Annotated in this window: 49 protein-coding genes and 1 tRNA gene (1 of these 50 running past the window's edge); 7 read left to right on the plus strand and 43 right to left on the minus strand. The window is 69.3% G+C overall.

Annotated elements, in window-relative coordinates:
* Positions 1 to 147: 147 nt before the first annotated feature.
* From DEU35_RS12745 to DEU35_RS12755, 3 genes are all read left to right on the plus strand, one after another.
* Positions 148 to 513, plus strand: a complete 366-nt coding sequence (locus DEU35_RS12745; protein WP_116239735.1) for an SdpI family protein — start codon at positions 148 to 150, stop codon at positions 511 to 513.
* Positions 514 to 625: 112 nt separating this feature from the next.
* A complete protein-coding gene (locus DEU35_RS16875) occupies positions 626 to 1,162 on the plus strand; it encodes a hypothetical protein (RefSeq protein WP_147301874.1) in 537 nt (178 codons plus the stop codon).
* Between the two features lie 320 nt (positions 1,163 to 1,482).
* Entirely contained in the window at positions 1,483 to 3,057 is a 1,575-nt protein-coding gene (locus tag DEU35_RS12755; protein ID WP_116239737.1) for a hypothetical protein, read from the plus strand.
* A 108-nt stretch (positions 3,058 to 3,165) separates the two neighbouring features.
* Here DEU35_RS12755 and DEU35_RS12760 read toward each other — a convergent pair whose 3' ends face one another.
* Positions 3,166 to 3,804: a hypothetical protein gene (locus tag DEU35_RS12760; RefSeq protein WP_116239738.1), complete on the minus strand. Its 639-nt coding sequence runs from the start codon at positions 3,802 to 3,804 to the stop codon at positions 3,166 to 3,168.
* Between the two features lie 296 nt (positions 3,805 to 4,100).
* Between DEU35_RS12760 and DEU35_RS12765 the strand changes: the two genes are divergently transcribed.
* Positions 4,101 to 4,562, plus strand: a complete 462-nt coding sequence (locus DEU35_RS12765) for a hypothetical protein (protein ID WP_258873561.1) — start codon at positions 4,101 to 4,103, stop codon at positions 4,560 to 4,562.
* Here the strand turns inward: DEU35_RS12765 and DEU35_RS12770 are convergent.
* From DEU35_RS12770 to polA, 7 genes are all read right to left on the minus strand, one after another.
* Positions 4,559 to 5,116, minus strand: coding sequence for a DUF6578 domain-containing protein (locus tag DEU35_RS12770; RefSeq protein ID WP_147301875.1), 558 nt, complete (start codon positions 5,114 to 5,116; stop codon positions 4,559 to 4,561). The two genes, DEU35_RS12765 and DEU35_RS12770, sit on opposite strands and share 4 nt — an antisense overlap.
* Before the next feature lie 29 nt (positions 5,117 to 5,145).
* Entirely contained in the window at positions 5,146 to 5,955 is an 810-nt protein-coding gene (locus DEU35_RS12775) for an SDR family NAD(P)-dependent oxidoreductase (RefSeq protein WP_116239741.1), read from the minus strand.
* Positions 5,956 to 6,175: 220 nt separating this feature from the next.
* Positions 6,176 to 6,940: an SGNH/GDSL hydrolase family protein gene (locus DEU35_RS12780; RefSeq protein ID WP_116239742.1), complete on the minus strand. Its 765-nt coding sequence runs from the start codon at positions 6,938 to 6,940 to the stop codon at positions 6,176 to 6,178.
* Positions 6,941 to 7,149: 209 nt separating this feature from the next.
* Entirely contained in the window at positions 7,150 to 8,484 is a 1,335-nt protein-coding gene (locus tag DEU35_RS12785; RefSeq protein WP_116239743.1) for an MFS transporter, read from the minus strand.
* Positions 8,481 to 9,551: an LLM class flavin-dependent oxidoreductase gene (locus DEU35_RS12790; protein WP_103209618.1), complete on the minus strand. Its 1,071-nt coding sequence runs from the start codon at positions 9,549 to 9,551 to the stop codon at positions 8,481 to 8,483. The genes DEU35_RS12785 and DEU35_RS12790 overlap by 4 nt, the downstream gene beginning before the upstream one ends.
* Before the next feature lie 98 nt (positions 9,552 to 9,649).
* Entirely contained in the window at positions 9,650 to 11,326 is a 1,677-nt protein-coding gene (locus DEU35_RS12795; protein ID WP_116239744.1) for a DUF885 domain-containing protein, read from the minus strand.
* A 226-nt stretch (positions 11,327 to 11,552) separates the two neighbouring features.
* Entirely contained in the window at positions 11,553 to 14,189 is a 2,637-nt protein-coding gene (gene polA, locus DEU35_RS12800) for a DNA polymerase I (protein ID WP_103209614.1), read from the minus strand.
* Positions 14,190 to 14,249: 60 nt separating this feature from the next.
* Here polA and DEU35_RS12805 point away from each other — a divergent pair, with 60 nt between their 5' ends.
* Entirely contained in the window at positions 14,250 to 14,681 is a 432-nt protein-coding gene (locus DEU35_RS12805) for a hotdog fold thioesterase (RefSeq protein ID WP_103209985.1), read from the plus strand.
* Between the two features lie 154 nt (positions 14,682 to 14,835).
* Here DEU35_RS12805 and DEU35_RS12810 read toward each other — a convergent pair whose 3' ends face one another.
* Positions 14,836 to 15,456 (minus strand): ANTAR domain-containing response regulator, encoded by a 621-nt coding sequence (locus DEU35_RS12810; protein ID WP_103209612.1) that lies wholly within the window; start codon positions 15,454 to 15,456, stop codon positions 14,836 to 14,838.
* 122 nt (positions 15,457 to 15,578) lie between these two features.
* Here DEU35_RS12810 and DEU35_RS12815 point away from each other — a divergent pair, with 122 nt between their 5' ends.
* On the plus strand, positions 15,579 to 17,045 hold the full coding sequence (locus DEU35_RS12815; RefSeq protein ID WP_147301876.1) for an ATP-binding protein: 1,467 nt from the start codon (positions 15,579 to 15,581) through the stop codon (positions 17,043 to 17,045).
* 51 nt (positions 17,046 to 17,096) lie between these two features.
* Here DEU35_RS12815 and DEU35_RS12820 read toward each other — a convergent pair.
* The 34 genes from DEU35_RS12820 to DEU35_RS12985 all read right to left on the minus strand — a co-directional run bounded on the left by DEU35_RS12820 (position 17,097) and on the right by DEU35_RS12985 (position 57,535).
* A tRNA-Leu gene (locus tag DEU35_RS12820) sits at positions 17,097 to 17,177 on the minus strand.
* An 88-nt stretch (positions 17,178 to 17,265) separates the two neighbouring features.
* Entirely contained in the window at positions 17,266 to 18,711 is a 1,446-nt protein-coding gene (pyk, locus tag DEU35_RS12825; RefSeq protein ID WP_116239746.1) for a pyruvate kinase, read from the minus strand.
* A 54-nt stretch (positions 18,712 to 18,765) separates the two neighbouring features.
* Positions 18,766 to 20,232 carry a glutamate synthase subunit beta gene (locus tag DEU35_RS12830; RefSeq protein ID WP_116239747.1) on the minus strand — a complete coding sequence of 489 codons (1,467 nt, stop codon included), beginning with the start codon at positions 20,230 to 20,232 and terminating at the stop codon, positions 18,766 to 18,768.
* Complete coding sequence (gltB, locus tag DEU35_RS12835; protein WP_116239748.1) at positions 20,225 to 24,802, minus strand: glutamate synthase large subunit; 4,578 nt, start codon at positions 24,800 to 24,802, stop codon at positions 20,225 to 20,227. Before gltB ends, DEU35_RS12830 begins: the two co-directional genes overlap by 8 nt.
* 52 nt (positions 24,803 to 24,854) lie before the next feature.
* On the minus strand, positions 24,855 to 25,859 hold the full coding sequence (gene lgt / locus DEU35_RS12840) for a prolipoprotein diacylglyceryl transferase (protein ID WP_103209599.1): 1,005 nt from the start codon (positions 25,857 to 25,859) through the stop codon (positions 24,855 to 24,857).
* Positions 25,860 to 25,869: 10 nt separating this feature from the next.
* Positions 25,870 to 26,661, minus strand: coding sequence for a tryptophan synthase subunit alpha (gene trpA / locus DEU35_RS12845; protein WP_103209596.1), 792 nt, complete (start codon positions 26,659 to 26,661; stop codon positions 25,870 to 25,872).
* A complete protein-coding gene (gene trpB / locus DEU35_RS12850) occupies positions 26,658 to 28,001 on the minus strand; it encodes a tryptophan synthase subunit beta (RefSeq protein ID WP_116239749.1) in 1,344 nt (447 codons plus the stop codon). The genes trpA and trpB overlap by 4 nt, the downstream gene beginning before the upstream one ends.
* On the minus strand, positions 27,998 to 28,777 hold the full coding sequence (gene trpC / locus DEU35_RS12855) for an indole-3-glycerol phosphate synthase TrpC (protein WP_116239750.1): 780 nt from the start codon (positions 28,775 to 28,777) through the stop codon (positions 27,998 to 28,000). The genes trpB and trpC overlap by 4 nt, the downstream gene beginning before the upstream one ends.
* Positions 28,777 to 29,007, minus strand: a complete 231-nt coding sequence (locus DEU35_RS12860) for a DUF6704 family protein (RefSeq protein ID WP_116239751.1) — start codon at positions 29,005 to 29,007, stop codon at positions 28,777 to 28,779. Before DEU35_RS12860 ends, trpC begins: the two co-directional genes overlap by 1 nt.
* Before the next feature lie 240 nt (positions 29,008 to 29,247).
* Positions 29,248 to 29,835 (minus strand): Trp biosynthesis-associated membrane protein, encoded by a 588-nt coding sequence (locus tag DEU35_RS12865; RefSeq protein WP_116239752.1) that lies wholly within the window; start codon positions 29,833 to 29,835, stop codon positions 29,248 to 29,250.
* A complete protein-coding gene (gene hisI / locus DEU35_RS12870; protein WP_103209583.1) occupies positions 29,835 to 30,173 on the minus strand; it encodes a phosphoribosyl-AMP cyclohydrolase in 339 nt (112 codons plus the stop codon). The genes DEU35_RS12865 and hisI overlap by 1 nt, the downstream gene beginning before the upstream one ends.
* Positions 30,170 to 30,934, minus strand: coding sequence for an imidazole glycerol phosphate synthase subunit HisF (hisF, locus tag DEU35_RS12875; protein WP_103209580.1), 765 nt, complete (start codon positions 30,932 to 30,934; stop codon positions 30,170 to 30,172). Before hisF ends, hisI begins: the two co-directional genes overlap by 4 nt.
* A complete protein-coding gene (gene hisG, locus DEU35_RS12880; RefSeq protein WP_103209578.1) occupies positions 30,934 to 31,776 on the minus strand; it encodes an ATP phosphoribosyltransferase in 843 nt (280 codons plus the stop codon). The genes hisF and hisG overlap by 1 nt, the downstream gene beginning before the upstream one ends.
* A 46-nt stretch (positions 31,777 to 31,822) precedes the next feature.
* Positions 31,823 to 32,086 (minus strand): phosphoribosyl-ATP diphosphatase, encoded by a 264-nt coding sequence (locus DEU35_RS12885; RefSeq protein ID WP_055837422.1) that lies wholly within the window; start codon positions 32,084 to 32,086, stop codon positions 31,823 to 31,825.
* Positions 32,087 to 32,568: 482 nt separating this feature from the next.
* Positions 32,569 to 33,240, minus strand: coding sequence for a ribulose-phosphate 3-epimerase (gene rpe, locus DEU35_RS12890; RefSeq protein ID WP_116239753.1), 672 nt, complete (start codon positions 33,238 to 33,240; stop codon positions 32,569 to 32,571).
* Between the two features lie 112 nt (positions 33,241 to 33,352).
* Entirely contained in the window at positions 33,353 to 34,723 is a 1,371-nt protein-coding gene (locus DEU35_RS12895; RefSeq protein WP_181904653.1) for an RsmB/NOP family class I SAM-dependent RNA methyltransferase, read from the minus strand.
* The gene (gene fmt / locus DEU35_RS12900) at positions 34,720 to 35,637 is read right to left on the minus strand and encodes a methionyl-tRNA formyltransferase (protein ID WP_103209575.1); all 918 of its coding nucleotides are present in this window, start codon (positions 35,635 to 35,637) and stop codon (positions 34,720 to 34,722) included. Before fmt ends, DEU35_RS12895 begins: the two co-directional genes overlap by 4 nt.
* Positions 35,638 to 35,684: 47 nt before the next feature.
* Positions 35,685 to 37,667 (minus strand): hypothetical protein, encoded by a 1,983-nt coding sequence (locus tag DEU35_RS12905; RefSeq protein ID WP_103209573.1) that lies wholly within the window; start codon positions 37,665 to 37,667, stop codon positions 35,685 to 35,687.
* 61 nt (positions 37,668 to 37,728) lie between these two features.
* The gene (gene metK / locus DEU35_RS12910; RefSeq protein WP_103209570.1) at positions 37,729 to 38,922 is read right to left on the minus strand and encodes a methionine adenosyltransferase; all 1,194 of its coding nucleotides are present in this window, start codon (positions 38,920 to 38,922) and stop codon (positions 37,729 to 37,731) included.
* A gap of 116 nt (positions 38,923 to 39,038) precedes the next feature.
* Positions 39,039 to 39,293 carry a DNA-directed RNA polymerase subunit omega gene (rpoZ, locus tag DEU35_RS12915; protein ID WP_055837405.1) on the minus strand — a complete coding sequence of 85 codons (255 nt, stop codon included), beginning with the start codon at positions 39,291 to 39,293 and terminating at the stop codon, positions 39,039 to 39,041.
* A 206-nt stretch (positions 39,294 to 39,499) separates the two neighbouring features.
* Complete coding sequence (gmk, locus tag DEU35_RS12920) at positions 39,500 to 40,405, minus strand: guanylate kinase (RefSeq protein WP_116239754.1); 906 nt, start codon at positions 40,403 to 40,405, stop codon at positions 39,500 to 39,502.
* Positions 40,398 to 41,258, minus strand: coding sequence for an orotidine-5'-phosphate decarboxylase (gene pyrF / locus DEU35_RS12925; protein WP_116239755.1), 861 nt, complete (start codon positions 41,256 to 41,258; stop codon positions 40,398 to 40,400). The genes gmk and pyrF overlap by 8 nt, the downstream gene beginning before the upstream one ends.
* The gene (gene carB, locus DEU35_RS12930) at positions 41,255 to 44,542 is read right to left on the minus strand and encodes a carbamoyl-phosphate synthase large subunit (RefSeq protein ID WP_116239756.1); all 3,288 of its coding nucleotides are present in this window, start codon (positions 44,540 to 44,542) and stop codon (positions 41,255 to 41,257) included. Before carB ends, pyrF begins: the two co-directional genes overlap by 4 nt.
* Positions 44,535 to 45,707: a glutamine-hydrolyzing carbamoyl-phosphate synthase small subunit gene (gene carA, locus DEU35_RS12935; RefSeq protein WP_116239757.1), complete on the minus strand. Its 1,173-nt coding sequence runs from the start codon at positions 45,705 to 45,707 to the stop codon at positions 44,535 to 44,537. The genes carB and carA overlap by 8 nt, the downstream gene beginning before the upstream one ends.
* On the minus strand, positions 45,704 to 46,207 hold the full coding sequence (locus DEU35_RS12940; protein WP_103209557.1) for a hypothetical protein: 504 nt from the start codon (positions 46,205 to 46,207) through the stop codon (positions 45,704 to 45,706). Before DEU35_RS12940 ends, carA begins: the two co-directional genes overlap by 4 nt.
* The gene (locus DEU35_RS12945; protein ID WP_116239758.1) at positions 46,204 to 47,526 is read right to left on the minus strand and encodes a dihydroorotase; all 1,323 of its coding nucleotides are present in this window, start codon (positions 47,524 to 47,526) and stop codon (positions 46,204 to 46,206) included. The genes DEU35_RS12940 and DEU35_RS12945 overlap by 4 nt, the downstream gene beginning before the upstream one ends.
* Positions 47,523 to 48,491 carry an aspartate carbamoyltransferase catalytic subunit gene (locus DEU35_RS12950; protein ID WP_116239759.1) on the minus strand — a complete coding sequence of 323 codons (969 nt, stop codon included), beginning with the start codon at positions 48,489 to 48,491 and terminating at the stop codon, positions 47,523 to 47,525. The genes DEU35_RS12945 and DEU35_RS12950 overlap by 4 nt, the downstream gene beginning before the upstream one ends.
* Positions 48,488 to 49,018: a bifunctional pyr operon transcriptional regulator/uracil phosphoribosyltransferase PyrR gene (gene pyrR / locus DEU35_RS12955; protein ID WP_103209551.1), complete on the minus strand. Its 531-nt coding sequence runs from the start codon at positions 49,016 to 49,018 to the stop codon at positions 48,488 to 48,490. The genes DEU35_RS12950 and pyrR overlap by 4 nt, the downstream gene beginning before the upstream one ends.
* A gap of 301 nt (positions 49,019 to 49,319) precedes the next feature.
* The gene (locus DEU35_RS12960; protein WP_103209548.1) at positions 49,320 to 50,903 is read right to left on the minus strand and encodes an MBL fold metallo-hydrolase; all 1,584 of its coding nucleotides are present in this window, start codon (positions 50,901 to 50,903) and stop codon (positions 49,320 to 49,322) included.
* Positions 50,904 to 51,003: 100 nt separating this feature from the next.
* Positions 51,004 to 53,958: a DEAD/DEAH box helicase gene (locus tag DEU35_RS12965; RefSeq protein ID WP_116239760.1), complete on the minus strand. Its 2,955-nt coding sequence runs from the start codon at positions 53,956 to 53,958 to the stop codon at positions 51,004 to 51,006.
* A gap of 241 nt (positions 53,959 to 54,199) precedes the next feature.
* Positions 54,200 to 54,610: a transcription antitermination factor NusB gene (gene nusB, locus DEU35_RS12970; protein WP_103209542.1), complete on the minus strand. Its 411-nt coding sequence runs from the start codon at positions 54,608 to 54,610 to the stop codon at positions 54,200 to 54,202.
* A 2-nt stretch (positions 54,611 to 54,612) separates the two neighbouring features.
* A complete protein-coding gene (gene efp, locus DEU35_RS12975; protein WP_056231743.1) occupies positions 54,613 to 55,173 on the minus strand; it encodes an elongation factor P in 561 nt (186 codons plus the stop codon).
* A 72-nt stretch (positions 55,174 to 55,245) separates the two neighbouring features.
* On the minus strand, positions 55,246 to 55,704 hold the full coding sequence (locus tag DEU35_RS12980) for a type II 3-dehydroquinate dehydratase (RefSeq protein WP_116239761.1): 459 nt from the start codon (positions 55,702 to 55,704) through the stop codon (positions 55,246 to 55,248).
* Between the two features lie 13 nt (positions 55,705 to 55,717).
* Entirely contained in the window at positions 55,718 to 57,535 is a 1,818-nt protein-coding gene (locus DEU35_RS12985) for a sugar phosphate isomerase/epimerase and 4-hydroxyphenylpyruvate domain-containing protein (protein ID WP_116239762.1), read from the minus strand.
* 62 nt (positions 57,536 to 57,597) lie between these two features.
* Here DEU35_RS12985 and DEU35_RS12990 point away from each other — a divergent pair, with 62 nt between their 5' ends.
* Positions 57,598 to 57,671: the beginning of a TetR/AcrR family transcriptional regulator gene (locus DEU35_RS12990; RefSeq protein WP_103209535.1), read on the plus strand. It continues 559 nt past the right edge of the window; 74 of the gene's 633 nt are visible here — the first part of the coding sequence; it begins with the start codon at positions 57,598 to 57,600; its stop codon lies beyond the right edge, outside the window.

A 57,671-nucleotide genomic window follows, 5' to 3' on the forward strand; every position in this document is an offset into this window, starting at 1 on the left:
CCGCGGGGGGGGCCGCCCGGCCGGCGCGGGGGGCGCGGGGGGGGGCGCGGGGAAGGGGGTCCCGGCGGGGGGGTTCGGGGGGGGGGGTTTTTTTGGGTTCCCCCCCCCCCCCCCCCCCCCCCCCCCGGCGGCGGTTAGGCTCGAACGGTGGGCGGGGAATTTCTGGGGCAGATGATTGTCGCCGTGGTCATGGCCGCGGGGGGAGTGCTGTTGATCTGGCAGGGATGGGCAGCGGCCTCCGGTCGGTTGACGCGCAATTCGGTGGCAGGCATACGCACAGCGAGCACGATGGCCTCCGATGAAGCCTGGCTCGCCGCTCACCAGCGCGCCAAGACGCCCACCGTGGTTGCCGGAGCACTGAGCATCGCGGCGGCCCTCGTCGTGCTGTTACCCGTCCCGTCCGGGGTGTTCGTCGCTGCGGTGCTCGTGAGCGCTCTTCTCGATGTCGTGTTGGTGTTGTGGGGCGCCGTCGTCGGCGTACGCGCCGCACGTGCTGTTGTTACGGACGGATAACGGTGAGCCAGAGGTGCGCGCCGTGTGATCTCGGTCACCCCGCTTCCGTGTCATGGACACGGCAGTGATGCCGCCGACGAAGCCCTCGCACTCAGCTCGAAGGACGACACTGATGGCCAGAACAGGCGCATCTCGCCGCCGCATGGTTCTGACGCTGACGGTCAACCTCGCCGGTATCGCGTGGTCCGTCGGCGCAGCCTTCGCGTTGTGGATTGCAGGTGTCGTGCTGTGGCAGTACACGACGTCCTGCAGCGTCGTCAGTCCGCTCACACTGCTCGCTGTATGCGGCGGGGTGTTCGTGGCTGCGACCTGCGCCGGCGCTGTACCAGCTTCACTCACTCGGTTCCGAGGATCGCCGTGGATGGCAGGGTTTGCTATCGCCTGCTCGGCGGTTGCTTTCTGGCTCTACGCAATGGTCATCGCGGCAGCTCTAATGTTCGGTCTCAGCGGAGGTTCATCGCGTTGGTATGAACTGATTACCGGCGCCATCATCACACTGGCTCCTTCGTTTGCACTAGCCGGCGCGAATGTCTTGGCCGCAGCGACGATCAGCGCGCCCCGCAAGGCGATGCGCAGGCTGACTGCATGGGCCGTGATCATGTCGGCTGTTGCGGCCATCGCCAGCATCGGGAACGTCGCCGCCTGCTGATCCTGGTGGGCGTGTCTCAGGCCCTCGAACCTGCGCGCCAGGCTTCTGATGGGTTCGCGCGCATTAAAGCCGATAATGTACATTATGTCAGTCTAACGTCGCGCGCCCGCCTCGAGTGCTCCCGTCGCTGCGGCTGCAGGCGCTGCGACGGACTGTGGCGCGAACGATACGCTTCTTCCGATATAGTCCATTTTGTCCCGTTCTGGCCCGATCTGTGAGGAAGGGCGGGCCGCGAATGTGTCGACCCACTGCACGACGAGGCGACGGCCCAGCGGCGGAGAAGCTGCGCAACCGCTCAGCGGACGACTGAAGGAGTTGAAATGCGACCGCCCACCCATCGGCGATTCGGACTGTTCACGGCCCGGAAGCTTCTCGCGACGACGCTGATCGTCGTGGCCGTGGCTGGTGTCATCTCCCCCACCTCCGCCACGGGCGCCTGGTTCACTGACGCGAAGTCGGTGCCGGGCAATTCCCTGACGTCGGCAACGCTCGACGCGCCCCGGAATTTCCGCAACACCTGGAGCTCGTCCTCTGGGAACACGCTCTCTTGGGACAGCGCGACGTCGCAAGCCTGGGCGACGGCGAACAACGTCACGTCGGGCATCACCTACCGCGTCACCCGTCATGTGGGCTCCTACCCCGCAAAAGATCTCTACACGGGGTCTGACACCTCTTTCACCGATCCGAATCCGCGAGGGCGCAACTTGCGCTATTCGCAAGTTTCGGCGGGGCAGAAACACACGCTGGCGATCGATGAGAACGGGTACATCTGGGCGTGGGGATACAACGGCAAGGGCGCTTTCGGTGACGGAACGACGACGTCGACCGACACCCCCCAGAAGACGGTCCTCCCGACGGGGCGCACTGCCATACAGATAGCAACCGGCAACATGTGGTCCGCTGCCCTGCTGGACGATGGAACGGTCTGGACGTGGGGATACAACGTCGGCAATCTCGGTATCGGCAACACCGACAACCAGGTGCTCCCCCAGCTCGTGGAGTTCCCGAACGGCGTCCGGATCACGTCCCTCGGCCAAATCTTGGGCGACTCCCAGACGATGTTCGTCATCGATCAGAACGGTGCGGTTTGGGATTGGGGTATGAACGACCGTGGGCAGCTCGGCGACGGCAGTACCAACAACACAACGAGGCCGCATGTCATCCCGGACCTCCGCGTCCGCTACCTGTCATCGATGGGCGCACATGTCATCGCGGAGGGAACGGACGGCAGTGTGTGGTCGTGGGGTGACGGGAGCGACGGTCAGGTGGGCGACCACAGGTATCAACAACGTCTTACGCCCTACCGAGTTGCCATGCCATCGGCCGCGGGCCGCGTCGAGCAGGTCTCGTCCGGCGGCACCTACTCCGTCGTCCTGGATTCGAATGGGGCCATCTGGATGTGGGGTTCGATAAAGGTCGGCGCATCGTCACAGTTGGATCCGACGGCCATTTCTACGCCTCGCCTTCCGAGTGGCGTGCAGGCCGCGCAGGTGGCTACGGGCCCCGATATGCCTACCGCGAACCCCTCCTACTTCATTCCGAGCGTGCTCATCGGCCTTTCGAACGGCGCCATGCTCCAGTACGACATCGACGACGACAACGGCGTACTCCGCTACAACCTGGTGCTCGATGGCCATTTCATCACGGAACTCTCCGTCGGTGGTGCGGAACGCGTTGCTCGAACGACGGATCAATCCACCAGCGGACTGTACTTCTGGACCATCTCCAGTTCGGGCAAGCAGTCGGATGCAGGGGTCGTCTGGTCGCCCGTGATCTGTCCGTACATGACACGGAAAGCCTCGGACGGCTCCTGTGTCTGGGATGGGCAGCTGAGCTACTCCGTCGATTATCAGTACGGACCCTGGCGTTCTGACTACAGCGGTCTCGTCCTATAGGGCAAGCTGCACCGGAGGCAAGCGCCCACGGGCTTCGGCAGGTGAGCGAAGCCGGCTGAGACGCCCTGCGGCGTTGCTGTGCTCGATGCTGGATGTGGGCGAACGGTGTCAGAGGCCGAGAACGGCCAGCGCGACGGTCACCGTGATGTCGTCGGCCGGCGCGTAGGACTCGCTGCCCGAATCATCGTGTCGACCATCGTGCAGCTCGATCGACACACCGGGGACGTACACGTTCGAGTATCCCGGGCTGCCGGCGGCGCCGTCCGTGGTCCACCGGATGCCGAGACCACCGACGCCGTCGAGGCGGGGGTCGTCGATGGGGGTCGCGGTGAGGTGGAGCATCTTGCCCTGCATCGCCAGCGCATCGCGGGTCGGGATGTCGTCGGCGGCGCTCACGGTCACGCTAGCGAAGGGTCCGTCGTCAGGTGCCGACCACTGGCAGAGGACTCCATCATCGGCGATGCTTTCGCCGACGAGCGTCATCCCGCTCACGAAGGACGGGATCACGCCGGTCACCTGCTCGCAGCTCGTGATGTGCGGGAAGGGTCTGGTTGAGTCCGTCGCTGCGTCGTCGGAGGTGCCCGTGTCATCGGTCGACGCGGCGTGATCCGGGGCGAGGCTGTCCCCCGTGTCGTCCACGGCGGTCGCGCACCCGGCGAGGAGGGACGTTGCGATCACACAGGTGACGAGGCCCGCCGTCGCTCGGCCGATCGGGTGATGGCGGAAGGGGGTCAGGTCGAGCGTCATCGCAGTCCTCAGAGCAGGAAGTGGTGTTATCGGTCGATAACACTACGGCAGGCTCTTCGCCATCCGCACGGCGTGTTCATTAAAATTCGATGAGTGATTGCCGCCCCGCACAAAGCCCCCCGCAGCCTTCCGGTCCCCGCGAATACCGGCCATCTTTTGCGTGCCGAAGGCGGCCACGTCGACAGCCCCCGGCCCTGACGGAGATCGACGAGATGCGTCCTTCACGCGTGCACATCCTGGGTGCGAGCGGTAGCGGAACGACAACCCTCGGTCACGCGCTGGCCGCACGATGGGCGGTGCCGCATGCCGACGCGGACGACTACTTCTGGATACCGACCACTCCCCCGTTCCTGCGCAAAAGGGACGAGGCGCAGAGGGTCGCGTTGATGCGCGAGATGTTCGTGTCCCGTCCCGCGTGGGTGTTGTCAGGGTCGATGCTCGGGTGGGGTGAGTCGGTCGTCGTCGAGTGCGACGCGATCGTCTTCGTCACGTTGGACCCGGCGGAACGCCTGCGCCGGCTGGAAGAGCGCGAGATCGTCCGTCGCGCAGGCCGACCTCACGACGACGACGCGTGGCGCGTCTTCAAGACGTGGGCGGAGGGATACGACGACCCCACCTTCGACGGCCGTAACCGTGTCGAGCACGACACATGGCTCGCGGCGATCGGCAAGCCGGTGCTCCATCTCGATAGCCGGTCGACGGTGGAGGAGTTGACGGATGCCGTGTGCGGGTGGGAACCCGCTGGCGCGACGTCCTAGCGTTTCGTCTGGTCGACGTCGACGAGCCACCCTCTGCGCACGCGCACCCGCTGTTCACCGGGCTCGGGCCCGTCGGGGCCGTCAACGGAGACCGGACCATGCGACTCGTGCCGCTCGCCCGGAACCGCATCGGTGGGAATCAGCTCGACCGCGTGCGGCACGGGCTTGGACACACGCATCCATCGTGATGGGCGCAACCCGAGGAAGACCGCGCCTCCGCGGTCGCCGAGTGAGGACGGCGGGAGGCCCACGTCCACGGGATTCGCGTCATCTCGCGGTGCACCGTACCCGGGATGACGGGGACTCGAACGGGTCACGGTGTCTTGCAGGACGATCTGGATGCGCGTGGCGCGGCCTTGGACGCGATCGTTCGTGGTGGCCTGGGGATGCCGCCGCTCGAAGGCGCCGACCGTCGCGGCAAGCTCGGCGCCGAGGTCTCGGACGAACTCGTCGGAAGGCGTCCGTCTATGAACCACGAAGTCCACTTCGTCATTCAGGGTGAACGGGTCACCGCAACAGTTCCACTCCGTCGAATCCAGCCAGACGCGCGTCATACCGTCCACGCTCAGGGCGCGGGTGTCGCTCAGTCGCTCCGCACCCACCCTGCCGTCACGCCCAGCACGCGCGAACCGTCCAGGTCGCCCAGCGAGAGACCTGCGAACTGGGTCGCAGCGTCCGAGGTCTGCCAGCGGAAGCGCGGCGCCGACGTGGTGGCCGCCTCGACGACGGTCTTCGCGGCATCTGCCGCCGACTGCGCCGACGCGAATGACGTGGCCGCGCGATCGAGGTACGCCTGCTGCAACTCCGCGTACGGGCCGGGGGCCGCGCGGTGCACCGAGTCGACGAAGGACGAGGCGACGGCAGCCGGTTCGACGATCGATACGTCGACACCGAACGGCGCGACGACGGGGGCGAGCGACTGCATGAGCCCCTCGACGGCGAACTTCGCGGCGCAGTACGCGTCCGAGAACGGCTGTCCGACCGCTCCCCCGACGCTCGTCACGGTGACGATGCGGCCGCTCCCCCGCTCGCGCATCCCGGGAAGGACCAGACGGGTGAGACGCGCGACGGAGAGGTAATTCGTCTCGAGCTGCTCCTGCAGCTGGTCGTCGCTCACCTGCTCGAGTGTGCCGACGGCGCCGCGTCCGGCGTTGTTCACGAGGATGTCCACGGGTCCGGCGGCATCGATCAGGGCGCGTGAGGCCACGGCATCCGTCACATCCAACGCCCGGATGTCGAGTTCGACGCCCGCTTCGGATGCCGCGGAACGCAGGGCGTCCGCACGCCCGGTGTCGCGGACCGTCGCGATGACCGCCACCCCCTGCTGCGCGAGCTGGATGGCGGTGTGCAGGCCGATGCCGCTGGTGGTGCCGGTGACGAGTGCGAGAGTCATGGTTTCATCATGCGCCTCGGATCCCATGTGTGCGGTGTGCGGGGGTTGTCCGGAGGACGATGCCAGGGTGATCGCGTGGAGGTGACGAAACGACGGGTGCCTCAGATCGTCGTGACAACGGCGTCGTGCGCCTCACGGCGAGCATCGACGGGGTGTTGCCCCTCGGCAGGTGAGGGGAATGAGCGGATGCCAAGACCCAGCGTTCTCGGCACGACGTGACTCAGCCGCGCGGCATGAGCTGCACCCACCCGCCGCCGAACTTCGCCTGGCGGCCGTCGCCGGAGGAGGTGCCGGTGAGGCGGCGGCGCACCCACGGGGCCACGTGCTCGCGGTAGTACGCCGAGCCCTTCAGCCGCTGCGTCTCGGGAATCTCTTGCAGGTGCCACCACTCCGCGGGCGGGGTGAGGCCGACCGACTCGATCACGCGGGCCGCGACCCGGTGGTGGCCGCGGGCGTTCATGTGAAGACGGTCGACCGACCAGAACTCGCCGCCGGCCAGGTCGCGGTCGAACCAGTTGTAGGCCGTGATCACGTCAGGTCGGGCCTCGAGACGCTTCTCGACGGCGCGCGAGAGGCGATCCCCGCGGGCTTCGATGACCTTGCCGAGCGGAAGCCCCGCGGTGGGGTTCGCGCCCGAGAGCACGATGAGCTGCACGCCCTCTTCATCGCAGCGGCGCACGACGTGGTCGAAGAGGTCGACGATCCGGTCGATGCCGGTCCGCGGGCGCAGCATGTCGTTGCCGCCGCCGTTGAACGACAGGTGCGTCGGCTTCAAGGCCAGCGCCGGCTCGAGCTGCTGCGCGACGATCGGCTCGATCAGCTTGCCGCGGATCGCGAGGTTCGCGTACTCGATCGGCTCGCCCGCGGCATCCGCCCATCCCTGCGCGGCCAGGTCGGCCCACCCCCGGACGGTTCCGTCGGGCAATTCGTCGCCGACGCCTTCGGTGAACGAGTCGCCGATCGCGACGTAGCGGACGGATGCCATGGCTCGAGCCTACGCCGGACGCGGTGGGAGCCGGTCGCGGTGAGTCCCGGGTTCGGCTCGCGGCGCGGGGCGGCCCGCGCGCTGCTGTCAAAGGTGGTGCGAGGGCACCGACATCGCGGGGTGCAGGACGCATTCCCTCGTTCGGGGCGAAACTCTCCCGCCCTGAACGACGGATCCCGGCGCAGACGCCTGAGGCGCCACGGGAGGCGTTACGCCAGCGCCCGACCGCGCTGCTCGCGCAGGAAAAGCGCCGCGACCACGGCCACGGCGAAGAACGCGGCGAACACGACGAACAGCAGCGGCGCTCCCCCGACGCCGAGCAGAGGCGGCACGGCGAGAGGGGCGACGATCGACGCGATCCGCCCGATCCCCGCGGCCCAGCCGGACCCGGTCGCCCGAAGCGGCGTGGGGTACGTCTCGGGCGTCGCGGCGTACAGAGCTCCCCACGCGCCGAGGTTGAAGAACGACAGCGCCATGCCCGCGGCGATGACCGCGATCTCGCCGGTCGCCGTGCCGAAAAGGACCGCGGCGACCGCGGAACCGGCGAGGAAGGCCGCGAGCGTCGCGCGCCGCCCCCAGACTTCGATGAGCCAGGCGGCGACGGCATAGCCGGGCAGCTGCGCCAGCGTGATGACGAGGGTGAAGCCGAACGAACGCACGAGGTCGTACCCCTGGGCGACGAGGATGGTCGGGATCCAGATGAACGCCCCGTAATACGAGAAGTTCACGCAGAACCACAGCACCCACAGCGCCGCCGTGCGCGCCCGCAGCGCCGGGGACCAGAGGGCCCTCACGCGGGGACGGGGGGCGGGAGCGGATGCCGGGACTCCCTCGGTCGACGCCTCGAGGGCGATCCGACCGGCCGCGGCCTCGAGATCCCGCACGATGACGATCGCCTCGGCATTGCGTCCGCGCGAAGCCAGCCAGCGCGGCGATTCGGGCAGGCCCCACCGCACGATGAGCGCGTACACCGCGGGGATCGCACCCAGTGCGAATGCCCAGCGCCAGCCATCGGCGGACGACGGCACGACGAGATAGCCGATGAGGGCGGCCGCGGTCCACCCGACGGCCCAGAACGCCTCGAGGAAGACGATGAGCCGACCCCGCATACGGGCGGGCGCGAACTCGCTGACGTAGGTCGAGGCCACCGGCAGCTCGGCCCCGAGGCCGAGACCGACGACGAAGCGGAGCACGAGCAGCGCTGCCAGACCGCCCACCAGCGCACTCGCACCGGTGGCCACGCCGTACACCAGCAGAGTCAGGGCGAAGACGTGACGCCGACCGAACCGGTCGGCCAACAGTCCGCCGACGCTCGCCCCGATCGCCATGCCGGCGAAGCCCGCCGACGCGATCCACGACGCCTGCGTCGGCGCCAGTTGCCACTGCACGCTGAGGGCCGCGATGACGAACGAGATGAGCCCCACGTCCATGGCATCCAGGGCCCAGCCCAGACCCGACCCGCCCAGGATCCGGCCGTGACGACGGGTGAACGGCAGCGCGTCGAGGCGTTCGGACACCCGGATGGTGTCGGTCGTCGTGGTCACCGGATGCCGGGAGCGTCGACTGACGCCGGGGTGTCGGCGAGCATCTCCTCGACGAGGGGACGCACCTTCGTGCCGTACAGCTCGATGCTCGACAGGAGTCGGTCGTGCGAGATCGACCCGCTCGCGATCTTCATCTGGAAACGCGAGTTGCCCAGCGCTCGCACGGTCGCGGCGATCTTGCGGGCCACCGTCTCGGGCGAGCCGACGTACATCGACCCCTCGGGTCCGACGTCGTGCTGGAAGCGCATGCGGTTGTACTCGGGCCAGCCCCGCTCGCGGCCGATGGTGTTGTTGAGTTCGGCGACGCCTTCGAAAGCCTCGTCCCACGCCTGCTCGTCGGTCTCGGCGACGTGGCCGGGAGAGTGCACCGAGATCGGCATCTGCGGCTTGCCGAGCTCGGCCAGCGAACGTCGGTACAGGTCGGCGTAGGGGCGGAATCGGGCCGCCGAGCCGCCGATGATCGCGAGCACGAGACCGTAGCCGTAGCGAGCCGTCCGGACGACCGACTCGGGAGAGCCGCCGACGCCGACCCAGGCGGTCAGGCCCTTCTCGGTCTTCGGATAGACATCGGCATCCTGCAGCGCGGCGCGCGTGCGGCCCGACCAGGTGACGGGCTTCTCGGTCAGTAGGTGCGAGAACAGCTCGAGCTTCTCCTCGAACAGCTGCTCGTAGTCGGCGAGGTCGTAGCCGAAGAGGGGAAACGACTCGATGAAGGAGCCGCGGCCGAGGATGACCTCGGCACGTCCGTTCGAGATGGCATCCAGCGTCGCGAAACGCTCGTACACCCGCACCGGGTCGTCGCTCGAGAGGACGGTCACCGCGGTTCCGAGGTGGATGTCCTTCGTGCGCGCGGCGGCGGCGGCCAGGACGATCTCGGGGCTGGTGACGGCGAAGTCCTTGCGATGATGCTCGCCCACCCCGAAGAACGACAGGCCGACCTCGTCGGCGAGGACCGCCTGGTCGACGACGTTGCGGATGGTCTGCGCATCGGACAGCAGCGACCCGTCGGGCGCGCGCGAGATGTCTCCGAAGGTGTCGAGGCCGAGTTCGAGGGGACGGGCGTCCATGGGATCTCCTTGCATTCGGATGAATGAACTTTACGCGACGGCGGAGTATTCCCCGCATCGCCGAGGGGCGCCCGTTCTGCGGACGCCCCTCGGGGAGATCAGGCGGATGCCAGGGCTGCGCGCAGGGTGTCGAGACCCACGCCGCCGATGTCGAGCGCACGCGTGTGGAACTGCTTCATCGAGAAGTCGGCACCGCGGCGCTCCTGCTCTTCGTCGCGCACCTGCTCCCAGATGCGCTGACCGACCTTGTACGACGGCGCCTGTCCGGGCCAACCGAGGTAGCGGTTCACCTCGAAGCGCACGAACTCCTCGCTCATGTTGACGTTCTTCAGCATGAACGCCAGCGCGTAGTCGTGGTCCCACACGCCGGTGCCGTCCAGGCGCGGCTTCTGCAGGTGCACGCCGATATCGAGCACCACGCGGGCGGCGCGCATGCGCTGACCGTCGAGCATGCCGAGGCGGTCGGCGGGGTCGTCGAGGTAGCCCAGCTGCTCCATGAGGCGCTCGGCGTACAGCGCCCAGCCCTCGGCGTGGCCGCTCGTGCCCGCGAGCAGACGCCGCCACGAGTTGAGCTGGGCGCGGTTGTACACGGCCTGTGCGATCTGCAGGTGGTGGCCCGGAACGCCCTCGTGGTACACCGTCGTCAGTTCACGCCAGGTGTCGAACGTGTCGACACCCTCGGGCACCGACCACCACATGCGCCCCGGCCGCGAGAAGTCGTCGGTCGGACCGGTGTAGTAGATACCGCCCTCGTTCGTGGGAGCGATCATGCACTCGAGATTTCGGATGGGGGCGGCGATGTCGAAGTGCGTGCGGCCGAGTTCTTCGACGGCCCTGTCGCTCGTGCGCTGCATCCACTCCTGCAGGGCCTTCGTCCCGCGGAGCTTGCGCGACTCGTCCTTCTCGAGGAACGCGACCGCTTCCTCGACGCTCGCGCCCGGAAGGATCTCGTTCGCGATGGCCTCCTGTTCGGCGACCATGCGCGCGAGTTCTTCGACGCCCCACTCGTACGTCTCGTCGAGGTCGATCTCGGCACCGAGGAAGTGGCGCGAGTGCAACGCGTACAGCTCGCGGCCGACCGCGTCGGACTCACCGGCAGCGGGAGCGAGCTCCGACGACAGGAACGACGCGAGCGAGTCGTACGCGACCCGCGCGGCGTTGGCGTTGGTGGAGAGGTCACGAGCGAGGGATGCCGGCAGCTGACCCTCGTCGGGAGCAGCCTCGCTCACGAACTCGGCGAAGAACCCCGTGTCCGAGGTGTAGCGGGCGATCTGCGTGACGACCTCCGTCACCTGGCGGCGGGCGGGAACGACGCCCTCGCTGATGCCTCGACGGAGGGTCGACATATAGCCGTCGATGGCACGGGGCAGGTCCTTCAGTCGCGCCGAGATGGTCGACCAGTCGTCGGCGGTCGCCGTCGGCATGAGGTCGAAGGTCGAGCGGATGTCCTGCGCGGGAGACGCGATGACGTTCAGGTCGCGCAGATGCGTCTTCGCCTCGTGCTGCTCGATCATCAGGTCGAGCTCCCGGACCAGGTCCATCTTGGTGACGGTGTCGATCGCGTCGACCGTGTCGGCACCGTCGAGAGCCGTCCTGGCCGCGCGGGCGTCGGCGATGAGGGCCTCGGCACCCTCGAGGCTGTAGTCGCCGAAGCGTCCGTTGTGCTCGAAACGCCCGATGTAGGTCGCGAGCGTCGGCTCTCGCTCGGCCAGTGTGTCGACCCACGCGTCCGCGATCGTGTCGATCGGCGTGGGGGTGCGTTGTGCGTCAGTCATCCTCCGAGCCTAGGGAAGCCGCGACCCGCGCGCACGCATCGCTGGCCTGAAGCGGTTCAGAGGGGGCTCACGGGGGGAGATCTCGGCAGCGGAGGAGCCCGAGGCTCGTGCGGGTCCTCACCTTCCGGAGCCTCCTCCCTCGGCACGTGGGGCCGGGGCGTTGCGCGCGGCACGTTCGCGGCCTCGGGCGACACCCCGTCGACCGTGGCGGCGAACGGATCGGCGCTTAGTGTCCCGCCTCGTCCCAGTCGCCTCCGCGCCCGATCTGCACGTCGAGCGGAACCGACAGGTCGGCGGCGTCGGCCATGCGCGCGCGCACGATCTGCTCGACGGCATCCCACTCCCCCGCCGCCACCTCGACGACGAGTTCGTCGTGGATCTGCAGCAGCACGCGCGAACGCAGGCCCGCGGACGCGAGTTCGTTGCGGATGCGGAAAAGCGCGACCTTCATGATGTCGGCGGCGCTGCCCTGGATGGGGGCGTTGAGAGCTGCGCGCTCGGCGTTCTCGCGCAGCACGCGGTTCATGCTCGTGAGGTCGGGGAACGGCCGGCGCCGGCCGAAGATCGTCTCGGTGTAGCCGTCTTGACGAGCCTGCTCGACCGATCCGCGCAGATAGTCGCGCACGGCGCCGAACCGGGCGAAGTACTCGAGCATGAGCTTCTTGGCCTCGGACTGCTCGATGCGCAGCTGCTTCGAGAGGCCGAACGCCGACAGACCGTAGACCAGTCCGTAGGACATCGCCTTGACCTTCGTGCGCATGGCCGGTGTGACGTCGGCCGGCTCGACGCCGAAGACACGCGCCCCCACGAAGCGGTGCAGGTCTTCGCCCGAGTTGAAGGCCTCGATAAGCCCCGGGTCCCCCGACAGGTGCGCCATGATGCGCATCTCGATCTGCGAGTAGTCGGCGGTGAGCAGCGTCTCGTAGCCCTCGCCGACCTCGAATGCCGCGCGGATGCGACGGCTCTCCTCGGTGCGGATCGGAATGTTCTGCAGGTTCGGGTCGGTACTGGAGAGGCGCCCGGTCTGGCTGCCGGTCTGCACGTATGTCGTGTGAATGCGGCCGTCGGCGCCCGTCGCGGTGTCGAGGGCGTCGATGATCTGCTTCAGCTTCGTCGCCTCGCGGTGGCGCAGCAGGAGATCGAGGAAGGGGTGGGCTGCGCTCTCTTGCAGGTCGGCGAGGGCGGCGGCATCCGTCGTGTACCCGCTCTTGGTCTTGCGCGTCTTCGGGAGCTGCAGCTCGTCGAACAGCACCTCCTGCAGCTGCTTGGGCGAGCCCAGGTTGACCTCGTGGCCGATGGCGGCGTACGCATCGCGTGCGAGCGAGTCGGCGCGCGCCCCGAGCTCGGCCGAGAAGCCCGCGAGCTTCTCGTGCGAGACGGCGACGCCGGCGAGCTCCATGTCGGCGAGGGCCGTGAGGGTGGGCAGTTCGATGTCGTCGAGCACGCTCGCGACCGTCTCGGGCATGTCGGCGCGCTGCGCCTCGGCGACGCGGCGGGTGAACCACGACAGCTGGCTCGGGGTCGCGCCCTCGGTCTCGGGTACCAACTGAGTCGGGTCGGCCACCGGCAGCTTCTCGTCGAGCGTGCGCTCGACGAGGTCGCCCAGCGTCTTGTCGGGGAAGCTCGGGCGCACGAGCCACCCGGCGAGGATCACGTCGAACGCCACACCGCCCACGGCCACACCCTCGCGCGCGAGAGCCTTGATCTGGGGCTTGGCGTCGGCGAAGACCTTGGGGGCGTCGGATGCCAGCCACGCTGCCAGCGCGTCGCGCACGGCCGGCGTCCACTCGGCCTCGACCGCGGCGTCGGCCGAGGCGAGTCCGACCGCGGTGGGCACGCCACCGGCCAGTGTCACGGTGACCCCGATTTCGCCGGTCGCATCGGCGGCCCACGCCGCGAGAGCTGCTGCGTCGAGCTGCGACGGTGTCGGGGCCGTGGCGGTGGGGCGCTGTTCTTCGACGATGCCCGCATCTGCGCCGAGAGCGTCGAATACGCGAGGCAGCAGGGTGCGGAACTCGAGACGCGCGAAGATGTCGCGCACAGCCTGTGCATCGAGCGGGTGCATCTTGAGGTCGCCGGGGCCGACCGGCAGCTCGACGTCGCGCAGCAAGCGGTTGAGCGCGCGGTTGCGGCGCACACCGTCGATGTGCTCGCGCAGGTTACCGCCCACGACGCCGGTGATCTTGTCGGCGTTCTCGAGAAGGGCGTCGAGCGAGCCCCACTGCGTCAGCCATTTGACGGCGGTCTTCTCTCCCACCTTGGGCACGCCCGGCAGGTTGTCGCTGGTCTCGCCGACGAGGGCCGCGATCTCGGGGTACTGCGCGGGCGGAAGGCCGTACTTCTCGATGACGGCGGCGGTGTCATAGCGCTTGAGCTGCGAGACTCCCTGCACGTTCGGGTAGAGCAGCGTGACGTCGTCGGTGACGAGCTGGATCGTGTCGCGGTCGCCCGAGCACACCAGCACCTCGAAGCCCTGCTGCTCGCCCTGCGTGGCGAGAGTCGCCAGGATGTCGTCGGCCTCGAAATCCTCTTTCGCGAGCACCGGCACGCCCATGGCGCGCAGACAATCCTGGAGAAGAGGGATCTGGCCCTTGAACTCGGCCGGCGACTCGCTGCGGTTCGCCTTGTACTCGGCGTACTCGCGCGTGCGGAACGACTGTCGCGACGTGTCGAAAGCGACCGCGAGGTGCGTCGGCTTCTCGGCCTTTACGAGGTTCACGAACATCGACAGGAACCCGTAGATACCGTTGGTGTGCTGGCCGTCCTTCGTCGAGAAGTTGTCGACCGGCAGGGCGTAGAACGCCCGGTACGCCAGCGAATGGCCGTCGACGACGAGGAGAGTAGGCTTTTCGGCATCCGTCACCCCTCCAGCGTAACGAGAACCACGGACACTCCCCCGGCCCCGGCCCGATCGAAGGCGATGATGACCTCCACGACTCCCGACACGACCTCCGGCCTCGACTGGGCGAAGGAGCGCGGAATGGGCGCCCTGGCCGAGAAGATGGGCATCGAGTGGGTCGAGTTCTCGGTCGAGCGCAGCGTGGCCACCATGCCGGTAGAGGGCAACACGCAGCCTGTCGGTCTGATGCACGGCGGTGCCTACGTCGTCCTGGGCGAGTCGCTCGGATCGATGGCGGCCAACCTCTACGCCGGGTCGGGCAAGCTCGCCGTGGGCATCGACATCAATGCCACGCACACGCGCTCCGCGACCTCGGGCGTCGTGACGGGCGTCTGCACGCCGATCCACCTCGGCCGTTCGCTGACCGTGCATGAGATCGTCGTGTCCGACGAACAGGGCCGCCGCTGCTCGACGATCCGCATCACCAACATGATCAAGGACGCCTCGCGCTCCTGACACGCCGAGGGACCCGGGCTTCGGCAAACCCGCGGGGCCGCGCGATGGCCCGCGGCCGCCGAGGTGCGGCGCCACCCGATCGCACCGCAACCGGGTGCACAGAGACGAAAAATGGATGCCACCGCAGTGGCATCCATTTCACGAGAAGTCCCGCTCAGCCCTTCTTGGGGGCCAACTGCTCGATGATCGCCTTCGCGACGTCCTGCATGGTGAGGCGGCGATCCATCGACGCCTTCTGGATCCAGCGGAAGGCCTCGGGCTCGGACAGGCCCATCTTCTCGTTGAGCAGGCCCTTGGCGCGGTCGACGAGCTTGCGGGTCTCGAAGCGCTCGACCATGTCGGCGACCTCGGCCTCGAGCGTGATGATCTGTTCGTAGCGCGCGAGGGCGATCTCGATCGCCGGAAGCAGGTCGTTCGGGGTGAAGGGTTTCACGACATACGCCAGGGCGCCGGCTTCGCTGGCGCGCTCGACGAGCTCTTTCTGGCTGAACGCGGTGAGCAGCACGACGGGAGCGATGTGGTTCTTGCTGAGCTTCTCGGCAGCGCTGATGCCGTCGAGCTGCGGCATCTTGACGTCCATGATCACCAGATCAGGGCGCAGCTCGGTGGCGAGCTGAACGGCAGTCTCGCCGTCACCGGCCTCGCCCACCACGTCGAAACCGTTGTCGCGGAGGATCTCGACGATGTCGAGGCGGATGAGCGACTCGTCTTCCGCGACGACGACACGGCGGGGGGCTGCCGGAGCGTTGGCCGGAACGGCTTCTTGATCAGTCACGGAACCATCCTAGGCCGGGAACGGTTCTGTGTCGGTCCGCATGCTGGATCTCCGGCTCTGACAGTGTGGGTTGGACACAGCAGCCGGTGCTCTGTGGCGTTGCGCCGGGGGAAGCAGGTCTCGTGTCGCGGGTGGTGAAGAACAGAAGTTCCGCCGTTTGGCAGCGACTGGAATTGATCGACGGTCTCGTCCAGCGGTTCGATGTCGAGTCGTCTCCTGTGCTGGCCCCCGGGTCGATCGAGCTTCGACGGTTCACCGCCTTCGCGGGAATGCATGGCGCAGGCAAGAGCTATCTCCTTGCGGCAATCGGGGATGGCCTGCCGGGCTGGCAGTCCACGCTCGGCTTACCGATAGAGAACGACGGCAGTGACGCTCGACTCAGCGGCTCGTATCGTCTCCATCTCGAGCATCCCGCAGTTCACGAGATCGCGTACTCGCGCCCGCTCCACTGGGAGCAGCGTCGCAGCGAAGATGAACGCCACGAACCACTTGTCGTGACACGTCTGACGGCATACGTCGCAGAGAGTGAGCGCGCCATGGCCGCTCAGGAAACCGTCTTCTTGCGGCGCTTCAGAATGATCGAGCGGGATGAGCTCACCCGGAGCGAGATCGACATCGTCGGTCTCATCACGGGGCACGTTTACGAACGCGTCGTATACGGAGTACTCGGCGAAGGGCATGACATGTTCCCATTCGTTGAAGCGATGCGTGACGGACGAGTGGTGAACTCCTGGTCGATGAGCGCGTCGGAGTATTGGGTGCACTTCGTTCTCCAGCATCTACGCGGCGCAGACGCGAACGAGCTCGTCTTGATCGACGAGCCTGAGACGTCGCTCGCGCTGCCTGGCCATCGACCGTTCATCGACGAGATCGCTCGGCTCACCCTTTCCACAGGATGCCAAACTCTGATCGCAACGCATTCGGAGACCATGCTGGAACGTGTCCCGCCCGCATTGATCCGTCATGTCGGTGCCTCGGAGGACGGAAGCGTCGTCACTCCCATCACCAACGCTGCATCACTCCTCAGTTCGCTCGGGCGGTCACCGAGGCCGGTTGCATGTCTCCTCTTCGTGGAGGACGACTTGGCAATGCAGATCCTTCACGAAATCCTTCGCATCTTCGCGGCGGACGAGCTCGACAGGTTCGACGTCGTCGGCAGTGCCGGGAAGGACGAGGCTATCCGCGCCGCCAAGTTGGTCGCTCGATCGCGACGGTTGAGTGCGATGGCTGTGCTCGACGGTGATCAACGAGAGTGCGGAGCCGCCGACGACGTTTCGTTCCTGCCCGGCACTCAAGAACCTGAGTTGATGCTTGTGAACGCGCTGAGGAGCGACGTCGATGAGTCCTCGAACGCTCTCCGCGTGGACCCCGTCGATCTGCGCGTGGCGCTCGACGCTGTCCGGTTCTCCACGCACCAGCGAGTGTTCGTCGCGATAGCCGAATCGCTGAATGGCGTCAGCGCTGAAGAGCTACGCTCACACGCGATTCGGCTCTGGCTGTCGGACTCTGCTGTGCTCGCCGAAGCGAGGGCGTTGGCGGAGCAGCTACTCGGGCGCATTTCTCACGCCAGATCGTTCGTCTCTCGCTGACCGGCTCCTTCGCTGCGCGAGGAGCCGACACGAGACTCGGTCAAACAGGAGTACCGGTGGTGGGACTCGAACCCACACGTCTTTCGACAGAGCATTTTGAGTGCCCCGCGTCTGCCATTCCGCCACACCGGCAGGTGTTGCTTTCCAACCTACCGGCGGTGACGCCGGGGTGGGAACGTGAAGACGCGCGCCGGGCGAACCCGGCGCGCGTCACCGAGGGTCAGACCTCTTTGTACACCGGGGCAGCACCGTGCACGGCATCGCCGACACGGTGTACGCGCAGGTCATTCGTCGAGCCGGCGATTCCGGGAGGGGAACCCGAGATCACGACGACCTTGTCCCCCACCTCGGCCAGCTTGTTCGAGAGCAGGTACTCGTCGACCTGCAGGAACATCTTGTCGGTGTGCGACACGTGCTCCACGAGGGTGGAGCGCACGCCCCACGTCAGTGCCAGGCGGCGGCGGATGCCGGGCTCGGGCGTGAACGCGATCATGGGGATGGTCGAGCGCAGGCGCGACATACGACGCGCCGAGTCTCCCGACTCGGTGAAGACGCAGAGGAACTTCGCCTCGACGAAGTCGGCGACCTCGACGGCGGCGAGGGTGATGGCTCCACCCTGCGTGCGGGGCTTGTTGGTCAGGGGTGCGATGCGCTCCAGGCCGTGTTCCTCGGTCGAGGCGACGATCCGGGCCATGGTCTCGACGACCACGACCGGGTAGTCGCCGACGCTCGTCTCGCCCGAGAGCATGACCGCGTCCGCGCCGTCGAGGACGGCGTTGGCGACGTCGGAGGTCTCTGCACGCGTAGGCACCGGGCTGGTGATCATCGACTCGAGCATCTGCGTCGCGACGATGACCGGCTTCGCCATGCGGCGGGCCAGCTCGACGGCGCGCTTCTGCACGATCGGAACAGCCTCGAGGGGCAGCTCGACGCCGAGGTCGCCACGGGCGACCATGATGCCGTCGAATGCGTCGATGATCTCCTCGAGGTTGTCGACCGCCTGCGGCTTCTCGATCTTGGCGATGACGGGGACGTAGCGTCCCTCTTCGGCCATGATCTCGTGCACGCGCTCGATGTCTTTGGCATCGCGGACGAACGAGAGGGCGATGAGGTCGGCGCCGGCGTTGAGACCCCAGCGGAGGTCCGCCTCGTCCTTCTCGCTGAGCGCGGGGACGTTGACGGCCACACCGGGCAGGTTGATGCCCTTGTTGTTGGACACCGGCCCGCCGACGATGACCTTGGTGGTGACGACGGTGCCGTCGGTCTCGACGACCTCGACGCGGACCTTGCCATCGTCGATGAGCAGGAAGTCGCCGGGGCGGACGTCCTGGGGCAGGCCCTTGAACGTGGTGCCGACGATCTCCTTGGTGCCCAGGATGTCTTCGACGGTGATCTTGAAGATGTCGCCGGGAAGCAGGTCGTGAGGGCCGTTCTCGAACTTGCCGAGGCGGATCTTCGGGCCCTGCAGGTCGACGAGGGCCGCGACCGGTCGGCCGGCGTCCTCTGCCGCCTTGCGCACGTTGGCGAAGTTGGCGTCATGCACGGAGTAATCTCCGTGGCTCAAGTTGAGGCGGGCGACGTCCACCCCGGCGTCGATGATGGCGCGAACCATCTCATACGACGACGTGGCGGGCCCGAGTGTTGCGACGATCTTGGCGCGTCTCATCCGTTTTCAAGCTCCGTGAGGATTTCGGGAAGTGGCCGATCGGCCCTTGCCAGCTTAGGCGGGCAGGAGGCCGATGGCGACATCGGTCGGGCGCACCGGCGCGGGCAGCACCGTCTCGCCCATGAGGAACGTATCGACCTCGGCGGCGGCCGCGCGGCCTTCGGCGATGGCCCACACGATGAGGGACTGTCCGCGACCGGCATCTCCGGCGACGAACACGCCCGGGGTGGTGGTGGCGTAGGTCGCGTCACGTTCCACGTTGCCGCGGTTCGTGAACTGCGTGCCGAGCTGGCTCTCGAGGTGCTCGCGCTCCGGGCCGGTGAAGCCCATCGCGATGAGCACCAGGTCGGCCGGGATCTCGCGCTCGGTGCCGCTCTTGGGGACGCGTCGTCCGTCGACGTACTCGGTCTCGGCGACGCGCAGAGCACGCACCTCGCCCGCGGCATTGCCGAGGAACTCCACGGTGGAAGCGAGGAACGTCCGCTCCCCGCCCTCTTCGTGAGCGGATGCCATCTCGAACAGGTTCGGCATCATCGGCCAGGGCTGCTCGGCCGGCCGTTCGGACGGCGGCTGCTTGCCGATCGCGAGGTTGGTCACGCTCAGCGCGCCCTGACGGTGCGCGGTGCCGATGCAGTCGGCTCCGGTGTCGCCGCCTCCGATGACGACGACGTGCTTGCCCGCGGCGCTGATCTGGTGCGGCACCTGGTCGCCCGCGACGGCCTTGTTGCCCTCGACGAGATACTCCATGGCGTAGTGCACGCCGTCGAGATCTCGGCCCGGGATCGCGAGGTCGCGCGGAACGGTGGAGCCCGTGGCCACCACGACGGCGTCGTACCGGGCCCGCAGGTCGCTCCACGAGACGTCCTTGCCGATCTCGACGCCGGCGCGGAAGCGCGTGCCCTCCGCCTGCATCTGGCGAAGGCGCAGCTCGAGGTGGCGCTTCTCCATCTTGAAGTCGGGGATGCCGTAGCGCAGCAGGCCGCCGATGCGGTCGTCGCGCTCGAACACCGCGACCGTGTGGCCGGCGCGCGTGAGCTGCTGGGCGGCGGCGAGGCCGGCGGGGCCGGAGCCCACGACGGCGACCGTCTTGCCGGTCAGTCGCTCCGGCGGCTCGGGCTCGACCCAGCCGTTGCCGAACGCCTCGTCGATGATCGAGACCTCGACCTGCTTGATCGTCACGGCCGGCTGGTTGATGCCGAGCACGCACGAGCTCTCGCAGGGGGCGGGGCAGAGGCGCCCGGTGAACTCCGGGAAGTTGTTCGTCGCGTGGAGGCGCTCGATGGCTGCGCGGCCCTCACCTCGCCACGTCAGGTCGTTCCACTCGGGGATGAGGTTCCCGAGCGGACAGCCCTTGTGGCAGAACGGGATGCCGCAGTCCATGCACCGACCGGCCTGGCGCTTGATGACGGCCGAATCCCCCGGCTCGTACACCTCTTTCCAGTCCATGATGCGCACCGGCACCGGCCGGCGCGGCGGGAGCTCGCGCTCCGTCGTCTTGAGAAAGCCCTTCGGGTCAGCCACCCGTCACCTCCAGAATGCGCTTCCAGACGACGTCGCCGTCGGGGTCGAGCCCCTCGGTGACCGCCTCCTGGCGGGTCTGCAGCACAGCGGCGTAGTCGCGCGGCAGCACCCGGACGAAGTTGTCCACCTCGGCCTCGAAGTCGTCGAGCAGACGACGGGCCAGCGTGGAATCGGTCTCTGCGACGTGCTTCTCGAGTAGGTCGCGGAGGATCTCGGCATCCCCCGATCCGAGGGAACCGAGTTCGAGCTCACCGGATGCCATGGCCTCGCGGTTCACCAGGTCACGGTCGAGCTTGTAGACGTAGGCCTGACCGCCCGACATTCCGGCGCCGAGGTTACGACCGGTGGCGCCGAGGATCACGGCGAGGCCGCCGGTCATGTACTCGAGCGCGTGGTCGCCCACGCCCTCGACGACCGCGGTGGCACCCGAGTTGCGCACGAGGAAGCGCTCCCCCACCACACCGTTCAGGAACATCTGCCCCTGCGTGGCGCCGTAGCCGATGACGTTGCCGGCGATGACGTTCTGGGACGCCTCGAACGTCGAGCCGCGCGGCGGGCGGACGACGATCGTTCCGCCCGACAGGCCCTTGCCGACGTAGTCGTTCGAGTCGCCCTCGAGCCGCAGCGTGATACCGGCGGGCATGAACGCGCCGAACGATTGTCCGGCCGAACCCGTCAGGCGCACGTCGATCGAGTTCTCGGGCAGACCGTGCTCGCCCCGCGCCTTGGTGACGTGGTGTCCGAGCATGGTCCCCACCGCGCGGGCGGTGTTGCGGATGGGCAGGTCGATCGTGAGCTGACCGCCGCTGGCGATGACGTCCTGCGCGCGCTCGATGAGCTGCACGTCGAAGTGGTCGTCGAGCTCGTGGTCCTGGTTGCGGGCGTGGCGGCGCGGTTCGTCCTCGGCGAAACGGGGCCCCTCGAGGATCGGCGCGAGGTTGAGGCCCCGTGCCTTCCAGTGCTGGATCGCCTCATTGGCATCCAGCAGCTCCGAACGACCCACGATCTCGTCGATCGAGCGGTAGCCCATCGCGGCGAGGTACTCGCGTACCTCCTGGGCGATGAACTCCATGAAGTTGACGATGTACTCCGCTTTGCCGGTGAAGCGTTCGCGCAGCACCGGGTTCTGCGTCGCGACACCCACGGGGCAGGTGTCGAGGTGGCACACGCGCATCATGATGCAGCCCGACACGACGAGCGGGGCGGTGGCGAAGCCGAACTCCTCGGCGCCGAGCAGCGCGCCGATGATGACGTCGCGCCCGGTCTTCATCTGCCCGTCGACCTGCACGACAACGCGGTCGCGCATGCCGTTGAGCATGAGGGTCTGCTGCGTCTCGGCCAGGCCCAGCTCCCACGGGGTGCCCGCGTGCTTGAGCGAGTTCATCGGGCTCGCGCCCGTGCCGCCGTCCTGGCCCGAGACCAGGATGACGTCGCTCAGCGCCTTGGCGACTCCCGCCGCGACCGCACCGATACCCGACTGGCTGACGAGCTTCGTGTGGATGCGAGCCGAGGGGTTGGCGCGCTTGAGGTCGAAGATGAGCTGCTTGAGGTCTTCGATCGAGTAGATGTCGTGGTGCGGCGGCGGCGAGATGAGCCCGACGCCGGCGGTCGCGTGACGCGTGCGCGCCACCCACGGGTACACCTTGGTCGGCGGCAGCTGACCTCCCTCGCCGGGCTTAGCGCCCTGCGCGAGCTTGATCTGGATGTCGTCGGCCTTGGTGAGGTACAGGCTCGTCACTCCGAAGCGACCGGATGCCACCTGCTTGATGGCACTGCGGCGCTCGGGGTCGAGCAGCCGGTCGACGTCTTCTCCGCCCTCGCCGGTGTTCGACTTGCCGCCGATGCGGTTCATCGCGACGGCGAGCACCTCGTGCGCCTCTTTGGAGATCGAGCCGTAGCTCATGGCACCGGTCGAGAAGCGCTTGACGATCGCCGAGACGGGCTCGACCTCGTCGATCGGCACCGCGGGACGCGTGCCGGTGCGCAGGCCGAAGAGGCCGCGGAGCGTCTTGAGCTCGTGTGCCTGGTCGTCGATCAGCTGCGTGTATTCGCGGAAGATGTCGTACCGGCGCTCGCGCGTCGCGTGCTGCAGGCGGAACACCGTGTCGGGGTTGAACAGGTGCGGGGCCCCGTCACGGCGCCACTGGTACTCGCCACCGGTCCACAACCGCTCATGCGCACGCGCCGCCGCGTCCTGCGGGTAGGCGTACTCGTGGCGCGCGGCGTTCTCGGCCGCGATGACGTCGAGGCCCACCCCGCCGAGCTTGGTCTCGGTGCCGGTGAAGTAGGAGTCGATGAAGTCGCGCGACAGGCCCACGGCCTCGAACACCTGGGCGCCCGCGTACGACGACACCGTCGAGATGCCCATCTTCGACATGATCTTCAGCACGCCCTTGCCGAGCGCGTAGATCAGGTTCTTGACGGCCTTCTCGGGCGTGACGTTCGTGATGAAGCCGGCGCGCACGAGATACTCGACGGTCTCCATCGCGAGGTACGGGTTGACCGCCGACGCGCCGTAGCCGATGAGGGTGGCCACGTGGTGCACCTCGCGCACGTCGCCGGCCTCCACGACGAGACCCACCTTCATCCGCGTCTCTTTGCGGATGAGGTGGTGGTGGACGGCTGCCAGCATGAGCAGCGACGGGATCGGCGCCAGGTCTTTGTTCGAGTCGCGGTCGCTGAGCACGATGAACTCGGCGCCGTCCTCGATGGCCTGGTCGACCTCGGTGCACATCTGCGAGAGGCGCTTCTGCAGGCCCTTGTGCCCCGCCTCGACGCGGTAGAGACCGCGGATCGTCACCGAGGAGCGACCCGGCAGAGCCGTGTCGATGTGCTGGATCTTGGCGAGCTCGTCGTTGTCGATCACGGGGAAGTCGAGCGTCACCGTGCGGGTGTGCTCGGGCCCCCAATCGAGGAGGTTGCGCTCGGGACCGAGACCCAGTGACAGCGAGGTCACGACCTCTTCGCGGATCGAGTCCAGCGGCGGGTTGGTGACCTGCGCGAACTGCTGCGAGAAGTAGTCGAACAGCAGGCGTGGCCGATCGCTGAGCACGGCGACGGGAGCATCGCTGCCCATCGCGCCGAGGGGCTCGGCACCGGCCTGACCCATCGGGGTCAGCAGGATTCGCACCTCTTCTTCGGTGTAGCCGAAGGTGCGCTGACGACGCGTGATCGAGGCGATGGGGTGAACGATGTGCTCGCGCTCGGGCAGCTCGCTGAGCTTGACCCGGCCCTTGTCGACCCACTCGCCCCACGGGTGCAGCGCTGCGAGTTCGGACTTGATCTCTTCGTCCTCGACGATGCGCCGCTGGGCCGTGTCGACGAGGAACATACGACCGGGCTGCAGGCGTCCGCGGCGCTTGATGCGCTCGGGAGCGAAGTCGAGCACGCCGGTCTCGGAACCGATGACGACGAGACCGTCGGTCGTCTCGGTCCATCGACCCGGGCGCAGGCCGTTGCGGTCGAGGGTCGCGCCGACCAGCGTGCCGTCGGTGAAGATGAGCGCGGCGGGTCCGTCCCAGGGCTCCATCTGCATGGAGTGGAAGTCGTAGAAGGCGCGCAGGGCGGGGTCGATCGTCGCCTGCTTCTCGTACGCCTCGGGGACCATCATCATGATCGCGTGGGGCAGGCTGCGGCCGGTGAGGGTCAGCAGCTCGAGGACCTCGTCGAAGGACGCCGAGTCGCTGGCACCCTCGGTGCAGATGGGCAGCAGCGGGCGGACGTCGCCGATCAGCTCGGATTCGAGCTGCGACTGGCGCGCGCGCATCCAGTTGCGGTTGCCCTTGACGGTGTTGATCTCGCCGTTGTGCGCGAGCATGCGCAGCGGCTGCGCGAGCGGCCACGACGGGAACGTGTTCGTCGAGTAGCGCGAGTGGACGACGGCGAGCTCGGACGCGAAGCGCTCGTCCTGCAGGTCGGGGTAGAACGGCTCGAGCTGGAGTGTCGTGACCATGCCCTTGTAGCCGAGCGTGCGACTCGACAGCGACACGAAATACGCCTCGAGCTCGTGGCGGGCGCGCTTGCGCAGGCGGTAGACGCGGCGATCGAGCTCGATGCCCGAGAGTGCCGGTCGATCGCCCGTCGCGGGACGCGAGACGAACAATTGCTCGAAGGCGGGCCGTGCCTCGTACGCGAGCTTGCCGAGGTTCTCGGGCTCGACCGGCACCTCGCGCCAGCCGAGCACCTCGAGGTTCTCGTGGCGTGCGATCTCTTCGATCCCCGCCTTCATCGCGGCCCGCTCGTCGTGGCCGAGCGGCAGGAACACCATGCCGGCCGCGTACTCCCCCACCGGCGGCAGGTCGAAGTCGACCACCGCGCGCAGGAACGCGTCGGGCATCTGGGTCAGGATGCCGGCACCGTCGCCGGTGCCCGCGTCGGAACCGATGGCTCCGCGGTGCTCGAGGTTGCGCAGCGCCGTCAGCGCCAGATCGATGATGTCGTGACCGGCTTCGCCGCGGAGAGTGGCGACCATGGCGAGGCCACAGGCGTCTTTCTCGAACGACGGGTCGTACATTCCCTGACGGGCGGGGAATGCGCCTCCGACGGTGTCGGAACGCAGGCTGGAAGCCATATCAACCGTCCTCACGTTGATGCTTCGAATGGGACGACGTCGGCCCAGGAAATTAGTTCGTGGCGGGGCTGCTTGTGGCGCTGGTGCCGACGGTGTCGCTCGTCGCGGGCGGCTCGCTCACGTCGACGAAGTCAGAGGGGTCGCCTGAGTCTACAGCCCCCGGAGCCTTCGACTCGCGACCCGGCGCGTACGGCGACGGCTCGTAGCCGTGGTGGCGACGCGACTGGACGACGAAGATGACGATGCCGAGGATCACGCCGAAGATGGCAGCCCACACGTTCGTGCGCAGGCCCAGGATGATGTCGCTCGGGTCGACGCGGATCGATTCCCAGACGATTCGGCCCGCGGAGTACCAGACGAGGTAGATCGCGAACTGCTTCCCCCACTGCAGCGTGAAGCGCTTGCCGACGTACAGGATCACCGCGGCGCCGAGCAGGTTCCAGATGACCTCGTAGAGGAAAGTCGGCTGGAAAAGGGTGCCCGATGGCAGTCCGACCGGGATGGCGGGGTTTCCCGAGGCGATCTCGAGGCCCCACGGAAGGTCGGTGGGCTGGCCGAAGAGCTCCTGGTTGAACCAGTTGCCGAAACGCCCCATCGCCTGGGCGATGATGAGGCCCGGAGCCAGGGCGTCGGCGAAGGTCCAGAAGCGGATGCCGGTCCAACGGCATCCCAGGATGGCGCCGATCGCGCCACCGATCAGGGCGCCGTAGATGGCGATGCCGCCCTCCCAGATGGCCCACACGGAGCCCGGCTGGGTGATGTTCCAGGGGTTCGAGCCCGGCCCGAAGTAGAAACCGGCGTGCGTGGCCACGTGGTAGATGCGCGCCACGACGATCGCGAGCGGGACCGCCAGCAGGCAGATGTCGATGACGACCCACTTCTCGGCACCTCGACGCGTCAGGCGCGCGTTCGTCAGGAAGATCGCGACGATGATGCCCGCGACGATGCACAGGGCATAGAAGTGGATACGAAGCGGGCCGAGGTCGACGTACGAGATGGTCGGGCTCGGGATGCTGGCGAGCACGCCGGAGGCGGCGCTCGAGAGGGCGAACGTCATGGGTTCGAGTCTAGGCGCGCTGCGCAGTGCCCGCAGACAGCTCGCGCGCGAGGTCCGAGAGGCCCTCGACGCCGCCGTCGCGAAGCGCCTTGACCAGCGCGGTACCCACGATCGCCCCGTCGGCGTACTCGACGACACCGGCGACCTGCTCGGCGTTCGAGATGCCGATGCCGACGCACGCGTGCTCGGCCCCGAACGACCGCAGGCGCTCCACGAGACCTCGAGCCGCGGCATCCAGCTGCGCCCGTTCCCCCGTGATGCCCATGGTCGACACCGTGTACACGAAGCCCGTGGACGCCTGGACGATCATCTGCAGTCGCTCGTCCGACGAGGTCGGGGCGGCGAGGAAGACGCGGTCGAGGCCCGTGCGCTCGCTCGCGGCGATCCAGGCGGCGCCGGCGTCGGGAGTGATGTCGGGCGTGATGAGTCCCGCTCCCCCGGCCGCCACGAGCTCGTCGGCGTACCGGTCGACGCCGTACTGCTCGACGAGGTTCCAATACGTCATGACGAGGATCGGCACGTGGGTGCGCGCGGTGACCTCGCGGATGATGGTGAACAGATCGGCCATGCGGAACCCGTTGGACAGCGCGGTCTGCGTTGCCTCCTGGATGACCAGACCGTCCATCACGGGATCGCTGTAGGGCGGCCCGAGTTCGATGACGTCGGCACCGGCTTCGGCCAGCGCGACGGCCGCCTCGATGCTCGTGGCGACGTCGGGGAAGCCCGCGGGCAGGTACCCGACGAAAGCGCCGCGTCCCTCCGCCCGGGCGGCCTCGATGGCCGCGGAGACACGCGAGGTCACAGCTCGACTCCTGCGCCGCTGGCGGCGTCGGGAGCCGGGGCCACGTCGACGGGCGAGCCGGGAGCGGATGCCACGGTCGCGGCCGCACGTGTCTGCGGGGCGCCTTCGGGGCCTTCGGGCGCGTGCTCCGCGTCGTACAGGTCGAAGTAGCGCGCCGCGGTGTCCATGTCCTTGTCGCCGCGACCCGAGAGGTTGATGGCGATCACGGCATCCGGGCCCAGCTCGCGCCCGATGCGCAGGGCTCCGGCGAGGGCGTGGGCCGACTCGATGGCGGGGATGATGCCCTCGGTTCGGGACAGCAGACGGAGGGCCTGCATCGCCTCGTCGTCGGTGGCGGGGATGTACTGAGCGCGACCGATGTCGGCGAGCCACGCGTGCTCGGGACCGACGCCGGGGTAGTCGAGACCGGCCGAGATCGAATGCGACTCCGTGGTCTGACCGTCTTCGTCTTGCAGCACGTACGTGCGGGCGCCGTGGAGGACCCCCGGGCGACCGCGTTCGATCGACGCGGCGTGCTGAGGCGTGTCGACGCCGTCGCCGGCCGCCTCGACGCCGTAGAGCGCGACGCCCTCGTCGTCGAGGAACGCCTCGAACATGCCGATCGCGTTCGAGCCGCCGCCGACGCACGCGAAGACGGCATCGGGAAGGCGACCCAGGCGCTGGAGGAACTCGGCGCGGGTCTCTTCGCCGATGATCTTCTGGAAGTCGCGGACCATCGCCGGGAAGGGGTGGGGGCCTGCGGCCGTGCCGAAGATGTAGTTGGTCGTCTCGACCGAGGCGACCCAGTCGCGATAGGCCTCGTTGATCGCGTCCTTCAGCGTGCGCGAACCGGTGGTCACCGGGATCACCTCGGCGCCGAGAAGGCGCATGCGCGCGACGTTGAGGGCCTGACGTTCGGTGTCGACCTCGCCCATGTAGACGACGCACTCGAGGCCGAACAGGGCCGCGGCGGTCGCGGTGGCGACGCCGTGCTGGCCCGCGCCGGTCTCGGCGATCACGCGCGTCTTGCCGAGGCGCTTGGTGAGCAGCGCCTGGCCCAGCACGTTGTTGATCTTGTGCGAGCCGGTGTGGTTGAGGTCTTCGCGCTTGAGGAAGACGCGCGCGCCTCCGGCGTGCTCGGCGAAGCGCGGCACCTCGGTGAGCACCGAGGGGCGGCCCGCGTAGTCGTGAAGCAGTGCGCGCAGCTCGGTGTGGAACGCGGGGTCGGCCATCGCCGACTCGTAGACCGCGGTGAGTTCGTCGATCGCGGCGATGAGCGATTCGGGCATGAAACGCCCGCCGAAGTCGCCGAAGAACGGCCCCTTCTGATCGCGCAGGTTCTGGGTGGGAGCGGTGGTCATGACGTCTCCTGGAGGAACGCGCGGAGCGTGGCGACGGGGTCGCCGGTGACGAGGGCCTCGCCCACGAGCACGACGTCGGCACCCGCCGCGCGGTAGTGCGCCACATCGGCGGGGGCGAGGACGGCCGATTCGGCGATCTTCACGGCATCCGCGGGGAAGCGCTCGACCAGCGAACCGAACAGGTCGCGGTCGAGCTCGAAGGTCGAGAGGTTGCGGGCGTTCACACCGATGAGCTTCGCCCCCAGCTGTGAGGCGCGCTCGAGTTCTTCCGCCGAGTGCGTCTCGACGAGGGCGGTCATGCCCAGGTCGGTGACGAGACCGTAGAGCTCGGTGAGCGTCTTCTGGTCGAGGGCCGCGACGATCAGCAGCACGAGGTCGGCCCCCGAGGCGCGGGCCTCGAGCACCTGATAGGGCGTCGCGATGAAGTCCTTGCGCAGCACCGGCACGCTCACGGCCGAACGAACGGCTTCGAGGTCGGCGAGGCTGCCCTTGAACTTGCGGCGCTCGGTGAGCACGGAGATCGCGGACGCACCGCCCTCTTCGTACAGGCGCGCCTGCCGGGCGGGGTCGGGGATCGCCGCGAGGTCTCCGCGAGACGGGCTCGCGCGCTTGACCTCGGCGATGATCTTCACGCGGTCGGCGGGGGCGAGCATCGCCAGCGCGTCGCGCGCCGGCGTCTGCGCGAGAGCATCGCGTTCGACCTCGGCGAGGGGTCGCGACTGCGCGCGCTCCTCGGCGTCCTCCACCGCTCCGGCCGTGAGATCGGCCAGCGCCATCAGTGGGCCTTCGGGTTGGACTTCGCGCCGTTCGCGCCGTAGCCGGCCTTGGTCATGGCCCAGCCGACGATGGCGCCGACGACGAGCAGACCCACCGAGGCCCACACCAGGACGGGCATGTCGAGCCAGAAGAACAGCGTGCCGAGCGTGAACGCGACGAGCATGATGATCACGGCCGTCCAGGCGGCGGGCGAGTGTCCGTGGCCGGGGTCGCCGATGGGGTTGCTCATGGGGCTCCTTACAGTCGCGCGCGAGCGCGGGGGAAAGCGTCGGATCAGTCTACCGAAGCGAGGGTGCGGTCCCGGCGCGGTCGTCTCGATGTCGCGAGTTCTCGAGTGTCGGCCGTGCCGACCGCCGTGATGACCTGCGGTCACCGGTTGCTGCACTCGCGAACGCCCTCGGCGAGCGTGTACCGGGGCAGCGCCCGTTCATCGGGGGATCTCGCCGGGCGGGCGATGCGCCCACCGCGCTCAGGCGGTGGGGTCGTCGCCGCGCGAGAGATCGTCCCAGGAGTCGATCGCGTCGTGCGGTCGACCGGTGTCGCCTCCCGTCTCGTCCGCGGTCCGGTACTTGCGGCTCGCGCCGGAGGCCCACCGGCGCGCGGTGACGAGGGTGAAGACGGATGCCGAGAGCAGGACGATCTGAGCGACCAACGTCACGGCGGGCCACGGCGTCAGCGCGAGATCGCGCACGAGGGAGGCCACGGCATTCGTTCCCGAGATGCCCGTCGCGTCGGTGACGGTCGCCGCGGTCGCCGAGACCGGGGTCGCGAGGAGGATCTGCGCGGTGCCGATACCGATGAAGGCGGCGATCAGCAGACCGAGAGCGCCGAAGACGTGACGCAGCACCGGCCCGACGATCGAGAGGGCGGCGCCGAGAGCGAGCGCGGCCAGACTCAACGGGGTGAGCACCGGGAGCGCCTCGGCACCCGGTACGGCCAGGGTCTGCTGGGCGCCGTCGTCGAGGGTGACGTCGATCCAGGTCTGCGTCGAGGCGATCACGCCGATCGCTCCGGCCAGCAGCATCGCCAGCACCGCCGTCGAACGGGCACGACGCATCAGCTCTCCCCCACGACCGGATGCAGGTCGTCGGCGTCGAAGCACGTGTGATCGCCCGTGTGGCACGCGGCGCCGATCTGGTCGACCTCGATGAGCAGGGTGTCGCCGTCGCAGTCGAGGCGCGCGCCCTTGACGAGCTGGATGTGGCCCGAGGTGTCGCCCTTGCGCCAGTACTCCCCGCGCGAGCGCGACCAGAATGTCACACGGCCGGTCGTGAGCGTGCGGTTCAGGGCCTCGGCATCCATCCACCCGACCATCAGCACCTCGCGCGAGTCGAACTGCTGGATCACCGCGGCCACAAGGCCGTCGGCGTCGTACTTCACGCGGTCGACGCTCATCGGCGCACCTCGATCCCTTCGGCCGCCATGGCGTCCTTCACCTGTCCGACGCTCAGCTGGCCGGAGTGGAACACGGATGCCGCCAGCACGGCGTCCGCGCCGGCCTGGATCGCCGGGGCGAAGTGCTCGAGCGCGCCCGCACCCCCCGAGGCGATGACCGGCACGGCGGCGACCTGGCGCATGAGACGGACCAGCTCGAGATCGAAGCCCTGCTTCGTGCCGTCGGCGTCGATGGAGTTGACCAGCAGTTCCCCCGCTCCGCGCTCGACGGCCTCGCGCGCCCATTCGAGGGCGTCGAGGGTCGTCTCGGTGCGGCCGCCGTGGGTGGTCACCACGAAACCGGAGGGAGTGGATGCCGAACGCTTCACGTCGAGCGAGAGCACGATGACCTGTGCGCCGAAGCGGTCGGCGATCTCGCCGATGAGGTCGGGGCGCGCGATCGCGGCCGAGTTCACGCCGATCTTGTCGGCGCCGACCGCGAGCAGGCGGGCGACATCGTCGTCGGAGCGCACTCCCCCGCCGACCGTCAGCGGGATGAAGACCTGCTCGGCCGTGCGGCGGACGACGTCGTACGTCGTCGAGCGCTCGTCGACCGTGGCGGTGACATCGAGGAACGTGACCTCGTCGGCGCCCTGGTCGAAGTAGAGCTTCGCGAGCTCGACCGGGTCGCCCATGTCGCGGAGGTCGAGGAAGTTGACGCCCTTCACGACGCGGCCGCCCGCGACGTCGAGGCACGGGATCACGCGACGCGCGAGGGTCATCAGAGCCTCGCGGCGAGGATCTCGGTGACGAGGATCGCGCGTGCGCCGATCGCGTAGAGCTCGTCCATGACGCGGTTGACGTCGCGCCGCGGGCTCATGACGCGCACGGCGACCCATTCGGGGTCGCGCAGCGGCGAGATCGTCGGCGACTCCAGGCCCGGGGCCACGGCGATCGCCTGGTCGACGAGGTCCGCGGGCAGGTCGTAGTCGACCAGCACGTACTTGCGCGCCGCCAGGACACCGCGCAGGCGCCGCAGGAGCGTCTCGGTTCCCTCGACCTCGTTCGGGCCCGAGATCAGGACGGCGTCGCTCTCGAGCAGCACCGGCCCGAAGATCTCGAGCCCCGCCTGACGCAGCGTCGTGCCGGTCGAGACGACGTCGGCCACGGCATCCGCCACTCCGAGCTGGACGGCGGACTCGACGGCTCCATCGAGCGGGACGATGTCGACGGCGATGCCGCGCTCGTCGAGGAACGCATCGACCAGACCCGGATAGGCGGTCGCGACGCGCAGGCCCTGGAGGTCCTGCACGTCGGTGAAACGGCCGGGGCGGCCGGCGAAGCGGAACGTGGAGCCGGCGAAGCCGAGCGACTCGACCTCTCGGGCGCCGGGCATGCGGGCGTCGAGCAGCAGGTCGCGGCCGGTGATGCCGACATCGAGCGCGCCCGAGCCGACGTAGGTCGCGATGTCGCGCGGACGGAGGTAGAAGAACTCGACCTCGTTGACGGGGTCGACGGTGTACAGGTCTTTCGAGTCGCGTCGTCCGGTGTATCCGGCCTCCGAGAGCATCTCGGCGGCGGTCTCGGCGAGCGACCCCTTGTTCGGCACGGCGATGCGCAGCATGTCGGGGGCTTTCGTTTCGAAGGGAGCTGGGGGTCGAGAGCGCGGCTCAGAGATGTCGGTAGACGTCCTCGAGCGACAGGCCCTTCGCGAGCATGAGCGTCTGCAGGTGGTAGAGCAGCTGCGAGATCTCTTCGGCCGCGGCGGCGTCGGACTCGTACTCGGCGGCCATCCACACTTCGGCTGCCTCTTCGACGATCTTCTTGCCGATCGCGTGCACGCCGGCGTCGAGCTGCGCGACGGTGCCGGATCCCTCGGGTCGCTCGACGGCCTTGGCGCTGAGTTCCGCGAACAGGTCGTCGAAGGTCTTCACCTGTCCAGGGTATCGGGTCGGCGGGGGTGGGGCTGCCCGCGGAGCCCCCGGGTCCCGGCATCCGGCGCTCTCACGCATAAACGCTCTGCGCGCGCGTAAACGCGGGGAGAGCGCGTTTATGCGCGTGGATCGCGTTTATGAGCGCGATGAGAGGTGCGGGTTGTTCGGGGTGCGTGTGCGTGCGGTGCTGGTGCGCGGTGCGGGTGGTGCGCGCGCGGGGTCCGCGGGGCCGGGTGCCGGATGCGGGTGGTGCGGGTGCGGGGTCCGCGGGGCCGGGTGCCGGATGCGGGTGGTGCGGGTGCCGGCTGGTGCGCGGAGGGACGCGCACGACGCCGGATGTAGCCGGAGCGGGTTCCCGGGCACGCATAAACGCTATTCGCGCGCGTAAACGCGGGGAGAGCGCGTTTATGCGCGTGGATCGCGTTTATGCGGGGGGTGCAGCCGCGGCCGGAGATGGCGGGGCGACCGAGCGGCCCCGACCGTCAGTGGCGGTGGCGGGCGGCCGAGGCGCGCAGGGACTGGATCGCGCGGTCGGGGTCGTCGGCGCCGAAGACCGCGGAGCCGGCGACGAAGGTGTCCGCCCCGGCTTCGGCGGCCTGCGCGATCGTCGACTCGCCGACACCGCCGTCGACCTGCAGCCAGACGCTCGAGCCTCGCCGTCTCGCCTCGTCGGCGAGCGTGCGGAGCTTGGGCATGGTCTCGGGCATGAAGGACTGGCCCCCGAATCCGGGCTCGACCGTCATGACGAGGATCTGGTCGAACTCGTTGAGCGAGTCGAAGAGATTCTCGACGGGCGTCCCGGGCTTGACCGCCACTCCGGCTCGGGCGCCGATCGAGCGCAGCTGCCGGGCGAGGGCGACGGGCGACGCCGCGGCCTCGAGATGGAAGGTGACGGATGCCGCACCCAGCTCGGCGTACGCCGGGGCCCAGCGGTCGGGGTCGTCGATCATCAGGTGCACATCCAGCGGCACGGGGCTCGTCTCTTGAATGCGTCCGACCATCTGCGGGCCGAAGGTCAGATTCGGCACGAAATGGTTGTCCATCACGTCGACGTGCACGAAGTCGGCGCCCGCGATGCGTGCGAGCTCGGCTTCCATGTTCACGAAGTCGGCGGCGAGGATACTCGGGTTGATGCGCGGGGCGTCGGTAGGCACCCGACCATTATGGGCGTGCGGGTCGTCGCCCTCGCGTCGCGCGTCGGAGAGGTCTGCCCGTTCCGGCGGTGGCGCGAAGAATCGCGGCGACCGCGCGGGCGGAGACTCGGCCTCAGCGCTTGCGGAGCAGAGCGATCGACATCGCGTCGGTCCCGTGCCGGTGGGGCCACAGCTGCGCACGCAAAGATCCGTCGGCCTGATCGGGCAGATCGATCTCGTCGCGCGCGATCTCGCGGACGACGGCGCGGGCGTCGAGCTCTTCGGCGGCGTCGCCCAACGCACGCTTGACCTCGGCCAGAACGCCCGACGTCTCGGCCAGGTGCGGGGAGCAGGTGACGTAGGCGACCACTCCGCCGGGCTTCAGCGCCTCGAACGCGGCGAGCACGAGTTCCTGCTGCAGGGCGGTGAGGTCGGGCACGTCGGCCGGGGTCTTACGCCACCGGGCCTCGGGGCGGCGACGCAGCGCGCCGATCCCCGTGCACGGGGCGTCGACGAGGACGCGGTCGTACCTCCCCGGCATTCGGGCCGCGCGCTCGCGCCCGTCCTCTTCGCTGACGTCGACGTCGAGGGGAACGGATGCCACGGCCTGGCGCACCAACCCCGCCCGGGCCGGGGAGATCTCGTTGGCGTCGAGGTGCGCGCCGTGCGCGAGGGCTTCGGCCGCGAGCAGCGCGGTCTTGCCCCCCGGGCCCGCGCACAGGTCGAGCCAGCGCTCGTCCTCTCGCACCGGCAGGGCGCGGCTGAGGGCGAGGGCCGCGAGCTGAGAGCCCTCGTCCTGCACACGGATACGACCCTGCGACGAACGGATGAGGCCCTCGGGGTCTCCCCCGCGCGTGGTGAAAGCGGTCGGAGCGTATCTCGCCGCTGTGGCGTCTTCGGGTACCTCGGCGAGGCCCGGGAGGGCGATCATGGCGACGCGCGGGGCGACGTTGTCGGCCTCGAGCAGCCCCTCGAGTTCGTCGGCGCGGCCCTCGGCGGTCAGGGCACGACGCAGCGCCCGCACGATCCACACGGGGTGCGAGGTCGTCAGCCCGATGCGCTCGTCGTCGCTGCGGGCACCGGTGGCGATGCGCTGCATCCACTCGCCGGGGTTGTCGCGCGAGACGCGACGCAGCACCGCGTTCGCGAAGCCCGCAGCGCCCTTCCCACCGCCGTGGCGACGAGCGAGCTCGACGGACTCGTTCACGGCGGCGTGGGACGCCACGCGGGTCGACAGTAACTGGTGCACGCCGAGGCGCACGGCGTCGAGCACGGCGGGATCGATCCGGTCGATCGAGCGGTCGGCCGCGGTCGCGATGATCGCGTCGTATGTGCCGCGGCGACGAAGAGTGCCGTACGTCAACTCGGTCGCGAGCCCCGCGTCCTTGGCATCCAGCCGCTGTCGCGCGATGGCGTGCGGCAGGAGGAGATTGGCGTAGGCCCCGTCCTCCGACACCGCCCGCAACACGTCGAAGGCGACGGCACGTGCTCCCTGCACGTTCATGCGCCCAGCACCGGCTCGCTCGACCGCAGGCCGCGGAACCAGTCGCCGGCCGGCATCGCGCCCTTGCCGGCCGGCTGGACCGTCTCGAGCCGCAGGGGCGTGGTTCCCGTGCCCACGAGCACGTCTTTTGCGGACGCCGTGACTCGGCCGGGCGGGAGCGGCGGAGCGTCCGCGGGGGCGGCGCGCAGCACCTTCACCCGGGCGCCGTCGAGCGTGGTGTGCGCGCCGGGCTCGGGGGTGACCCCGGCGATCTGGTGCAGGAGGCTCTCGGCATCCCGGGTCAGATCGAGGGCGCCGTCGTCGAGCGTGAGCTTGGGGGCGAGGGTGGGTTCGCCCTGCTGCGGAGCGGCGACTGCGGTGCCGTCGGCGATGCCGTCGACGACGCGCGCGAGAAGCGGAGCGCCGATCTCGGCGAGGGCGTCGAGCAGATCGGCCGAGGTCGCCCCGGCGGGGATGTCGTAGCGCTCCTCGGCGAACACGTCTCCGGCGTCGAGCGCGGCGACCAGCTGAAAGACGCTCGCTCCCGTGACCGCGTCGCCGGCCATGAGTGCGCGCTGCACGGGGGCAGCGCCGCGCCAGCGCGGGAGCAGGGAGAAATGCAGGTTGATCCACCCGTGCGCGGGCGTCGAGAGCAGCGGCTCACGGACGAGACCGCCGTAGGCCACGATCACACCGAGCTCCGGCTCGAGGGCCGCGATCCGGGAGGTGACCTCGGCGTCGAGCCGATCGGCCTTGATGAGCGGGATGTCGAGTTCTTCGGCGGCCCGCGCGACCGGCGAGGGGGTGAGAACGCGCTTGCGTCCGAGCGGAGCGTCGCTGCGGGTGACGACGGCCGCGATCTCGTGTGTGCCGGATGCCAGGGCACGCAGAGAGGGGACGGCGACGGCGGGGGTGCCGGCGAAGACGAGGCGCATGGGTCTCCTCAGACTCTCGGGAGCGGACGGACGGGGTGGCACGGCGCTCAGAGGTCGGGCTCGGGGATGTCGAGGCGGACTCTGAGCGTACTGCGCGGTTGGGGGCCGCGATCTTTGCGCGACTTACGAGCGCGCAGGGCATCGGTGATGACACCTGCCCGCAGTGCCTCTGCCACCGCCCGGCCGTGTGCGTAGTCGAAGCGCACCAGGGCGCGCGACGAGGAGGAATGGGGGTCGGTGGACGTGTCGACCGGACCCAGGACCGCGAGGGCGTCGAGGTCGGGGACGCTCTCCCGCAGGGATTCCAGCAGCACGTCGACGCTCCGGGCGTGTCCGTCGACGCTCGCGACCCGCACCGCCGGGGGCATGCGCAGCGGCGCGCGATCGATGAGTTCGGCGCGAGCATAGGCGGACTGCGTCCAGGTGGCGAGGGCTCGTGCGACGGGGCCGGCGACTCCGACGAGGTGCACGGGGGCTCCCGGAGCGGCCAGAGCGGCGGCGTTCGACCACCACCGGAGGCAGTGCTCGCCGATGCGCAGGGCCTCGTTCTGCAGCATGCGGTCGCCGTCGAGCAGGATCACGGCACGATAGCCGCCCCGGGCGAGGGGTTCGGCGCCGCGCGTGGCGATGACGAGGGCGGGGGCGGCGTCGACCTCGGTGACGGGGTGGGCGCCGTCGGCGACGATCACCCGGGTGTTCGGGAAGGCGCGGCCGAGCTCGTCGGCGGTGCGCTCGCTGCCCGACGACGCCATGCGCAGTTTCGTCGAGCCGCAGTGTCCGCACGCCCAGGCGTGGGCGCTGCGGCCGCACCAGGCGCAAACCGGCGTCGCTCCGGGACGAGCCGCGCGCAGGGGGCCGGCGCAGTGCGGGCAGCGCGCGGGGCGGCGGCAGTCAGCGCAGACGAGGGAGGGGGCATAGCCGGGACGGGCGACCTGCACGAGCACCGGACCGTGCTGCAGAGCCTCTCGTGCGGCGGCGAATGCCGACGACGGCACCCTCGACTGCCGCTGCTCGCCTTCGCGCGTGGCGCTGAGGACCACGCGCGGGCTCGGGCGCCGCGTCTGGGGGATCTCCCGGACGTAGCCGACCTCGACGAGGCGCTGCACGTCGGTTGTCCGGGTGTGGCCGGCGAAGAGCAGCGCCGAACCCTCGATCTCCTGACGCACCAGGGCAGCGTCGCGCGCGTGCACTCCGGGGGCGAGGGGTTCGGACAGGAGCGTGTCCCCGTCGTCCCAGACCGCGACGAGACCGGTGTCGTGAGCGGGGGCGTAGACCGCTGAGCGACGGCCGACGACGATGCAGGGCACGGGCGCGAGGGTACGGAGGTACTGCGCGTAACGCGCGGGCCCGGACTGATCGGAGTCGTCGCGCACGATGGCATCCGCACTCACGATCTCGCCCAGCGCCGCCAGGAGCTGAGCTTGATCACGATAGTCGGGGACGACGAGCACGGCACTGCGCCCCCGGGCGAGCGTCTGCACGGCGGCGGCGGCGAGGAGATCCGCCCACGCCCCGCGCGGCAGCTCCGCGTGCGGGTGCGGAGGGGCGTCGATCGCGATCCTCTCGCCGGCGTCGAGGGCGGCGGCGAGCCCCGCGTAGGGGGCGAGGAGCGCGACGGCGCGTTCGTGTGCGGCGGGAACGACCTCGGGGGCGGTGGGCGCGGGGGCTGCGGCCCAGGCCTTCTCGGCGCGGACCATGCGTTTGGGCACCGCGAGACGCAGGATGTCGCTGATCGATCCTGCTGCGCGATCGGCTACACGCCGCGCCAGCGTGTACAGGCGCTCGGGCAGGACGGGCATCGGCGACACGACCGCCTCGACCGACGAGAGCGGTCGCTCCGAGCCGTCGTCGGCGACGACCTCGATGACGAAGGCGTCCATCATGCGACCGGCCGAGCGAAGGGGCACCTTCACCCGGACCCCCGGGGCGATATCGGCGACCAGCGGGTGCGGGACGGCGTAGTCGAACAGCCGGTCGAGCTGCGGGACGGGCGACTCGAGTTGCACGCGCGCCACGCGACGCTCGCTCATGAGCTCACTTCCCGGGTGCGGCGGCGGTCGTCGGTGCCGGGGCGTACTCCCCCACGCACTCTCAGAGTCCGGCGGCGGTACGCAGCTCGTCGACGCGGTCGGTGCGCTCCCACGTGAAGTCGGGCAGCTCACGGCCGAAGTGGCCGTACGTCGCGGTCTGGGCGTAGATCGGGCGCAGCAGGTCGAGCTGGTCGACGATCGCGGCGGGACGCAGATCGAAGACCTCGCGGATCGCGCGCACGATGGCCTCGTCGGCCACGTGAGCGGTGCCGAACGACTCCACGTACAGCCCCACGGGGTTGGCCTTGCCGATCGCGTAGGCGATCTGCACCTCGAGACGGTCGGCGAGGCCCGCGGCGACCGCGTTCTTCGCGACCCAGCGCATGGCGTACGCGGCCGAACGGTCGACCTTCGACGGGTCCTTGCCGCTGAAGGCGCCGCCGCCGTGACGTGAGGCGCCGCCGTAGGTGTCGATGATGATCTTGCGACCCGTGAGACCCGCGTCTCCCTTCGGCCCGCCGATGACGAACGGACCGGCGGGGTTGATGTAGTACTTCACGTCGGGCAGCTCGAGGCCCGTCTCGGCCAGCACCGGGTCGATGACGGCGGCCTGCACCTCGGCGCGCAGATCTTCTTGAGAGATGTCGGGGTGGTGCTGCGTCGACAGCACGACGGAGTCGACCGTGCGCGGCACGAGGCCGTCGTAGCCGAGGGTCACCTGCGTCTTGCCGTCGGGGCGGAGGAACGGCAGCGACCCGTCTTTGCGCACGGATGCCAGACGCTCCGCGATCCGGTGGGCGGTCCAGGCGGCCATGGGCATGAGCTGGGGCGTCTCGTTGGTGGCGAACCCGAACATGATGCCCTGGTCGCCGGCCCCCTGGAGGTCGCGCGGATCGACGGAGCCGCGCTCACGCTGCTCGAACGCCTTGTTGACGCCCGCGGCGATATCGGAGGACTGCGCCCCGATCGACACCGAGACGCCGCACGATTCACCGTCGAAGCCGGTGTCGCTCGAGGTGTACCCGATGCGGTTGACCACATCGCGCACGATCGCGGGGATCTCGACGTAGGCGCTGGTCGACACCTCTCCCGCGACGTGCACGAGCCCCGTGGTGACGAGGGTCTCGACGGCCACGCGACCGGTGGGGTCCTCGGTGAGGATGGCGTCGAGGATGCTGTCGGAGATCTGGTCGCAGATCTTGTCGGGGTGACCCTCGGTGACGGACTCGGACGTGAACAGGCGCAGGTCGGTCAAAACGACTCCGGAGAAGTGTGGGGCGGGGATGGGCACAAGTATGCCCCGGGTGGCGCAGAGCCGCCCGGGGCATCGTCACATCTGTGAACAGATCACGAGAGTGTGCAGGCTGTGGATTACTCCGCTGCGCGCAGACGCAGCTTGTCTTCGTGGATCTCGTGCAGCGCGATCGTGAGGGGCTTGTCTTCGACGGTGGAGTCGACCAGCGGTCCCACGTTGTCGAAGAGGTTTCCCTCGTGCAGGTCGGAGTAGTAGTCGTTGATCTGACGCGCGCGCTTGGACGCGTAGATGACGAGCTGATACTTCGAGTCGACCTTGTCGAGCAGAGCGTCGATGGGCGGGTCGATGATGCCCTTGTCACGTCCGGCCATGGGGAACCTCCTGGTTCGGCGGGATGGGGTGGATGCGGCGCTCGGGGCGCCGAAGCATCTGATCATTCTAGCCGACGCCGGCCCGGCCTGTGCCGAGGGGTGTCGGGTGGGTCTCGTCGTCTCGGTTCGAGGCGTATTCGGCGCATCGGGGCGTACGTGTCACGCCCCGAGCGCCAGAACCCGCCCCCGACGACGAGACGCGGAGCTCACTGCTGCGCCGCGGCGAGAGCGACGACCTCGGCGGCGGCCGAGGCGACGTCCTCGTTCACGACGCGGTAGTCGAACTCGTTCTGCGCCGCCAGTTCCACACGGGCTGTGCGCAGGCGCCGGGCGCGCTCCTCGGCATCCTCTGTCCCGCGCCCGACGAGACGCTGGACGAGTTCGTCCCAACTCGGCGGGAGCAGGAAGACGAGGGTCGCCGAAGGATCGGCCGCGCGCACCTGGCGGGCACCCTGCAGGTCGATCTCGAGAAGCGCCGTGCCGCCCTCGGCGAGGACACGCTCGATGGGCGCGCGCGGAGTGCCGTAGCGGTTCTTGTTGTGAACCACGGCCCACTCCAACAGCTCCCCCTCGGCGATCAGACGGTCGAACTCGGCGTCGTCGACGAAGTAGTAGTGCTCCCCCTCGACCTCGCCCGGGCGGGGCGCGCGAGTGGTGGCGGAGACCGAGAGGTGGATCTGGGGGTAGTTCGCCTTGACATGCGCGGCGACCGTGCCCTTGCCCACCGCGGTCGGGCCGGCGAGCACGACGAGGCGACTGCGGCCCTCGCGCGGGGCGGGCTCGGGCCAACGCGTGTCGAGGTACTCCCGCAGGGCATTCCGTTGCCGCGTGCCGAGCCCGCCGAGGCGCTTGACCGGCGAGATCGAGAGCGACGCGAGGATGCGATCGCGTTTGCTCTCGCCGATCGCGGGGATCGCCGTCAGGAACTCGGTCACGCGCATCGCGCCGGCCGCGGAGAGCGGGTCGGCGAGCCCCCGGCGCAGCAGCTCCTGCGGCGAGATGACGCGGGTCGACACGTCGCGCTTGAGCGCGGCGCGCTCGCGACGGGCCTCGACCGCGCGGCGCGAGGCGGCGGCGCGATCGACCTCGGGTGGACGACGGGTTTCAGCCATGCAGGGACTCCCGGTAGAGCGCGGCGCGCTCATCGATGCGGGCGGCGAGACGGTCGGGTCCGACCGCGAGGATGCTCCGGCTCTCGTTGGCCACGACGGCCTTGGCGACGTAGCCGAAGAGGCGGCGCAGATCGGCCGGGGCCGCTCCCTGCGCCCCGAAACCGGGGGCGAGGATGGGCATCCCCGCCAGGGCCACGTCTCCGAGACCGAAGGCGGAACGATCCACCGTGGCTCCGACGACGACGCCCACGGGGCCGAGGGCCCCGGGCGCGCCGATGTTGGCCTGGTTGACATCGTGCGCGACGCGCGCGGCGACGTGCTCGTGGTCGCCCACGGCCTGCGCGTCGTCGACGATCGCGCTCTGCAGGGCGCGGGCTTCGGGATTGCTCGTCGCGGTCAGCACGAACGTGCCCTTGCCGTGGTGCACCGCGAGCGACAGCGTGTCGCGCAACGAGTCGGCGCCCATGTAGGGCGACAGGGTCACGGCATCCGCTTCGAGGGGAGCGCCGGGCTCGAGCCACGCGTGGGCATAGCCTTCCATGGTCGTACCGATGTCACCCCGCTTCGCGTCGGCGATCACGAGAAGTCCCGCGTCGCGGGCCGCCGCCATCACGTCCTCCAGCGCGGCGAAACCGCGCGAACCGTAGCGCTCGTAGAACGCCACCTGGGGCTTGACCACGCCGACCCGGCCGCGGGCGGCCTCGACCACCCGCAGCCCGAAGGCGCGCGCGCCCTCGGCGGTGGCATCCAGCCCCCACGCCGACAGCAGCGCGGCGTGGGGGTCGATGCCGACGCACAGGGCGCCGTGCAGATCGAGGGCGGCGCTGAGGCGCTGTCCGAACGTGTCGCTCACAGGCGCCCCGCGCGATCCACGGCGTACTCCTGGAGGCTGCGCACTCCGAAGCCGTCCTTCATCGCGCCGAGGGCGCTCACGGCGGCGCCGAGCACGGCCATCGTCGTGAACAGGGCCTTGTCGGCCGCCACGGCGGCCGCGCGGATCTCGTAACCGTCGGCTCGGGCGGTGCCGCCCGAAGGCGTATTGACGATCATGTCGATCTCGCCGGCGTTGATCAGGTCGACCACGTTGCGCTGACCGGAGCCCTGCGTTTCGGAGTACTTCTCGACGACCTTCACGCGGATGCCGTTGCGGGCCAGGATCTCCGCCGTTCCCTCGGTCGCCACGAGCTCGAAGCCGAGCTCCTGCAGTCGGTGGGCGGGCAGGATGACCGCGCGCTTGTCGGCGTCGGCGACCGAGATGAAGACGGTGCCGGAGGTCGGCATCCCGCCGTAGGCGGCTTCCTGCGACTTCGCGAACGCCGTCGGGAAGTCGCGGTCGATGCCCATGACCTCACCGGTCGAGCGCATCTCGGGCCCGAGCACCGAGTCGACGGTGTGGCCGTCGGCGGTGCGGAACCGCTTGAACGGCAGCACGGCCTCTTTGACCGCGACGGGAGCGTCGAGCGGCACGCGCGAGCCGTCCTGCTCGGGCAGCAGACCCTCGGCGATGAGCTCGGCGACGGTGTTGCCGGCCATGATGCGGCTGGCGGCCTTCGCGAGCGGGATGCCGAGAGCCTTCGACACGAACGGCACGGTGCGACTCGCGCGCGGGTTCGCCTCGATGACGTAGAGGACCCCCGCCGAGATCGCGAACTGCACGTTCAGCAGACCGCGGACGCCGACGCCCTTCGCGATCGCGAGGGTCGCTTCGCGGACGCGGTCGACCTCGGTGCGACCGAGCGAGACCGGCGGCAGCGTGCACGAGGAGTCGCCGGAGTGGATGCCGGCTTCCTCGAGGTGCTCCATGACACCGCCGATGTACAGGTCGGTGCCGTCGAACAGCGCGTCGACGTCGAGCTCGATCGCGTCGTCGAGGAAGCGGTCGACGAGGAGCGGGAGACCCGGGCCGATGATCGCCTGATCGGCGACCCGGACGAAGTAGTCGCGCAGGGCCTCCGTCGAGTAGACGATCTCCATGCCGCGACCACCGAGCACGAAGCTCGGGCGCACCAGCACGGGGTAGCCGATCTCCTCGGCCACGGTCACGGCGCCCTCGACGTCGATCGCGGTGCCGTTGCGCGGGGCCACGAGACCGGCGTCGTCGAGCAGGCGCGAGAACAGTTCGCGCTCCTCGGCGAGGTCGATCGCCTCGGGGCTGGTGCCGAGGATGGTGTAGCCCGCAGCCTCGATGCCCTTCGCCAGGCCCAGCGGCGTCTGACCACCGAGCTGGCAGACGACACCGAGGATGGTGCCCGACTGGCTCTCGGCGTGCAGCACCTCGAGCACGTCCTCGAGCGTCAGCGGCTCGAAGTACAGGCGATCGGAGGTGTCGTAGTCGGTCGACACGGTCTCGGGGTTGCAGTTGACCATGACCGTCTCGTACCCGGCGTCCGAAAGCGCGAACGAGGCGTGAACGCACGAGTAGTCGAACTCGACGCCCTGACCGATGCGGTTGGGGCCCGAGCCGATGATGACGACCTTGGTGCGCTCGGAGGGCGTGACCTCGGTCTCGGCGTCGTACGAGGAGTAGTGGTACGGCGTGAGAGCCGGGAACTCCCCCGCGCACGTGTCGACGGTCTTGTAGACCGGGCGCACGTCGAGTGCGTAACGGATCTCGCGCACCTCGGCTTCGTCGAGGCCGCGGATCTGGGCGATCTGGGCGTCGCTGAAACCGTGCTCCTTCGCGACGCGGAGGGTGTCGGCATCCAGTTCCGAAGCCTCGCCGATGAAGGCGGCGACCTCGTTGATGAGCACCATCTGGTCGATGAACCACGGGTCGATGGCCGTGGCGTCGAAGGCCTGCTCGGCCGTCGCGCCCTTGCGCAGCGCCTGCTGCAGCACGACGATGCGCCCGTCGGTCGGGGTCTTCGCGATCTCGAGCAGCTCCTGCACCGAGCGCGACTCCTCGCCCCAGTGGAAGCTCGAGCCGCGCTTCTCGAGCGAGCGGAGGGCCTTCTGCAAGGCGGTGGTGTAGTTGCGGCCGATCGCCATGGCCTCGCCCACCGACTTCATGGTGGTGGTGAGGGTGGTGTCGGCGGCGGGGAACTTCTCGAAGTTGAAGCGCGGCACCTTCACCACGACGTAGTCGAGCGTGGGCTCGAAGCTGGCCGGGGTCACCTTGGTGATGTCGTTGGGGATCTCGTCGAGGCGGTAGCCGATCGCGAGCTTCGCGGCGATCTTGGCGATCGGGAAGCCCGTGGCCTTCGATGCCAGCGCCGACGAGCGCGACACGCGGGGGTTCATCTCGATGACGATGATGCGACCGCTCGCCGGGTCGACCGCGAACTGGATGTTGCAGCCACCGGTGTCGACGCCGACCGCGCGGATGATGTCGATGCCGATGTCGCGCAGTCGCTGGTACTCGCGGTCGGTCAGCGTGAGGGCGGGAGCCACGGTGATCGAGTCGCCGGTGTGCACGCCGACCGGGTCGACGTTCTCGATCGAGCAGACGACCACCGTGTTGTCGGCGGTGTCGCGCATGAGTTCGAGCTCGTATTCCTTCCATCCGAGGATCGACTCCTCGAGCAGCACCTCGCTCGTGGGCGAGTCGTGCAGGCCCGCGCCGCCGATGCGGCGGAGGTCGGCCTCGTCGTACGCGAAGCCCGAGCCGAGACCGCCCATGGTGAAGGAGGGACGCACCACCAGGGGGTAGCCGAGCTTCTCGGCACCCGCGAGCAGCTCGTCCATGGAATGGCAGATGACGGATGCCGCGACATCAGCGCCCGCCTCGATGACGAGCTCCTTGAAGATCTGGCGGTCCTCGCCTCTGTTGATCGCGTCGAAGTCCGCGCCGATGAGCTCGACGTCGTACTTCTCGAGGATTCCGCGCTTGTGCAGCTGGATCGCCGCGTTCAACGCGGTCTGACCGCCGAGCGTGGGGAGCACGGCATCCGGCTTCTCTTTGGCGATGATCGATTCGATGACCTCGGGGGTGATCGGCTCGATGTAGGTCGCGTCGGCGAAGTCGGGGTCGGTCATGATCGTCGCCGGGTTGGAGTTGACGAGGATGACGCGCACCCCCTCCTCGCGGAGCACTCGGCACGCCTGGGTGCCGGAGTAGTCGAACTCGCAGGCCTGACCGATGACGATCGGGCCGGAGCCGATGACGAGGACGGAGTTGATGTCGTCGCGCTTAGGCATTGGTCTTGGTCTCCTGGTTCGCGATCACCATGTCGCGGAAGCGGTCGAACAGGTAGTTGGCGTCGTGCGGGCCGGAGGCGGCCTCGGGGTGGTACTGGACGCTGAAGGCGGGGATGTCGAGGGCGCGCAGACCCTCCACGACGTTGTCGTTGAGGCCGATGTGGCTCACCTCGACGCGGCCGAAGCCGTTCGGGCTGTCGATGACCTGGTCGAGCGGGGCCTCGACGGCGAAGCCGTGGTTCTGCGAGGTGATCTCGACGCGGCCGGTGGTCTTGTCGAGCACGGGCTGGTTGATGCCGCGGTGTCCGAACGGCAGCTTGTAGGTGCCGAAGCCGAGGGCGCGGCCGAGCAGCTGGTTGCCGAAGCAGATGCCGAAGAACGGCAGTCCGTCGCTCAGCACCTCGCGCAGCAGCTCGACGTGCCGGTCGGATGCCGCGGGGTCACCGGGGCCGTTCGAGTAGAACGCCGCGACCGGCTCGATCGCGCGGATCTGCTCGATCGTGGCGGACTGCGGGAACACGTGCACGTCGAACCCGCGGGCGGCCAGGTTCACGACCGTGGAGCGCTTCACTCCGAGATCGAGTACGGCGAGGTTGCCGAGGCGCTCGGCCGTGGCCGGGGTGACCTCGACCTCGCTCACCGAGACCTCGGCGGAGAGGTTGCGGCCGGCCATGCTCGGGGCCTCGCGTACGCGTCGCAGCTGCTCCTCGGCATCCAGGGTCGCCGCCTCGCCCGAGAAGACGCCGCCGCGCATGCTGCCCGAGGAGCGGATGCGGCGGGTGACGGCGCGGGTGTCGATGCCCGAGATGCCGACGATCCCGTCCTCGACGAGCGCGTCGTCGAGCGAGCGGTCGGCACGCCAGTTCGACACCATGCGCGAGGGATCGCGCACGACGTAGCCGGCGACCCAGATGCGCCGCGACTCGGGGTCTTCGTCGTTCACCCCGGTGTTGCCGATGTGGGGGGCGGTCTGCAGCACGATCTGGCCCGCGTACGAGGGGTCGGTGATCGTCTCCTGGTAGCCGGTCATGCCGGTGGCGAAGACGACCTCGCCGAGGGTCTCGCCGCGCGCGCCGTAGGCACGGCCGGTGTAGCGGGTGCCGTCTTCGAGCACGAGGACGGCGGGGTCTCGCGTGAGGCGCGAGGAAGGGATCAGGGCGGTCATGCGTCGCTTCCTGTCGTGGGGATGAGGGGACGAATGGCGTCGGCGAGGGCTTTCGCCGAGGCATCCTGGGGTCGGAGGTAGGTGTCGACGATCGTGTCGTCGTCGATGCGCCAGCTGACGCGCGTCAGGCCGTCACGCTCGACAACGCGGTCGATGGCGACCGTGGCTTGAGCTGCGTCGATGAGGCGGTCGCGGGTGAGCGCGATGCGGGGCTGGCCCTGCAGGTCGAGGGCGACGCCGGCGGTCGTGACGGTGACGTCGACGCGGGAGCGGAAGCCGAGGCCCCTGATCGCGAGGCGCTCGAGCGGCTCGTCGTGTCGGGTCGTGGCGACGTAGAGCCCCGAGAACACCGCCGTCTCGACGGCGTTCGCGGGCAGCTCCCCCACCGGGGCGGAGTAGCGCGCATCGCGCCGCGTTCGTCGCACCCAGGCCCACGCGAGCAGGGCCAGCAGCACGACGGCCACGCCGATCATGACGAGGAGGGCGCCCTCACGGCTCACGAGAGCGCTCCGGGGGCGTCGAGCACGGCACCGTCGACGACGGTCGGGATGCCGCCCCGCACGGTCCAGCGCACGTCTCCGGGCAGATCCCGGCCCAGGTAGGGCGAGTTGGTGCTGCGACCCGCGAGGTCGCCGACACCGAAGGGGCGGGAGGGCCGCGGGTCGTACAGTGTGAAAGTGGCGGGCTGTCCCGCGGCCACCGGGGTGCCGTGGCCGTCGAGGCGACCGATGCGCGCGGGGGTCGCCGACATCACGCGGGCCACGTCGTCCCAGCTCATCAGACCCGTCTCGACCATGGCGTGGTGGACGACCCGCAGAGCGCTCTCGAGGCCGACCATGCCGTTGGCCGCCGCCGCCCACTCGCAGGCCTTCGCCTCGGTGGGGTGCGGAGCGTGGTCGGTGGCCACGATGTCGATCGTGCCGTCGGCCAGGCCCTCGCGCACGGCGAGGACGTCTTCTTCTCGGCGCAGTGGCGGGTTGACCTTGAAACGGGCGTCGTAGTCGCGCACGAGCTCGTCGGTCAGCAGCAGGTGGTGCGGGGTGACCTCTGCGGTCACGTTGACGCCGCGCTTCTTGGCCCAGCGGATGATGTCGACCGAACCCGCGGTGCTGAGGTGGCAGACGTGCAGCCGCGAACCGACGTGCTCGGCCAGCAGGACGTCGCGAGCGATGATCGATTCCTCGGCGACGGCGGGCCAGCCGGCGAGACCGAGCTCGGCCGAGACGGCACCCTCGTTCATCTGGGCGCCCTCGGTCAGACGCGGATCCTGTGCGTGCTGCGCGATGACGCCGTCGAAGGCCTTCACGTATTCCAGCGCTCGCCGCATGATCAGCGGGTCGAAGACGCAGAAGCCGTCGTCGCTGAAGACGCGGACGCGGGCGCGCGAGTCGGCCATCGCGCCCAGCTCGGCGAGCCGCTCGCCCTTCTGCCCCACGGTCACGGCGCCGATCGGCTGCACGTGCACGTAGCCGGCGGCCTCGCCGAGGGCGAGTTCCTGCTCGACCACGCCCGCCGTGTCGGCGACGGGCGACGTGTTGGGCATGGCGAAGACGGTGGTGAAGCCACCGGCCGCGGCGGCACGGGACCCGGTGAGGATCGTCTCGGATGCCTCGTACCCGGGCTCGCGCAGGTGCACGTGCAGGTCGACCAGGCCGGGGAGGGCGACGAGCCCGTCGGCGTCGACGACCGTGGCGCCCGCGTGCGACAGAGCGGAACCGGTCTCGGCGATGACCCCGTCGCGGACGAGGAGGTCGGTGGCATCCTGACCCTCGATGCGCGCGCCGCGCACCAGAAGCGTCTGGGGGGTGGCGTGGCTCATCGGAGGTCCTCTTTCTCGGTGTGGGGCCGCTCGCCTGCCAGCAGCAGGTACAGAACGGCCATCCGCACGGAGACACCGTTCGTGACCTGCTCGAGCACCGTCGAGCGAGGTGAATCGGCGGCTTCGGCGGAGATCTCCAGACCCCGGTTCATGGGACCGGGATGCAGCACAATGCTACCGTCCGGCAGAGCCGCCAAGCGCCGGGCGTCGAGACCGTAGCGGCGGGAATACTCCCGTTCAGTCGGGAAATACGCAGCAGACATGCGCTCGAGCTGGATGCGGAGCATCATGAGCGCGTCCGGCCCCGCCGCGATCGCGTGATCGAGGTCGTAGTCGATCTCGACGGGCCACCCGCTGACGTCCTGCGGAACCAGCGTCGGCGGCGCGACCAGCGTGATGTGGGCGCCCAGGGTGTGCAGCAGCCAGACGTTCGAGCGAGCGACGCGCGAGTGCAGCACGTCGCCGACGACCGTCACCCGGATGCCGCTGAGGTCACGGCCGCGGCTGTCGTCGCCGAACAGGCGTTTGCGGATTGTGAAGGCGTCGAGCAGGGCCTGGGTCGGGTGCTCGTGCGTTCCGTCGCCCGCGTTGACGACGCCCGCGCTGATCCAGCCGGAGGTCGCGAGGGTCCGCGGGGCACCGGACGCCCCGTGCCGGATGACCACGGCATCCGCCCCCATCGCCTGGAGGGTCTGCGCGGTGTCCTGGAGCGATTCGCCCTTGCTGACGCTCGAACCCTTCGCCGAGAAGTTGATCACGTCGGCGGAGAGCCGCTTGGCGGCGGCCTCGAACGAGATGCGTGTGCGCGTGGAGTCTTCGAAGAAGAGGTTGACCACGGTCTTGCCGCGCAGAGTCGGGAGCTTCTTGACCTCGCGGCGCTGCGTGTCGGCCATGTCTTCGGCGACGTCGAGGATCTCGAGGGCGTCCGCTCGCGAGAGGTGCTGGGTGTCGAGGAGGTGCCTCATGACTCGATCGTCACCTCCTCGATGCCGTCGATCTCGGCGAGACGCACGTTGACGCGCTCGTCACGGGCGCTGGGGAGGTTCTTCCCGACGAAGTCGGGGCGGATCGGCAGCTCGCGGTGACCGCGGTCGATGAGCGTCGCCAGGCGCACGGCGGCCGGTCGGCCGATGTCCTGCAGGGCGTCGAGGGCGGCGCGGATGCTGCGACCCGAGAACAGGACGTCGTCGATCAAGACGACGGTCTTGCCGTCGATGCCCCCGGCGGGGATCTCGGTCTTGCGCGGAGCACGCGTCGGGTTGCGGTGCAGATCGTCGCGGTACATCGTCACGTCGAGAGAGCCGACGGGGACGGCAGTACCACCGAACTCGCTGACGAGAGGGCCGATGCGATTCGCGAGGGTGACGCCGCGGGTCGGGATCCCGAGGAGGACGAGTCCTTCCGGTCCTTTGTTGGACTCCAGGATCTCGTGCGATATGCGCGTCAAAGCGCGGGCGATATCGGCATCGTGCATGACGGTGCGCGTATTCATCCGCCGCTCCCTTCTCCGCCTCACGGGACGGGGTTAAAGGTTGCTGTGGTTCTTCGTCGAGTCTAGCGGGTCGGGTGGGACGACCGTCGACTCGATCCGGGCGGGTGGCGCGGCGGGCGCGGGGAGCGAGGCGGCGTGGCGGATCCGCGGGAGAGCGGCGCGGGCGGTCACGGCCGTGCGGTGCGTGCGGCCCCGGAGCGCCCGGGGCGGGAGGAGATTCAGCGGGGAGAGGACGGATGCCGCGTGTGCGGTCCTCCCCTCCCGGAGTCTCCTCCCGCGGGCGACATCGCGAGCGGCAGCCTCAGCCCGCGGCGACCTCGGCGGCGGCCCGCTCGGCCGCGGCGCGTTCGCCGCTGGGCGTAGAGCGGATCGGGTGCCCGGTCGTGGTCAGGCAACGACCGCTGGCCAGGTCCCACTTCCAGTCGTGCAGCGAGCACGTGAGCACGCCGTTCTCGATCTTGCCGGTTTTGGTGAGGTCCGCGCGCAGGTGCGGGCAGCGACGCTGAACGGTCCAGCCGTCGATCTCGGCATCCTCGGTCTGGTCCGACTGTTCGGCGTACCAGTTCTCGACGTACTCGATGCGGTCGCGCGACAGGCACTTCAGGAACGTCGTGAGGAACTCGTTGAACTTGCCCGAACGACCCACCTCGAACTGCATCGACAGGAAGATCGAGTTCGACCAGTCGATCTCGTGGTCGCGGATGTTCGTCGACACGAGGTCGGCGGGGATCGTGTACCAGTAGATGCACTCCTCGCCCGCGTACTCGCGGACCTTCGCCTTGGGGAAGTCCACGACCATGTCGAGCTCGCCGATGCGGAAGCGCACCATGCCGCCGACACCGTTGCGGATGGTGCGCGCGCGGCGCAGCAGCGGCTCCCACCACTCCTTGATCGCCGCGAGCATCTCGGCCGGCGGCAGGACCTCCGCGCGGGTGGCCTCTTCGGCCTGTACCTCTGCCTGGCGGCTGTCGCGCTGCTCGGCCAGGTAGTTCCACTTGTCGCCGAAGACACGCTCGATCTCGGCATCCGTGTACAGCGTCTGGGTGACGGTGACGTCCGACCCCTGCACCTCGACCTCGGTCCCCGGGAGGAACAGGTAGCCCTTCTGGTCGGGGCGCTGCTCCTTCATGTGCGCGAGGAACTCCCGTTGGTCGGTGAAGATCGAGTCGTTCTCGAGGCCCGTGCCGTTGTAGCGGAACAGCTCTTCGCGCAGGAACATCGGCGGACCGGCCATCGGGAAAACGTGCTCGGCGTCCACTTTGTCGATGTAGTACATCGCGCGCTTGTTCTGCGCGTCGCGCTTGAGCTGCGCGAAGTTCTGCTTCGCGTCCTGGGGCAGGTCGTAGACCATGGGCCACCAGATCGCGCCCGAGACCTGGGTGAAGTACGCGTCGGGCTTGCCGAAGGCGAACAGCTTGTCGAGGTCGAGCGGGTGCGAGTCGTTCTGGTTGAGGATCGACGCGGTGCCGTCGTCGAGCGACAGCGACGAGTCGCCGATCGGGCCGTCGGAGGGGGCGCGCAGCGGCGTCACCATGAGTTTCAGCTCGCCGAACTGCAGGGGCACGCCGGCCTCGGTGCGGATGAGGTTCGTGTAGCCGAGCGCGATGAGGTCCTGCTCGAGGTCATCGGTCGGGTACTCGGGCAGGAGCACCGCGATGTCTTTCGGCACGTACCGCTCGAGCATCGCCGGATCGAAGTGGTCACGATGGCGGTGCGAGATGTAGAGGAAGTCCGCCTTGCCGAAGCGCTCCCAGTCGAGGGCGCGGTTGTCGGGGAACGGGAACCACGAGCCGAAGAAGCTCGGGCCGATGACGGGGTCGCAGATGATGCTGCCGCCGCGCGTCTCGATGAACATTCCCGCGTGGCCGAGGCCGGTGATCTTCATGCCGCTCCTGTGTCGTTGGCGAACCACACGAGTCTACGCGGGGGCGGCTGAACGGGTTCAGGGAGAGCGGGCGGGTCGGCGAGGTCCCGCGCCCACTCGATCAGGGCCCGAGCAGTCCCCGGATGTCGTCGGCGTCCAACGACGCCGCGAACGCATCGTCGTCGTCGATCACCGCGTCGAACAGCGCAGCCTTGCGATGTTGCAGGGCCCGCACCTTCTCCTCCACCGTGCCCGCGGCGATCAGCCGGTAGACGAACACGCTCTTCGTCTGCCCGATGCGATGCGCGCGGTCGATGGCCTGCGATTCCGCGGCGGGGTTCCACCAGGGGTCGAGCACGAACACGTACTCGGCCTCGGTGAGGGTCAGGCCGAACCCGCCCGCCTTGAGACTGATCAGGAAGACCGGGGCGTCTCCCCCGCGGAACCCCTCCACCACGTCACCGCGTCGGGACGTCGACCCGTCGAGGTGCGCATACGACAGGCCCGCGGCATCCAGTCGCTGCGCCGCCATGTCGAGGAACGAGGTGAACTGACTGAAGACCAATGCCCGGTGGCCCTCGGCGGCGACCTCGACGAGGCGCTCGAGCAGGACGTCGAGCTTCGCCGAGCCGAGGTGCGCATCGTGTTCGTCGACGAGCCCCGGCGCCAGCGCGAGCATGCGCAAGAGCGTCAGCGAACGGAACACGATGAAGCGCTGCCGATCGAGATCGTCGAGAAGCCCCAGCACCTTCTGCCGCTCGCGCTGCAGCACCCGGTCGTAGAGCTCCTGGTGGGCGGGGCCGAGGGGAACGGCGATCTCCTGCTCCTGCTTGGGAGGGAGATCGGATGCCACCACGTCCTTCGTGCGACGAAGCAGGAACGGCCGCACCCGTCGACGCAGGCGCTCCAGCGTCTTCTCCCGGTGTGCGCTCGCCGCGGCCGCCGAGATGGCGGTGGGGGCATCGGCGGGCAGCTGTTCGATCGCGCGCGTGTAGTCCTCGCGGAACTGGCGGATCGAGGGGAACAGCCCCGGGGCGGTGAGAGCCAGCAGCGCCCAGAGGTCGTCGAGACCGTTCTCGATGGGAGTGCCCGTGGCAGCGAACACGGCGTCCGTCGTCAGCGACGCGATCGCCCGGTGGATCCGTGTCGCCGGGTTCTTCACGAACTGCGCCTCGTCCAGCACGACGCCGGCCCAGTGCGGGACGCCGAACTCGTCGGCATCCGTCCGCACGACCCCGTAGGGTGCCACCACGATGTCGGCGCCCGCGGCGATCGCGGCGACCGTCTGCGTCCGCCGCACCGAGGTGGTCTCGACGAGCGCGACCCGCAGATCGGGGGCGAAACGCGCGGCTTCGTCCCGCCAGGTGGGCAGCACCGACGTGGGGGCGACGACGAGCCAGGGACGGCCCTCGCCGAGAGCGCGGGTATGCGCGACCAGGGCGAGCAACTGCAGGGTCTTTCCGAGCCCCATGTCGTCGGCCAGGATGCCGCCGAGTCGGTGCGCGTGCAGCAGCGCGAGCCACGACAGCCCCTCGCGCTGGTACGGCCGCAGTTCGGCGCGGAACCCTTCCGGCGTCGGCACCGCCGGCACCTCCGCGACATGGCGCAGGGCGCGCGCCAACCCCCGCCACTCCACGGCCGCGTCGGACTGGTCGGCGAGGTCCTCGAACTCCGCCCACAGCGAGAGGTGGGTCCGCGGGAGTCGCGGACCGGTCTCCCACTCGTCGAGAGTCGCGGCCTCCTCCAACAGATCCCGCAGACGCTGGAGAGCCGGGTGCGCGAGAGAGAACCACGCTCCGTCTGAGAGCTTTATACGCGTCCGGCCGCGCGACAGGGCGGAGAACAGCGTCCCGAACGGAATCGTGCGCCCCTCGATGGTCACGACGATCCCCAGGTCGAACCAATCCCGGTCGAGGGACTCCACCGCTGTGATGCGCAGCGACGGGTCTCCACGCAGCTCGCGGAAGGTGGGCGCGGTGCCCGTCGTCCTCACCCGCACGTCGTCGAGGACGTCGACCGCGGGGAGCACGCGCGTCACGAACACGGCGGCATCGGCGTCGCGCAGAATCGCGCTCGCCGAGATCGGCAGGTCGGATGCCGCCGACATCCACGCCGACTCGAACCGTTCCCCGATCTGCGCCTCGGCTCGCAGCTCGCGTTCGGGATCGTGTCCGTCCGAGCCGTAGACGACCCGATGGCCGCCGGGATACGCCCAGGTGAGGTGGTACGTCACGATCTCGTCGTCGTCGTAGCCCACCGCGACCTCGAGCGTGGGGCGAGCCGCCGGAGGCGCCGGCACCCCCGCCCCCACCGATAACGGCGCGCGCCGCGCGAGACGGGGGTAGACCTCTGCCACGAACTCCGCGGCGTCGGACGGGGGTACATCGACCGGGGGCGCGCCCAGGAGAGACGGCAGCGGCTCGGGCAGATCGACAGCTGCGAGCACGACCGGCACGGGGTCGACGTCGACCTCGTAGGAGAACAGCCCCGAACCGCCCATCGCGCGGGCATGCGCGGCATCCGTCGACCGCCCGTCGATGTCGAGGGCCGCAGACACGCGGAGCGCTCCCCCACCGACCGCGTCGAGAGCCACGCGGACCTCCGCTTCGCGCGCAAGACGCACCCGCTGCTGCGCGTGCATCGGAACGAGGGGGATGCCGAGCCCCTCGGCCGCGGCGAGATGCGGCCACAGGAGCGGCGAGTCGATGGCGTCGAGCGCCACGGTGTCCCCCGAGGGAGCGAAGGGCCCCGCCGTGCGCAGGGCCTGCGCCAGGGCGTGGAGCTCGGCGAACCACCTCACGTGCGCGGGGGCGAACCGCCCGGAGGACCGTCTGACGGCATCCCACGTGGCATCCGCGCGGATCCATGCCTCGCGCGCCCCGAGCACGAGAGGGCGGGCGACGAGCTGGAGGTCGTCCTGTCGCTTCGCGAGCGATCGTGGAGTCACCGGCACCACCGCACGCGCACCCCAGCGCGACGGGTCGTAGGCCTCGCGCTGGCGCAGCTCGATACCGAGGGCGAGCGGCTCGAACGCGGTCGTCTCGCCCGCGGGGACGAGGTCGCGCCACGAGGTCACGGTTCGATCCTTCCGTGAGCCACTGCCATCGTGGTCGGTACGGCGCCCCCGGCGACCTCTTGGTACGCATAAACGCGATTGGCGCGCATAAACGCGCTGTCCTCGCGTTTATGCGCGCGGATCGCGTTTATGCGTGGGGTGCGAGCCGCGGGCGGCAGCTCGCCGCCGCCGCGGGGGCGGAAACGAGGCGACGCGGCCACCGACGAGAGGTCGGGGCCGCGTCGGAACACGTCGCACGAGGTCAGGACGAACGCGCGATCCGCGCCAGCACGCCGTGCACGAACGATCCCGAGTCATCGGTCGAGAACTCCTTGGCGAGCTCCACGGCCTCATCGATCGCGACGGCCGTGGGCACCTCGTCGTTGTAGAGGATCTCCCACGTGCCCATGCGCAACAGCGCGCGGTCCACGGCGGGCATGCGCTGAAGCGACCAGTCCTTCGCGAACGTGGTGATCTGTTCGTCGATCGCGTCGCGGTTGTCGATCACGCCGTCGACGATGTCGCGGGCGTACAGCCACGAGGCCTCGCGAGCAGGCTCGTTCGCCGCGCGCTTGGCTTCGGTGGCCAGCATGATCGCCAGCTCTTCGCCGCGCACGTCGGCCTGGAAGAGGATGTCGAGGGCGCGCTTGCGCGCTTTCGTACGGGCGCTCACCGTCAGCTGATGCGGCCGAGGTACTCGCCGGTGCGAGTGTCGACCTTGATCTTGGTGCCGGTCTCGAGGAACAGGGGAACCTGCATCTCGTAGCCGGTCTCGACCGTGGCGGGCTTGGTGCCGGCCGACGAGCGGTCGCCCTGCAGGCCGGGCTCGGTGTACGTCACCTCGAGGATGACGGACGGCGGCATCTCGACGTACAGCGGGTTGCCGTTGTTGAGGGCGATCTGCACCTGCTGGTTCTCGAGCAGGAAGTTGGCGGCGTCGCCGACGGTGGCGGCACCAACCGTGATCTGGTCGTAGTCGGCGACGTCCATGAAGACGAAACCGTCGCCGTCGTTGTACAGGTACGTGAAGTCGCGGCGGTCGACGTTCTCGGTCTCGATCTTGGCGCCGGCGTTGAAGGTCTTGTCGACGACCTTGCCGCTCATGACGTTCTTCAGCTTCGTGCGGACGAACGCGCCGCCCTTTCCGGGCTTGACGTGCTGGAACTCCACGACGCTCCAGAGCTGACCGTCGATGTTCAGGACGACGCCGTTCTTGATGTCTGCAGTGGATGCCATGAGTGCCGATATTCCGTTTCGTGAGTCGAAGTGGGCGAGAGCCCGACGTCAGAGTCTACGTGATCCCTGCCGTCAGCCGTCGGCCCGACCCACGACCACGTTGATGAGCAGGTCGACGGCGCGCGCGTAGCCGGGCACCCCTTCGCCGATGACGTGCACGACGGCGACGTCTTCGATGTAGGAGAAGTGACGGAAGCTTTCGCGCTCCGTGATGTTCGAGATGTGCACCTCGGCGACGGGGAGGGAGACGGATGCCAGCGCATCCCGCAGCGCGACCGAGGTGTGCGTCAGCCCTCCGGCGTTGATGACGATCCCGGCGCAGTCGAGTCGTGCGGCGTGGATCGCGTCGATCAGCACGCCCTCGTGGTTGCTCTGGATCGCGCGAACCTCGTGCCCGTGCCTCTCGGCGGCCTCGGTCGTCACGCGTTCGACGTCGGCGAGGGTGTCGCGGCCGTAGATCTCGGGCTGGCGGGTCCCGAGCAGGTTGAGGTTCGGGCCGTTGACGAGCAGCAGTCGGCGGGGGGTGGTCATGCCAGGCACGCTATCAGCGCCGCCCCTGGGCGCTGAGTCGCACGGGGGCCGTGCCCGCGCCGTAGCCCGCGTAGTCGTCCACGCGCTCGACGAACTCGAGGAAGACCTCGCCGATCGTGCGCGTGTAGAAGTGCAGGTACTCCCCCGCGTGGTCGCGGTCGTACCCCAGGTGCAGCTCGCGTAACTCGTCGACAGCGGCATCCGTCATCTCGAAACGCGCCGCGAGGTCGTCGTAGTAGTTACGGGGCATCGCCAGCGGGACGAAGCCCCGCTCACGGGCGGATCGGGCGAGGGCCCGCACATCGCTGCACGCGAACGCGACGTGCTGGGGCAGAGCGGCGCCGGCGCGCTCCCCGGCCAGGATCGGAGGGGCGACGTTGAGGGGAAGGCGGACGCCGCCGCCGGGGGCGCCGAGAACGCGGCTGGCGACGAGACCCTGCGGCCCCGGCACCTCTGTACTGCTGTCCACCCGCAGGGCGAAGCCGGCGGTGTAGAACAGCGTCGCTTCCTCGATGGCCTGCCAGGGCTGCGACAGACTGACGTGGTCGACGCCCACCACGGCACTGGCGCGCTCGGGCTCGCCATGCTCGAACTCGGCGACCCAGGCGGGTTCGCCCTCGTCGGCGGCCTGCGCCCAGTAGACCTCGGTGCCGTCCGGGGCGACGGCGCCGTCGAGGCGTTCCTCGCTCGCGTAGGTGCGGCGGTAGGCGCGAGGGACGTGCAGCTCGTCCATGCGCAGGTCCACGGCCTCAGCGTCGTCGACCTCGAGGCCCACCGCAGCCAGCCGCGGCTCCCAGCCGCGGGCGTGCTGCTCGTTGAGGACGAGGCGGGCGTTGCCGGCGGTCCACAGCGTCACCGGCTTCGTGCGGTGGCGTCCGCGCGAGGTGAACCCGAGCTGACCGAGCAGCTCCTCGACGGCCGAGGTGTCCTCCGCCTTGATCTCGACGAAGTCGACTCCCGAAGGGGCCGCCGAATCGGGGAGCATCGCCAGATCGTCGCGGCCCACGGCATCCGGGAGCACTCTCGAGACGGCGTCTTCGAGCCAGCGCAACGAACGGCGCGCGTGGCGGGCCGTCCGGCGCGCGTCGGTCTGTCGGAACGTGTCGTTGAACACCTCGAGCGACCACGGACCGGTGTACCCGGCCGAGACGATTCGCGCGGTGAAATCGACGAGGTCGAAGTCGCCCTCGCCCGGGAACAGGCGGTGGTGCCGACTCCACGAGAGCACGTCCATGCTGAGCCGCGGGGCATCGGCGAGCTGGACGAAGAAGATCTTCTCCGAGGGGATGTCGGCGATCGCGGAGGTGTCATGCCCGCGCGAGAGGATGTGGAAGGAGTCCAGACACACCCCCACCGCGGGGTGGTCGGCGAGCTCGACGATGCGCCACGCGCGGCGGTAGTCGTCGACGAAGCGCCCCCAGGCCAACGCCTCGAAGGCGATCCGGATGCCGTAGTCCCGGGCGAGATCGCCGAGTCGCCGCAACTGCGCGGCCGAGACGGCGTCGTCGTCGATCGTCGCGGTCGCGACGTTGCTGCAGCACAGCACGAGGTCGATTCCGAGGCGGTTCATGAGGCGGAACTTCGCCTCCGCGCGGCGCAGGACCACGGCGAAGGCCGGCTCGTCGACGCCTTCGACGTCGCGCAGCGGCTGGTACAGGTCGAGAGCGAGGCCCAATCTGCCGGCGAGGGCGGCGATCTCCTCGGGGCTCTCGGGCGCGGCGAGCAGGTCGGGCTCGAAGATCTCGACGCCGTCGAAGCCGGCGTCGGCGCACGCGTGGAGCTTGTCGGCCAGGGTGCCGCTGATGCAGACGGTCGCCATCGAGGTCCTCATGGCGGCCGAATGTACCAGTTAGTACAAACGTGGTCCACTCCCCTCTCCAGTAGGTTGGGGTCATGGCCGAGGCACGTCGAGACGCCGAACGCACCCGCTCCGAGCTGCTGGCCGTGGCGACCGAGGTGTTCGCCGA

The organism is Microbacterium sp. AG157 (genome assembly GCF_003385695.1).
GTDB lineage: Bacteria > Actinomycetota > Actinomycetes > Actinomycetales > Microbacteriaceae > Microbacterium > Microbacterium testaceum.

Coding starts and splice junctions, on each gene's coding strand:
- DEU35_RS12755 (WP_116239737.1), top strand. CDS start 1,483: ATGCGACCGCCCACCCATCGGCGATTCGGACTGTTCACGGCCCGGAAG.
- trpC (WP_116239750.1), bottom strand. CDS start 28,777: ATGGCGCTGGCCGATCTCACGGCCGGAGCGGTGGAGGACGCCGAGGAG.
- DEU35_RS12805 (WP_103209985.1), top strand. CDS start 14,250: ATGACCTCCACGACTCCCGACACGACCTCCGGCCTCGACTGGGCGAAG.
- DEU35_RS12945 (WP_116239758.1), bottom strand. CDS start 47,526: ATGAGCCACGCCACCCCCCAGACGCTTCTGGTGCGCGGCGCGCGCATC.
- rpoZ (WP_055837405.1), bottom strand. CDS start 39,293: ATGGCCGGACGTGACAAGGGCATCATCGACCCGCCCATCGACGCTCTG.
- efp (WP_056231743.1), bottom strand. CDS start 55,173: ATGGCATCCACTGCAGACATCAAGAACGGCGTCGTCCTGAACATCGAC.
- DEU35_RS12985 (WP_116239762.1), bottom strand. CDS start 57,535: ATGAGGACCTCGATGGCGACCGTCTGCATCAGCGGCACCCTGGCCGAC.
- gmk (WP_116239754.1), bottom strand. CDS start 40,405: ATGGCTGAAACCCGTCGTCCACCCGAGGTCGATCGCGCCGCCGCCTCG.
- hisI (WP_103209583.1), bottom strand. CDS start 30,173: ATGAGCGTCGACCGCGTGAAGTACGACGCCGACGGCCTTGTGGCCGCG.
- DEU35_RS12950 (WP_116239759.1), bottom strand. CDS start 48,491: ATGAGGCACCTCCTCGACACCCAGCACCTCTCGCGAGCGGACGCCCTC.
- DEU35_RS12760 (WP_116239738.1), bottom strand. CDS start 3,804: ATGACGCTCGACCTGACCCCCTTCCGCCATCACCCGATCGGCCGAGCG.
- fmt (WP_103209575.1), bottom strand. CDS start 35,637: ATGCGCCTCGTCTTCGCCGGCACCCCCGCCGTCGCCGTCCCCTCTCTG.
- pyk (WP_116239746.1), bottom strand. CDS start 18,711: ATGAGACGCGCCAAGATCGTCGCAACACTCGGGCCCGCCACGTCGTCG.
- trpB (WP_116239749.1), bottom strand. CDS start 28,001: ATGACCACCGCTCCCACCCAGAACCTGCGCGATCAGAAGGGGCCGTTC.
- carB (WP_116239756.1), bottom strand. CDS start 44,542: ATGCCTAAGCGCGACGACATCAACTCCGTCCTCGTCATCGGCTCCGGC.
- hisG (WP_103209578.1), bottom strand. CDS start 31,776: ATGCTGCGCATCGCCGTGCCGAACAAGGGGTCGCTCGCCGAGACCGCC.
- DEU35_RS12770 (WP_147301875.1), bottom strand. CDS start 5,116: ATGACGCGCGTCTGGCTGGATTCGACGGAGTGGAACTGTTGCGGTGAC.
- DEU35_RS12865 (WP_116239752.1), bottom strand. CDS start 29,835: ATGCGTCGTGCCCGTTCGACGGCGGTGCTGGCGATGCTGCTGGCCGGA.
- carA (WP_116239757.1), bottom strand. CDS start 45,707: ATGACCGCCCTGATCCCTTCCTCGCGCCTCACGCGAGACCCCGCCGTC.
- DEU35_RS12860 (WP_116239751.1), bottom strand. CDS start 29,007: ATGAGCAACCCCATCGGCGACCCCGGCCACGGACACTCGCCCGCCGCC.
- DEU35_RS12775 (WP_116239741.1), bottom strand. CDS start 5,955: ATGACTCTCGCACTCGTCACCGGCACCACCAGCGGCATCGGCCTGCAC.
- DEU35_RS12895 (WP_181904653.1), bottom strand. CDS start 34,723: ATGAACGTGCAGGGAGCACGTGCCGTCGCCTTCGACGTGTTGCGGGCG.
- DEU35_RS16875 (WP_147301874.1), top strand. CDS start 626: ATGGCCAGAACAGGCGCATCTCGCCGCCGCATGGTTCTGACGCTGACG.
- DEU35_RS12905 (WP_103209573.1), bottom strand. CDS start 37,667: ATGAGCGAGCGTCGCGTGGCGCGCGTGCAACTCGAGTCGCCCGTCCCG.
- DEU35_RS12960 (WP_103209548.1), bottom strand. CDS start 50,903: ATGAAGATCACCGGCCTCGGCCACGCGGGAATGTTCATCGAGACGCGC.
- DEU35_RS12795 (WP_116239744.1), bottom strand. CDS start 11,326: ATGACTGACGCACAACGCACCCCCACGCCGATCGACACGATCGCGGAC.
- pyrR (WP_103209551.1), bottom strand. CDS start 49,018: ATGAATACGCGCACCGTCATGCACGATGCCGATATCGCCCGCGCTTTG.
- hisF (WP_103209580.1), bottom strand. CDS start 30,934: ATGACCCTCGCGCGTCGCGTGATCCCGTGCCTCGACGTCGCGGGCGGC.
- DEU35_RS12980 (WP_116239761.1), bottom strand. CDS start 55,704: ATGACCACCCCCCGCCGACTGCTGCTCGTCAACGGCCCGAACCTCAAC.
- gltB (WP_116239748.1), bottom strand. CDS start 24,802: ATGGCTTCCAGCCTGCGTTCCGACACCGTCGGAGGCGCATTCCCCGCC.
- DEU35_RS12790 (WP_103209618.1), bottom strand. CDS start 9,551: ATGGACGCCCGTCCCCTCGAACTCGGCCTCGACACCTTCGGAGACATC.
- lgt (WP_103209599.1), bottom strand. CDS start 25,859: ATGACGTTCGCCCTCTCGAGCGCCGCCTCCGGCGTGCTCGCCAGCATC.
- DEU35_RS12780 (WP_116239742.1), bottom strand. CDS start 6,940: ATGGCATCCGTCCGCTACGTCGCGATCGGCGACTCGTTCACCGAAGGC.